Origin of the sequence: Pedobacter lusitanus, assembly GCF_040026395.1 — a bacterium.
Classification (GTDB): domain Bacteria; phylum Bacteroidota; class Bacteroidia; order Sphingobacteriales; family Sphingobacteriaceae; genus Pedobacter; species Pedobacter lusitanus.
Genome location: NZ_CP157278.1, coordinates 2,998,913 through 3,056,583, shown reverse-complemented (window position 1 = coordinate 3,056,583; position 57,671 = coordinate 2,998,913). Strand labels below are relative to the sequence as shown.

Below are 57,671 nucleotides of genomic sequence, written 5' to 3'. Positions count from 1 at the left end.
ATCCGCACTGCATCCGCCCGCATTAACTACTGTTACCTTATAAGTGCCGCTTTGTTTTGGCCTGATGGTTAAAATCTGGTTATTTTGTCCTGCAAGTATGTCACTTCCGGTCCAGCTGTATCTGGTACCACCGGTGGCAGTAAGCTGTATGACATCTCCTTTAGAGATACTTTCTCCTTTATCACTGATGATCTGTATTACCGGTAAATCATTAACAGTCACTACTGCACTGCCGGTTTGAGCCTGAGATCCGTAAGCATCTGCTACACTTAAAAGTGTGTAGGTATACGTCCCTGAATTGTTTGCCGGTACAGTTAAAGTAGCCAGGGCAGAATTGGTTGTAATGGTTTTGCTGCTTCCATTTAGCGTATAGGTAAAAGTATAAGGAGCAGTTCCGCCGGCACCAGTAAAGGTGATTACCGGGGATTTTCCACCAGCACAAACCTGTGCAGATCCGCTGACACTGGCTGTAGGCAGCGCATGTACAATTACGGTTGCCGACCCTGTTTGCAGCTGACTGCAATTCGCATCGCCTACGCTGACTAAATTGTAGACAAAAGTACCTTCTGTCCGGGTTGATGCAGCCACAGTAACCGTATTACCGGTAACAGCAGAAATCGTTTGATTGGTGCCGCCATTCACATTATAAGTGAAAGTATAGGGTGCTGTTCCAAGCGCTGCAGTAAAGGTAATAAGAGGAGATACCCCATTCACACTTGCTGAAGCTGAACCTGATATTGCTGCAGTTGCCAGTGGATTAACCGTAAGCGTAGCTGTACCACTTTGTACCTGCGTGGCATTTGCGTCAGTAACTGAGATCAGGTTATAAACAAACTTACCCGCAGTAGTTGCCAGTGCAGAAACAGTTGCAGCATTACCACTGGTTGTAGTAACAGTTAATGAATTACCCCCGTTGATATTATAAGTAAAGGTATAGGGAGCGGTTCCATTAGTTCCCGTAAATGTAATCGTCTGCGCAGGGGAATTTAAACAGATACTTTTTGTACCTGTAACAGTTGCAGCCGGCAGCGGATGAACAATGACAGTTGAAGATAAATTCTGACTTTCACTGCTGTTGGCATCGGCAATTCCGGTTAGTTTATAAGTAAAAGTCCCTGCGGCAGTAGTTGGCACCTGTATGGTAACTGTATTTTCTGTTGAAGTTAAAGTTTGAGCCGTACCATCGTTAACTGTATAAGTAAAAGTAAATGGTCCGGTACCAGTTTTTGCGGTAAAAGTGACCACAGGAGATGGCGCATTAACTGTAGTGCTGATATCTCCGCTGATATTTCCTGAAGGCCTTTCAATAATTTTAAATGCAGCAGGCGTATAATTAATCGCATAGTTGGAATCCAGCGCCAGTGTACCACGATTGATGGTATAACTACCTGCATTTTCACCTGCATCTCTGATTAATGTACCCGTAAATGCAGCTGTACCAATTAATGCCGGTGTCGCTGTATAGGTTAACGCCGGATCGGCAACACCTGTTAATTTTTGTTTGGCTTCAGCTTTAACAAAAATAGTCTTCGGAATAATAGTCAGTATTTGCTGTGCAGTTGCCGGGCTAAAATAAGCATCACCTTTCTGATTGGCAGTGATAGTCACTTTACCCGCTTTCAGCAGCTGTATTTTTCCGTCAGTAACTGTTGCTTTGCCGGTATCACTGCTGGTATAAGTCAGTTTAATAGCCGGATTATCACTGCTTGCACCTATTTCCAGATCAGGATCTCCATAAGTTGCACTTCTTTCAGGAACAAGTGTAATAGTCTGTGTTTTTTTAACATAACTATCATCACGGCTGTACCAGATCGGAGAAGTGATGATTCTGCTTCCGTCTGTTTCAACGATGTCAGCATAATAATAACCTGTAGTCAGATTGGCTAAATCACTATGCGTAAAATTTAAGGTTCCTGTAGTACTGCTGGTGACCTGAACAGGGGAATTACCACTGCCTGGTGTACCATAAAGTAATTTAATACTGGTTACCGGGCTGGTCGTTGCAGTGCTGACAGAAATCTCAGGGACACCCGCACCAGTAAACACACTACCAACCGGTTCTTTATTCAGCAGGAAGGTTACTTTTGCAGCCGAATCTTCTGAGGCGTAAAAACGCATTTTCTTCATCGCATCAAGCAGATCATTTTCGGTAAGTGCGGGTGCTAAAACCACCAGTCTGGCACGTGTATGACGACCAAAAGTCATATTATGATTATCATGATCAATAGTCGCTCCCAGATGATAACCCCGGGCAAGCATCCGGTTATAATAACTCAGATAGCTCATAGAGCTGGCCGGATCAGAATAAGTCAGGTTCGTTGAAAAAGCAGGTCCGCTTTCTAAAGCTGCTCCTACAATCGCACTATCCGCACTCAGATCATAAGTAGCAGAAATATTGTTGAAGTCAGTTGTATTAGGGTGAGCCAGTGTCGCAATGGCATTCAGACCATGACGGTTAATCACTCTGAATAATCCGTTATTACCTGTATAAGTGCTTTTTGGAACATAAATCTGGTTCTCTCCGGATTCCCATCCAATCAGAGAATCAATACCATAAACGATAACGTGACCACCGCCACTGATTACACCCCATTCCATACCATGAAGTGCAAGGAAAGTTGATGTAGTTGCATTTTTTGCCGCATCAATACCTGGTTTCCAGTTAGCCAGTGACATACCTGCCTGCGTATGGTTATGCTCTGAAATACCTAAAAAGTCCATTTTCATGGAGTTTTTGGCAAAAGCATAATCGTCTTCCGGTTTTTTCCTTGTATCATCTTTATTTCCATCCGAATAACTGCTGTGACTATGCAGGTTTCCGTAATAGAAATTTAAATTGTCGGCGTCTAAAATACCCGTTTTCTGAATACCTGTAAGCGGTGCTGTTGTCAGGTATAGAGGTCCGCCGCTGCAGCTGCTGTTTACAGAGAAAATAAAGAAATAGTAAGTAGTATTTTGTGCAAGTCCGCTTCTGATAAAGCTGTTGCCGGTTCCTCTTTTAATTACGGTACCACCACCAATCTGATCTCCGGTATTGTAGACTGTTTGGTTCAGTGGGTTGGCGGTAAGCGTATTGCTGGTACTCATCACGACAAGATATTCATCAGTTCCGCCTGCTGGCTGATAACTGCCCTGAATGAAATTGTAATTTGATGAAGTAACGCTGAAATTCTGAGGCTGGGAAGCAGGAGTCGCACAGGCTGCCAGCGTTTTGGTGGTCTCATTTCCGGTCAGATAATTTGCTGTCAGATATTTCGGGCCACCTGTACAGGAAACATTATTTAAAGGGAAAATGAAGTAATAATATTTTGTTGAACTGATCAGGTTGTTATCTGTCAGCGTATTGTTTACCAGACGTCCGGCAACTGTTCCCCCTCCAATTGCAGTACCACTGTTATAAACAGTACCATCCTGCGGCAATGCAGTCAGACTGCTGTTTGTGCTGCGGATTACCAGGTATTCATTGGCATCGGTTGAAGCTGTAAAAGTTGCAGTAATACTACTTGTGGTTACCCCGCTGAAAACTAATGCAACCGGTGCCACTGTGGGTGCAGCACATGGTGATAAATTAGGCGGAAAATGTACACCCAGTCCATTCAGGTCATCATCATCAATGGCATTCTGTACGGTAGCCAGTGGTAATCTGGTCCAGTCATCAGCAATAAAAGTCGGGCTTGGAGCGGTAACGGTGATATTTCTGACATAAGAGACATCTTTCGCGTTCACACCCTGGCCAAAAGCATCAATGATATTATTGGAGGCATCAAGTATGGCGATACCATCATTCCCATTGAAATTGATCACAGAATTATTATTCTGTGCAGCACTGGCAGGTTTTAAATAAGGGACCTCATTTCCATTTCCGGTATTCCCGATTAATACAGAACCCTGAGCAGGAATAATTACATTCAGATCCATTATCTGTGATGGGGCAGAAGTAATATTGATTGGGCCTGCATCCCCTGAAATATTATATAAGGCTAATTTGATTTGTGGAGAAGCGGTGTTTAAAGGCGTATTTCCAACATTGGTTAGTTCAATCCATTTATTGACTGAAGCACCCTCATAGTACTGACTGATGATAATGGGTGCACTGACAAGGGGTGCACCCGTCGTTGCCGTATTTAATGTGGTAATACTGGTCTGTAGATTTGGTGTTGTGGCAGCATCAGCAGCAACGACATAAATGTTATAGGCTGTTGATGCAGCCAGTCCGTTAATACTAACTGAAGCCTCGGTATTTGCGGCGTTGATCAAAGAGCCCGCTTTGAAAGCAGCTGCTCCATTGCCATCCAGACCAGCTTTAACCTGTGCAGTAGTTGATGGAGCTGTTCCTGTAGCCGGGATTAAAACATAATAAGTAGTTCCCGCCTCATTGATGTTGCTTAACAGATTAACTGAACCCGATGTGATGCCGTTAACCTTCGGATAAGTTGCTGCATTAACCGGAGGAGTTAAATCACCGGCAGCTATTGTAGTCGTATTTATAGTTGCAAAACTGGTTTGAAGATTTGGTGTAGCAGCAGCATCGGCCGATACCACAAAAATTTTATAACCAGTAGCAGGACTTAAACCATTTAGTGTAAATACGGCATCTGAATTTGCTGTATTGAGAAAAGAACCTGATTTGAAGGCGGCTGTTCCATTGCCGTCCAGACCTGCTTTAATTTGTGCAGTAGTTGATGGAGCTGTTCCTGCAACAGGGATTAAAACGTAATAAGTAGTTCCTGCTTCATTGATGTTACTTAACAGGTCTATAGAAGTTGAAGTGATATTGCTGACTTTAGGATAAGTTGAAGCGTTCACAGGCGGGGTGAGATCTGTGCCACCTCCAATGTCTGTAACTGTACCTCCGATTTTTAATCCCTGATTTGGATCAGGTGAAAAGAAACCCCATCCACCAGTTGTGGTTTGTCCGCTGGCAAAATAACGGAAAGTAATGGTCGTTCCTGAAGCTACATTTTGTAAAGCAGTTACACCGGACAGGTCAATCGTCGGATAGACAACCGCAGGCAGCAATCCTGTTTTTGTAATGATGGTCGGTGAACCGATTAAGGTAAACGGACCTCCATTCAAACTATAGGCAAACTGATTTGATGCACCGGCGCCTGCAAAATAGCTGGCTGTACCCTGATAAGCAGCATCAATTGTGGAGAGTGAGATTTTTTTTCCGCTCGCAGCCGAAAGTGAAAATTCAAAATAATTGGCGTTTGCTATAGTAATTGGGGTATTCCCGAATTTAACTGTTCTGAAGGAATTGGCACCAGCACTTTGAGCAGCTGATGCCGATCTTGTCAATACCGGAGCAGCAGAAAGTCCCGGATCAGCATAAGTAGCTGCAGCGCTTACCAAAGCCCCGAGCCCGGTAAAGTCCCAGCGTACAATCTGAGCAAAGATCTTTGCCGGCAGAAAGAAGCCTGAAAATAATAAGATCAAGAGTAGAGTTTTTTTCATATCTGAAATTTTTGTTTAGCAGACAAAAATATACGGATAAAAAGGCACTCGTGTTAGTGTAATATTAATTATTGTGTTTGTGGAAAAATAAATATTAGCAGGGTGGAGAGACTGCGTAAAAGAAACTTAGCCGGGGAGAAATTAAATATAATATTCAGGAGGATAATACAAAAGCCTGTAAACGGAAAAAGCCTCTCAGTATTACTGAAAGGCTTTTTGAAGTGGGAGATACTGGGTTCGAACCAGTGACCCCCTGCTTGTAAGGCAGGTGCTCTGAACCAGCTGAGCTAATCTCCCTTTGGTTCTGTCATTTTAGAGCCTGACCGGCTTTGGTTTAAATAAAAACCCTTCTATTTTATCGAAGGGCTTATTTAGTGGGAGATACTGGGTTCGAACCAGTGACCCCCTGCTTGTAAGGCAGGTGCTCTGAACCAGCTGAGCTAATCTCCCCTTTGATTCATACTCTTTTTGCTGTTAAGCCAGCTGAGTAAGCTGTTCCTCGTTGTTGGGAGTGCAAATATACACCTCTAAACTAAAACTCCAAAACTTTTTTAATATTTTTAGGATAAGATTTCTTCCAATACCTGATGAGATTTTATTTCCCCAAAAGAAGCAGTATGTAAGGTGTAGTATATCAGTATTTTATCAAGAATCAGTCTCCTTGTCGTATTATCTATTTTTATTTCATTTAATTTTTCAAAAGGTGTTATGAAGAGCGAAATAAATAATTCTGCAATCGATTTCTCCATAAAATAGGGATGTACGGGCGTTAATGATTTGAATTCTCCCTCCTGTAAATCGAAGTAACTCTGGTCACTTTTAGTTTGCGTACTCGGAGCAAAACCCAGAAATCTCGATAATTTTAATAAAAAAGCAAGATGAAAGTTTGCACTGACCTGATCAGTTTCATCAAACCAGCAAACCGCATTGAAGATATAGTCAAAAATATTCTCATCTGCATTTTGCTGACGGATACTTTTATAAAGTACCTCATTGAGGAAAATAATGATAGTGCTTTTGATAATATCATAGGGAATAGTACGGAAAACAGGAGAAGGCCTGAGCTCAGCAATACGCTGTATACTTGTATTCGCTTTATGATAAACCACCATATCCACCAGATGCAGCGCCTGCAGCATATTCATCCTGATTTTGGCCTTTGGTTTTTTTACCCCATTGATCATATAAGACTGAATGCCAAATTTAGCCGTAAAGATTTGTACAACCACACTGTTTTCACTGTATAAAGTTGTTTTTAACACTATGCCACGGGTTTTGTGGAGCATATCAGATCAGTTTGGGGATAAAAATCAGCGCTGCAATAATTACCGAAATAAAAGCAGCGACAATAACAGCACCGGCAGCTACATCTTTTACTTTTCCGGCCTGAACATTGAATTCCGGCGAGACCAGGTCAACCAAAAGTTCTATCGCCGTATTTAAAAGTTCGGCCACAAGAACCAGACCGATAGCCAGTAAAATCCATAGCCATTCATTGCCGGATAGTTGTAAATACCACCCCGCGATTCCAACCAGCAGTGTAGCAACCAGGTGGATCTTAAAATTCATTTGCGTTTTTACCGTATAAGCAATTCCGGATAACGCATATCCAAAACTCTTGATTAATCTTCGCATAATATCAGCTGTCAGTCAAACTTACAGAATTAACTCAATATTTGGTTTTCATACCCGCTTACAACGTTATTTTTACCAGACCAACACAATTTACCCCGCAAGAAACAGTTTATTTTCTTTTATTTGCTGATTCGATTTAGGAATATCAAAAAGCCTATTTCCACAATTAACAAATTCAGATATTTAATCAGACATGGAAACCACTACCCCAGTTAAAAAAAATAGTTCTATTATTCCTCTTGTTACGATGACGCTTCTTTTCTTTATGTGGGGATTTATCACCTGCATGAATGATATTCTTATTCCGCATTTAAAGGTGCAGTTTAAGCTGAATTTTCAGCAGTCAATGCTGGTTCAGTTTGCTTTTTTTGGTGCTTATTTTATCGGGTCATTAATTTACTTCCTGATTTCCTATTTTAATGGTGATCCGGTTAACAAAGTGGGTTATAAAAAAGGAATTATCGCCGGGGTGCTGCTTTCGGCTGCAGGCTGCTGCCTATTTTATCCCGCAGCGACATTATCAGTCTATGGAGTCTTTCTGGCTGCATTATTTGTGCTGGGTTTGGGCTTTACCATTTTACAGATCACAGCGAATGCCTATGTAACCCTGTTAGGACCTGAAGAAAGTGCTTCAAGTCGTTTAAACCTGACCCAGGCCTTTAATTCCTTCGGAACTACTATTGCCCCGATTCTGGGCGGACACTTAATTTTTACCCTGTTTCTGGAAAAAAACGGAACCGCATCAGCAGATTCTACGCGTATTCCCTATCTTATTTTTGCAGGTATCCTTGTTTTGCTGGCTGTAGTTATTGCTATGGTGAAGCTACCCTCTTTCAGTAGTGAAGAATCATCAGAAAGAGGTTTGGGGGCTTTGAAATTTCCTCAGCTGAAAATGGGGATTTTTGGCATCTTCTGTTATGTGGGAGCCGAAGTAGGTATAGGAAGTTTGCTGATTGCCTTTATGGAACAGCCTGATATTACCAATCTGACAGAAGTGGTTAGTAAAAACTATCTCGCGCTGTACTGGGGTGGAGCAATGATCGGAAGATTTCTGGGGTCTATTTCACTGAGCGAACTACCGCAGACAAAGAAGCTGATCTATATGGTTCTTACTGCAGCAGCAGTGTATCTGGTGGTATTCAGTATCGTTGATCTGACCTTTGCACAAACCAGTTTCTTTATCGTATTTATTATCTTAAACATCATTGCTTTTGTGATCGGTAAATCTGCTCCGGCACGTACACTGGTTATTTTTGCAGGAGTGAATATCGCCTTATTGCTGTTTTCAGTTTTCAGCAAAGGCAGCATGGCTTTATACCCGATTTTAGGTATCGGTCTGTTTAACTCCATCATGTTTTCCAATATTTACACCCTGTCTATCTCCGGACTGGGAAAATATGTAAGCCAGGGCTCATCCCTGCTGGTGATGGCCATATTAGGCGGAGCCTTGTTACCGTTAATACAAGGGAGTATTGCTGATTCCAAAGGCATTCAAATTTCATTTATCCTGCCGGCATTATGTTATCTGTATATACTCGGTTTTGGGTTGTACTGTGCTAAGCGGGGGCATGGTGAAAATGAAAAGGGAGTAAGGACTAATCATTAACCTTTAGATTGATCATATTTCAAAGCCGTCTGTTTGTTCATCAAACAGACGGCTTTTGTTTTTATTAACAAAATGGTAATGTCAGGTTCTGTTTAAGCCTACAGCCAGAATATACCTTTGCCCTGTTTATTATCAGAAAGAACAAAACTATGAACAGAAGATCACTATTGAAAGGCGGTTTACTTGCCGGTTTAGGTTTGCCATTTATATCACCGGCAGAACTGCTGGCACAGGCTAAACCCTATGCTAAAAAGGCGAAGAATATCATTATGCTGGTTAGCGATGGAATGAGTACTGGTACGCTGAATATGGCAGACATTTACTCGAACCGTGCCTTTGGTAAAGGAACTCACTGGATACAGTTGTATAAAGATGCTAAAGTGAACAGGGCATTGATGGATACTGCATCGGCAAACTCACTGGTTACGGATTCTGCTGCTGCCAGTTCTTCGTGGGGCGGTGGTATGCGCGTTAAAAATGGGTCTCTGAACGTAGGTCCGAAAGGAGAGACACCACAGCCAATTTTACAGAAATTCAAACAGGGTGGTAAAAAAGTAGGTTGCGTAACTACGGTGCCTGTTACCCATGCCACACCAGCTGGCTTCTGTGTAAACATAGACAGCCGTGACGGACAGGATGAAATTGCAGAGATGTACCTGAAGTTAAAGTTCGATGTCATGTTGGGCGGAGGTGCTGAACATTTTGATGACAAAAGAAAAGGCGGAAGCATTATACCTCAGTTTCTTGCCCAGGGATTTAAAGTTGCGCAGAACAGGGATGAAATGATGAATCTTAAAAATTCGGGGCCGGTAATCGGGATTTTCGCACCTGATGGTTTACCCTATGAAATCGATCGTAAAAACTCTCCTGAGTTAATGAAGAAAGTGCCTTCACTGGCAGAAATGATGAATAAAGCCATTTCCTTAATGAAAGATAACCCTAAAGGTTTTGCTTTGCAGGTAGAAGGTGGTAAAGTAGACTGGGCCGCTCATGGTAATGATACCGGAGGTTTGATTTTTGATCAGCTGGCTTTTGACGAAGCGGTAGGTCAGGCAATCGAATTTGCAGAAAAAGATGGGGAGACACTCGTGATCATTACTACCGATCACGGCAATGCCAATCCAGGATTGTTTTATGGAGATACCTATAAAGACTTTGATCGTATTCAGCATTTTAAGCATAGCAATGACTGGATCTTAAATCAGCTGAATAACGCATCGGCGGAAAAGAATGTGACCGAACTGATTGAAGCAGGGACAGGAATCGGAATTACACCTGCTGAAGCGAAACAGTTACTAACACATTTCTCGGATATTGTTCCGGGACAATTATACAATGCCGCTAATCTGCCGTTTAATGAACTGGCCAGAATTCTCGGAAAATATACACTGGTACAATGGGCCGGCATGAACCATACAGCCGATTATGTAGAACTCACTATGTTTGGTCCTGGAAGTGAGTCATTAAAGCCATTCATTAAGAATTATGAGCTCCATAATTTCATGTTAAATGCAGCAGAAATGCCGGCCGATTTTCTGGCCCCTGTGGTTAAATCATAGATTTATCCCGCAATATCTATCAATTAACGCTTACCTTTGGGTAAGCGTTAAATTATGTCTGTTGAAAAACAAATCCTTCATCCCAGAAATCAGCACCGTTCGAGGTATGATTTTCCACAATTAATTAACAGTTGTCCGCAGCTGGAACCATTTGTATTTATCAATCCTTATGGAGATCAATCTGTGGATTTTTCAAATCCTGTAGCAGTAAAGACACTGAATAAAGCTTTGCTGATCCATTTTTATGGATTATCAGACTGGGATATCCCTGAAAACTATCTTTGTCCGCCTATTCCCGGCAGGGCAGATTATATCCATTACCTGGCAGATTTACTGGCCTCAGTAAACGGCAATAGCATTCCCAGAGGTAATTCGGTCAAAGTACTGGATATCGGCGTGGGGGCGAACTGTGTTTATCCGATTATTGGTCATCAGGAGTATGGATGGTCATTTGTTGGCTCTGATGTAGATAAAAGAGCTGTCAGTTCGGCAACTAATATTGCTGCGGTTAATCCATCACTGACTGCTGATCTGTCTTTCAGACTGCAGAACTCTTCTTCAAATATCTTTAATGGAATAGTTAAGCCCGGCGAACTGTTCGATCTTACTTTATGTAACCCGCCTTTTCATGCTTCTGCCGAAGAAGCACAAATGGGCAGCCAGCGTAAAGTCCGTAACCTGGGTAAGCAGAAAGGAAGAGAAGTCGTCCTTAATTTTGGTGGTCAGCATTCAGAATTATGGTGTAAAGGAGGAGAGGTAGAGTTTATCCGCAGGATGATAGAAGAAAGTGCCCGGATCGCCAGACAATGCAGCTGGTTTACCACACTGGTTTCTAAAAGCGCTCATCTTTCAACGGTCTATTATGCTTTGGATAAAGTGGGTGTAAAAGGAGTGAGGACCGTAGAAATGGCTCAGGGACAGAAGCAGAGTCGTTTTGTAGCCTGGACCTATTTGTCAGTAGATGAGCAGGCAGAATGGAGCAGAAAGCGATGGAAAAAATAATTTAATATCTTAACTTTAAGCCATGATCTATAAACCCACTTATCAGGCGGCACAAATTATCGCTCCTAAAGTTGAAGCTATTTTTGCGCAGCATCTGGCCGCTGCCAGAGAAAGTGGAGAAGAAGATCTTGCTCCTTTGCCTTCGGCAGAGATTGTTGAAGCTATTATAGATGCTACCTTTTGGGCAAGTATCCGTAAGGAAGAAGGTCATTCTCCAAAAATATCACTGGCTTTTTTGCCGCCCGCACAGGGAGGCAGTCCTTTACTTTTTAAAAATCGTCTGCCGCTTAACCCTACAGTCTTAACCAAGATTGCACCAGGTGTTGAACGTGCAGGTATTCACATCGGAGTCTGGCAGGAAGATGGAGAACTATATATCTGGGGTACAACCACCAGTATTCCTAATTTCTGTTTCGTACTGGATGTTTCAGAACCCGCCCTGCTGGTGATCAAACACCGCAGGATTTATGGCTTTGGCAAATTCACCAATATTGCAGTGCTCAAAGGCGATCAGATCAAGATTGTGGATGTGAATAGTGCGCGGCATCCCGATGCTCCGCCAATGTTACTGTCTCTTTTAGACCTTACCGCACCTTCTTACTGGAACGATACGGTCAATGTGCTGATACAGCTGGCAGTCTCTATGCGTTCCCATCAGCGCGGGGGAACATTATTAGTGGTTCCAAACGGGAACAGGAATTGGCTGCAATCTATTATCAAACCTATACAATACGGTATACAACCTGCTTTTTGTGGTTTATCTAACCTGTTAAAACAAGACAGGAAACAGGCCAGTCAGATTTTCTGGCAGACCGTACTGAAAAGAGAAGTTGAACATCTGGCAGGTTTAACTGCTATCGATGGTGCAACAGTGATCAGTGATGAATATGAGTTACTGGCATTTGGTGCAAAAATAGGCAGGGCAAAAGGTAAAGAACTGATAGAAGAATTATCATTTATAGAACCCATTGCAGGCGGTGGTGCAGTAGTCATGCATCCGGCTAAGGTAGGCGGCACCCGTCATCTTTCGGCAGCACAGTTTATACAGGATCAGAACGATGCCATTGCACTGGTAGCTTCTCAGGATGGACATTTTACGATTTATTCCTGGTCTCCTTTGCAGCAGCGTGTCATGGCACACCGGATTGACACCTTGTTATTATAAAGCATAAAAAAAGCGTTCATCTGAAAGATGAACGCTAAAAAATTAATATATTATTCAGATTCTTATTGTGCTAGGAGAAGATAATTGCTCCGGCAATAACGCCAAGGAACAGTATAATCATTACTACCCTATCGATATTAACCCATTGTTTTTGAGTTATCGCTTTTTCTTGTCTCACGCGCTCTGACCTGGCAAAGGCATGAGTTAACAGATTCAATTTAATTAGCATATCCGAGTATTTAATGATCTCTTAGCTTAAGACAAATGCTGCGCCAAAAAAGCCAGGTCATGTTAAAATGTTAATAATTATTTCTTTCTGTTGACATTGCTTTTTTATTTTATAGCAAAATACTTTTTTTGAACGGTGATATGACAGTCAACCAGTTGTCTGTGTACTGTTTAGCGAACAGTTTTTGTCTGGAAATCCAGCCTTCGGTAAAGCAGCATACAGACAGCATTCTTTGCTTCTTTTCGGACTTCGGACAAAGCAGATGATACTCCGGATTACCCATTTCTGCTGTTGAAAATCAGTCCGTTCAATTCCTGATTCTGCACGTTTTTTTGAAAATATTCAGTAAATATCTCGCTGAATTATTTTTTAACATAAAATTATCTGTCACTATATCAGTATGTTACATTTTTAATTCTGTTTTGTACAGTACTATGTATTGCATATTACTATATAAAACACATAACTTTGAATTATGATAGCAGAAAATACACAAACGCAAATGCGCAAGGGCATACTGGAATATTGTGTGCTCCTGATTATATCAAGAGGAGAAATTTATGCCTCTGATATTATAGCCGAACTGAAGTCGGCGAAATTACTGGTTGTAGAAGGGACGCTCTATCCGCTGCTGACCAGGTTGAAAAATAACGGGCTGCTGGGTTATAACTGGGTCGAATCCACTTCGGGGCCGCCGCGTAAATATTATACACTAACACCATTGGGTACATCCATACTGGCCCAGTTAGACGGAACCTGGGAGGAATTATCCTTTGCAATAGCGAAATCGAAGAACCACACAAATCTATAAAGCCATGAAGAAGACATTAAATATAAATATTGGTAATTCTATCATTCACCTGGAAGAAGATGCCTATGAGTTACTCACCGGTTACCTGATAGAAGTTAAACAGCATTTTGGTAAAAGTGCCGATGATTTTGAAATCGTATCTGATATTGAAAACAGAATAGCTGAAATGTTTACCGAAATACTGCATACACAGCAAAAGCAGGTTATTGAGCGGGAAGATGTTCAGGTGGTGATCGGTCTGATGGGTTCTGTTAAAGATTTCGAAGATCAGTCAGCAGATGAGCCGGCAGCTGATTATAACTATGCTTACTCTTCTGCTTTTGCCGAACGTAAAATATACAGAGACACAGAAGAGGCAATGGTAGCCGGGGTTTGTTCCGGTTTGAGTCATTATCTTAAAATGGATGTCAGTATTTTACGTGTAGTTACTGTATTATCGGTTTTATTAGGCGGGTCTGGCCTGATTGCTTACCTGGTCTTGTGGATTGCTATACCTAAAGCATCTACCCGGGCCGAGAAAATGGCTATGAAAGGGGAGGCTGCTAACCTGCAGGGTTTTAAAAGAAGTTTTGAAGAAGAGCTGTCCAACTTGAAAGAGAATTTCAAAAACGCTAATGAACATTTGCAGCCACTGGTAAAACAGTCAGGTAATTTCGTCACTGAATTTATTGCAGTTTTAGGCAGTTTTTTACAAGGCTCGGGAAAGGTCATTTTTAAGTTCATCGCGATCATTTTACTCATTACCGGATCAGTTTTGCTCTTGAGCGATTTTGTTGCACTGGCAGCAGTTCTTGGTGTCTGGTATTCGGGAGTGACACAGGTTTTTCCTTTTAATATCGTTAACGGATCTTATCTGACCCTTTTTAGTGTTTCGGTATTTATTACAGCAGGTATACCTTTGCTTGGATTAATCCTGCTTTCGGTAAGAATGGCTTTCAACACCCGTCCGGTAAATCAGATGGTATCCTATGGTTTATTGTTAATCTGGTTAGGTGCACTTTCGGTTGGTATTTTCTTTGTCGCAAAGATTGGCGGTGAATTTAAAGAAGAAGCCAGTTTTGCACAGACCAAACCACTGAAAAGTTATCCGGTGTATACACTGGAAATAGACAAGTCTATGTTTTTTAGTAAAGAAGATAGTTTAAGGTATCAGCTGAATTCAACTGATTACGTAGGAAAGGTTATTCAGAAGGATCCGGAAAGTTCTAATACAGCACCCCGGAGTGTAACGATCAGAATAGAAAAAAGCGAAGGTAATTTAGCGACAATGACAGAGAGCTACAGTTCAAAAGGAAGAGATTTTGCAGCAGCCTTAAATCAGGCAAAAAATATACGTTATGACTTTATGCAGAAAGATTCGCTGCTGAAATTCAGCCCTGAAGTTCATTTGCAGAAAAATGCTTACTGGAGAGATCAGCATGTCGAGTTACTGATTAAACTGCCTGTAGGAGCTAAACTTAAAATCGCCAGAAATCTGGATCGTTATCTTAACGGATACTCGTTATGGGATTGTGGTGAAGAGAACTTTATTGAGGAGAGATACCAGGGGATCATCGGTGATGAAGGACTGAAATGTCAGATAGAAAGAAAAGACGACTAAAAAAAACACAGGTTAGGAATTAACTAATTGAAAAAAAATGAGTAAATTCAAATAGCTAATTCTTAACCTGTTATGAAAACCGTAAAACAATTACTCAGCACTAAATCAGCACAGATCTTTTCGGTTACGGCAGAAACATCTGTTCTGGATGCCCTCAGCGTAATGATGGAAAAGAACATCAGCGCATTACTCATTCTGGAAGACAGTACATTACTGGGGATTTTTACAGAAAGAGATTATGCAAGAAAGATTATCCTGATGGGAAAGACTTCTGCCGATACCCCATTAAGTGAAGTGATGACTGCAAATCCAATTACAGTGACTAATGAAGATAGTCTGGATCATTGTATGAAAACAATGACCGACAGACATATCAGGCATTTACCTGTTTTAGCAGATAACAAAGTGATTGGTATGGTCTCTATCGGTGATGTGGTTAAATTTATCATCGAAGACCAGAAGCAGACCATCTCCCAGCTGGAAGGTTATATTAACAGCTAGACTCAGGTCCGCCAGGATTCTTTATTTAACGGTATAACGGTAAATATAACGGCCTACGTTACCGTTGGCATCCACACCTTCAATAACAGCTCTGTAGGTACCTTTGCCATCAGCGTTGTAAAATTCAAGGACTGTATCGCCTGTGGCATTCGTTACAATTTTAGGGTTCCAGTAAATGGTTGTTCTTAAATCGTTACCGGTATATGAACTGGTTTGCGTCAGGTATTTAGGCGCATAGAATTCTCTTGTTTTGGTATATCCCTTTGGCGTGAACTTAAGCATGTTGCTTTGCGGCATCATTTTCTTTAAGTCGGCAAGTGTCATATTTGACTTAGGGATTTTTTTCGTGTTCACGACCAATACCCCATTACAGTTATAGTTCTTAAATACAAGTCCCAGCTGATCTTTCAGGAATATTTCCACAGACTCTACATCTGCAGGCTGGATACTGCTTAAGTTAATCGCATCCACGGCCATTCCGTTAATAAATACCTGTACCGGGGTGCTTTTGTTACCCTGCATATAATCGCGGGTGATAAAGAATTTATCTGTATCAAATGTAAGCCCCATTGCCATCGTTTTAAGACACATCAGCATATCGTTACAACCCTGAAAACGTTCTCCGTCTATCAGGTGATCTGCCATCATACTCAGGCCGGTCAGCGCAGTATAATCTGTGTGGCTTGGTTTTTTAACTGTTGCTCCTGTAATCTTCACCTCTTTAAGCGTACGCAGATTGCTGTATTGTTTTTTACTGTTATCCAGATAGGCTGATAAAGTACTGTCAATATTCACCACTTCTGTAGCCAGGTTAGGGTTGCCGGTTATTTCAGGGAAAGGAGGAGGGTCCAGTACAATCATCATATTATTACCCGCAGCATTGTATTTTGCATTGATCAATAGCTCTGCACCATCTTCAAAAACAAGATTCGGGAAAGTAAAAAGACCTGAATTAGTAGTCAGTGCCTCTGATGAAAGTGTCCGGCCAGGACTGGTTAAACGTAAAGCACCTTTTCTTACCGGCATTCCAGTGCGGTCTCTGAGTATACCTGTCACATTGATTCCCTGCTCGGGAAGGAAATTGTTTGCCGGAAACTTATTGACCATAATGTCTTTGTAAGAGAAGCGGCGGTAACCCTGTGTCAGCATCAGTACATCAAGTTCTGCACGTTTTTTTTCGTCAGTTTTAACAAAGTAGTAATTTGGTTTCTCTACAAAACCCTGAAGATCAGAAGTAAGTAACAGTGAACTTAATATAGTCGTTTCTGTGTTTTCATCAACAGGTACTTTCTGCTGGTCAGTTACACTAAGGGAGAAATTTCCAACCAGACGCTGTGTCGAATCTTTGGCAGAAACAGTCATTTTTACTTTTTGTCTGACCTTATAAGCAGGAAGATCTGATTTTAAGGTCAGGTTCATCGCATTCTTATGCAATACAAAAACCAGACGTTCACTTATAGGCTCGCCTGTTGCATTAAAAAGAGTCAGCTGAATAATTCCTGACGGAAATTTATCCGTGGGTATTTTTGCTGCAGTAACCTGGGTTTGTAGTTTTGATTGTGCAGCATAGTATACCTGACCCGCATTCTGAGCTACCAGGTAAACACTCTTACCCTGATTTTGCTGGAAATAACTGTCACTGGCTACAATTTTGAAATTGATCAGTCCTGGATTGGTCGTGTTGGCCTGTACTGAAACTCCTGATTCAACAGTTTTTGGCAGATCTATTACTTTTTTTGTACCATCACTGAAAGTAACAGTGGCTTTATAGGTTTTACCACCTTCGGGATTCAGATAGAAAGTACCCATACCTAAATGAGTAGAGTTAAATGCTGTAATCTGGTTACCATCGCTGTCAGCTACAGTTCCTTTAACTTCAATAGCCAGACCATCCTGTCTGATAGCTTTAAAAGCAACCTGAGTTGGTATTCCTTTAATCAGTTCACCTCCTTCGGGAAAGAATTGTATATCTGTACTTGTTGCTTTGGGTTTCAGGACAAAAGAGGCATTAAGCGTCTCCTGGTTACCCATATTGATTTCGGTAGTCAGATCGCCTTTAGTGATGAATTCATTTTTACGCGGACTGATACTGATTTTGAGCACCCCGTTCTGATCGGTAACTCCTTTACCTTTGCTGACTACTTCATAGTTGGAAAGCAGGCTCCAGTTGACGGGTTTGTTAGCCAGGATTGCTTTATCCAGGGTTTTAAACTGAATCTGTGCATTGATCACCTGACTTTTATCAGTTTGTGTATTTGTATAAGATAAATGGGTAATCAGTTTTTTATCAATTGCTTCTCCAATGGGAATAGTTTTGGTGAAGAAATAATCCGGACTGTTGTTAAACATCCATACCGTATAAGCTCTGACGTAATAATTGCCCTGTTTGAAATTCACCATGTCCAGCTCCAGACTTCCGTAGGCCATACTATTGGTAACTGGTAATTTAAGTGATTTAACCAGTGAATCCTGGCTGTTCAGTACATCTACATACACTACTTTACTTAATGGCGAAGGAATGTTTTGTTCAAAGGTGAGATAAGCTTTGAAAAACATGGTGTCTGCCACACTATAATAAGGCTTATCAAAATGAAGATAAACTTTTTCTACAGGATGCTGCTCGGCGATAATCTTCGATTTGCTGAGTATAGCGTTTAATATTGTCGTGTCCTGTTGAGCTGATGCCTGAAAATTCAGGGAAAAGCAAAGTATAGATAGTACAAATGATAATTTAAAATAGTTCATGAATAGCTTATGATGCAAGATTAATCTTGCTAATATATTGATTTAAGCAGGAGGTTGCATAAGATCGGTTAACGTTTAACATATTTTGACATTTGCCAAGAAATGTGACGCTGTTGTAATCGTGTTAAGTACAGGGATGGTCTGTTTCCATAGCAGGTCAGTAACAGGTCCACGCTGAGTCCACCTTTTTACGCAAAAAGGTGGACTCAACGTGGACTCACTGTGGACTCGCGGTGGACTCATAGTTATCTCTTACAGGCAGAGGTGCGAAGGCTGTAAACAGAAAAAGGGAGCCTGGTTTCCCGGACTCCCTTTTAAAAAAGATGGATGGTCTTAATTAAATTCTATAATGAATTCATTAGCCGGTGTACGCACTTTTTTCAGGTTAACCAACCAGTCTTCACTTTCGCTTCTGTAGCCTAATGGTAATAAGGTTACACTGCGAAGACCTCTTTGTCTTAAGCCTAAAAGCTCATCCAGTTCGGCAGGATTGAATCCTTCCATTGGAGTCGCATCAACTTTTAGCAAGGCAGCCTCAGCAAGGGCTACTCCAAAACCAATATAAGCCTGTCTTGCGGCATGGTTGAAATTTACCTCTTCAGTTCTTGTAGTATAGTTTGAAGTTAATTGAATTTCGTAATCTGATGGAGTTTCGTCAGGTAAACCACGTTCTGCATTGGTGCGTGCAAAAACAGATCTGATGTTTTGTTCAGTGTAATTATCCCATGCTGCAAAAATCAGCAAGTGTGAAGAATCAACAATCTGTGTCTGCCCGAAAGCTACAGTCTGTATTTTTTTCTTTAATTCCTGGTTTGTCACCACAATTACTTTAAATGGCTGTAATCCAGAAGAAGTAGGTGCAAGACGTGCAGCTTCAACTATTTGGTCAACCTTAGCTTGCGGGACCTTTTCTCCATTCATTTTTTTGGTGGCGTACCGCCATTTAAGCGCATCTATTAAGCTCATATTTTTTATTTTCTAGAGTTATATATCTGTTTGAACATCTAATTAATAACAGTGTTAACAAATGTAGACATGTTATTTAGTTTTGGTGAAAAGCGGTTGTGTTTTTACTTTTGTATGATATTATAGAAGTTGAACTGAATTAAATGAATGAAAGAAAACTGTCATAAGATTTGGATAAGTTTTATTTATTTAGTAAAATCGTTAATTGTTATGCTTGCATAAAATTAACGGGTTATAAGAGCAGACAAAACGTCAATTTAATACCAACCAAATATGAAAAAGATTCTACTAAGTTTTTTACTGGCAGTGCCTATTCTGGGCTACTCCCAGGCCTTCCAGGTTAACCTTCAGGGGCAAAAGCAAACCGCAATGGGCGGAGCAGGTACAGGGGTCGCTTTAGATGAAGCAGCAGTGTTTTTTAACCCTGGAGCTGTATCATTCCTTAAAAAGAATGGTGTACAGGCGGGTGCGAGTGCAATTTTCCTGAAAGCAGCTTTCAGAGAAAACGGTTCTAACCTTACTGAATACACGAAAGAAAAATTAACGTTCCCACCGGCAGCTTATGCTGTATTCGGAAATCCTAATAACAGACTGCGTTTTGGTTTGGGTGTTTATGTGCCATTTGGTGGTGCGGTACACTGGGATCCGAACTGGACAGGTAAATATGCTGTTACCTCACTGGATCTGCAGGCTATTTATGTTCAGCCAACGCTGAGTTACAAAATTACTGATCATATCGGTATTGGTGCGGGTTTGGTTTATTCAAGAGGAAAAGTTGATTTAAGAAGAGGGATTCCGCTTACTTTAAACGACGGGACTTCGGGAACTGCGCAGCTTAAAGGAAATTCAAATGATTTTGGCTGGAATGCAGGTATCTACGTAGAAACTGTTTCAGGCGTAACTATTGGTGTGAGTCACCGTTCGCAGGTAACTGCACAGGTAAAAGATGCGGATGCTATATTTAAGGTTCCGGGTGCATTGCAGGATGGCTTCCCTACTAAATTCAGTGCTAATTTACCTTTACCGGCTACTTCTTCAATTGGTTTAGGATTTTATCCGTCTTCAAAAACGATTATCGCAGTTGATGCCAACTGGGTTCACTGGAGTAAATATAAAGCGCTTGTACTTGAATATAATAACAATTCAAGAATTCCGGATACACACTCTCCAAGAAATTATCATGATGGTGGTGCGGTACGTGTAGGTATTCAGAATATGGCTACTGACCGTCTGGCTTTAAGACTGGGAGCTGCTTATGCTTTCACACCGGTTGGAAAAGGTTATGTAACACCGGAAATACCGGATGCAAACCGTATCCTGCTAAGTGCTGGTTTAGGTTACAAAGCGTCTGAAAGATTCAGCATTGATTTATCTTTCTTGTATGAAAATATTAAATCAAGAAATGAGACCAATCTGGAGACAGGTTTAAGCGGTACCTTCAAGACTGTTGCTTATATCCCTGGTCTTTCTTTATCTTATAAATGGTAATCACCTTTCAGCAAAACATTATGAACTCGAAATTTATATTCAGAAGTATACTTGCAGTTGCTGTTGTTGCAGCAGCGTCCTGCAAGCCAGATTTAAAAACCGTTACCCCCAGCAAAGGAAGTGCTGATTTTTCAAGATATATCGCAGTCGGAAACTCTTTAACCTCAGGTTTCGCAGATGGCGGATTATATCTGGACGGACAACAGAACTCATTTCCATTAATGATTGCTACGCAAATGCAGACTGTTGGCGGCGGTACTTTCAGTACACCTTTTTTCAATGCTAACCAGGCAGATGGATCAGGTTACAAAAAATTAACCGGCTTTACTTCTCCCTCTGATCCGATAATTACAGATGTACCGGCTCAGGCAGTAATTGGTTCGGCAACAGTACCGGGTTTTGGTACAGTTCCTCTTTTTGCCAAATACACGGGAGATCTGAATAACTACGGTGTACCGGGAATCAGGTTAAACCATATCACACTTACTTATTATGGTAACGTGAATCCTTATTTTGAACGCTTGTTGCCTAACACTTCACCGGCAAATACAGTTCCTTATCTTAATTTCGTGAATTCTAAACCATTTACTTTTTTCAGTATGTGGTTAGGTAATAACGACGTTCTGGGTTATGCAACTGGTGGTGGGGCTGTAGCAGCTGATTTTCCTACTGATAAAGCACTTTTTACGCAGTTATATAATCTTGCTGCCGGTACTATGGTTAAAGGTGGTGGTTCCGGAGCAGCGAAAGGTGTAGTAGCAAACATCCCTGATGTTTTAAGTACGCCATATTTTACTACAGTTACTTTGAAAGCTCTGTTAGATGTTATTCAGAAATCACAACCGCAAGTTCAGAATATCTTTATTCAGCCTGGTACAGGAGCACCAAGACCTGCCACAGCAGAAGATTATTTCCTGCTTCCTTTAAAGGCGGCAAATGTAATTGGTAAACCAAATGCGGCAGGTATTCCTTACGGTCTGCACCCGTTAAATCCTGTTGAAAGTAAATATGTGCTGGATAAAGCTGAAGCCGCTATAGTGGTAGATTATACCAATTCATATAATGCAACCATTAAATCTGTAGCAGCAGCAAACGGTCTTGCTTTTGTTGACGCGAATGCGGTATTCAAAAGTTATGCAGCTGGCAGAACAGTAAATGGTGCACTGGTTAGCGCAGCTTATATATCGGGTAACCTTTTCTCTCTGGATGGTATTCACCTGACTCCAATGGGTTATGCCATTGTAGCTAACGAATTTATCAAATCTATCAATGCACAATATGGTTCAAGTGTTCCAATTGTGGATGTAACTAAATACAGAGGTGTAAAATTCCCGTAATTTAGCAGAGGATTTAAAATTTGAAAACATAAAAAAAGGTGGCCGGATATTAATCCGGCCACCTTTTTTTATGTTTTGCTATTCAGGTCCTGCAAAAGAAATTGAATATTCAGACTCAATAGAATTTAGTGTTTCAGTTTGGCTTTGAATATCTTTTCCAGTTTTTCCATTTTTGGCAGGATAACCAGTCTGCAGTAGGGCTGGTTCGAATTTTTGTTGAAATAATCCTGGTGATAGCTTTCGGCTTTGTAAAAAGGCTGTGCTTTGGTGATCTCCGTAACTACCGGTTTCCCGAAAGCGTTGGTTTTATTGAGTTCCGCTTTATAGTGTTCTGCTGCGGTTTTCTGCTCAGGTGAATTATAGAATACTACTGAACGGTATTGTGTGCCTGTATCAGCTCCCTGGCGGTTTAGTGTTGTCGGGTCATGACTCTTCCAGAATACTTCCAGTAATTCATCATAAGAGATCTTAGCCGGGTCGTAGCTTAACTGAATCACTTCAGCATGTCCGGTTGTGCCGGAGCAGACTTCCTCATAGCTTGGGTTAGCCAGCTGTCCGCCTTCATAACCGGACTTGACTGCACTTACGCCATCTAACTTCTGGAATAATGCTTCGGAGCACCAGAAGCAGCCCATACCAAAGGTGGCTGTCTCCAGCTTTTTCTGCTGTGCATTGGCACCGTTTACCGATAAAAGGATTAAAACGATAATTGTGAGATATTTCATCTGGACTATATTTAGAATATGAAATGAATAGATTGAATTATATATCAAGTATACGGAGCTATAAACGCTGTGGTTTTAGAATTGGGTTAATCCTGTCTAAATTGACAGTTTACTGATAAATACACTCTGCTGAATAGCTGATTATAATTGATTAGATTTATAGGGTACTGAAGCTGTTTTATAATCCCGGACAGGTTTCAGACAAAGTCATAATCATATTTGTTCTTAACAATAAATAATCAGGATTCATAAATGTTAATAACTTAATTTATTGTAAATTAGAGTTATATGTCTGTTTAATCTGTAATAGACAGCTTTATTAACAATTGTTTTATAATTTCGATTCAAACATTAAGCAAATATTATGTCTACACCTTATATTCCAACCTTAGATCTGGGTTCTTATATTGACGGAACAGAACAGGACCGTAAAAAATTTTCTGATGAACTGGGCAGAGCCTTTAATGATTCAGGTTTTGTAACGATTACAAACCATGGTTTAAGTCAGGAGCTGATTGATAAATTATATCAGAATATCCAGGGAGTTTTTCGTCTGCCTGCAGATCAGAAAGCTAAATATGAAAAACCAGAGCTTGCCGGACAGCGTGGTTATACCAGTCCTGGTAAAGAAACTGCTAAGGGAGCTAAAACAGCAGATCTTAAAGAATTCTGGCAGATTGGTCAGACTGTAGTTGACGGAGATGCGATCAAAAATGAATATCCTGATAATGAGTACCTGGAAGAAATTCCGGAATTCAACGAAATAACTACTGAAGTTTATCAGAAACTGGAAAGTAATGGTAAACACCTGTTAAGAGCAATTGCTACTTATCTGAATTTACCAATTGATTATTTTGATAAACATGTGCACAATGGAAATTCAATTTTAAGAGGTATTCATTATTTCCCTATTGAAAATCCTGATGCATTGCCTGATGATGCTGTTCGTGCCGGTGCGCATGAAGATATTAACCTGATCACTTTACTGATCGGCGCAAGTGCTGACGGTCTGGAAGTATTGACACGCAGTAATGAATGGTTGCCGATTAAAGCACATCACTCTGATATCGTTGTCAACGTAGGTGATATGTTGCAGCGTTTGACTAATAATAAACTTCGTTCTACTACACACAGAGTGGTTAACCCGCCAAGAGAATTAATGAAAACTTCACGTTTTTCAGTTCCGTTCTTCCTGCACCCACGTTCTGATATGGATTTGACAAGTCTTGATTCTTGTGTGGATGAAGCGCATCCAAAAGTATATTCTGATATGACAGCGGGAGAATATCTGGATGAACGTCTGAGAGAAATAGGCTTAAAGAAATAAGAAATCTTAAGCATAAAAAAAGGGTTCATTTTCATGAACCCTTTTTTGTTATTCCGAGCCTTCTATCGGGATCGAACCAATGACCTACTGATTACAAGTCAGTTGCTCTACCAGCTGAGCTAAGAAGGCTTTAAAGCAGGTTATTCGCTAACCGGGTGCAATTATAGGAAAATTGATACTGAATACAAAATCTCTCAGCAAAAAAAACGGTTTAATTTTATATCGCCCTGTTTTAGAGCTAGATTTATTTTTCCATCCCTTTGTCAATTGCACTGTTGATTACCTCCTGAATACGCGAACGGATTCCCATACTGACGAGTTTATTGGTAACCGAAGGATTAACGCGGTTAGATAAAAACACATAAATTAAACCTCTTGCCTGATCTACCCATACAGCTGTTCCTGTATAACCGGTGTGCCCGTAAGTTTGAGGCGAGGCTGTGGCTGATGGATATTTTTTAGACAGATTCGGGTCCCAGCGATCAAATCCTAATCCTCTCCTGCTGATATTAGACTGTTGTGCAGTAAAGGTGTCTACGGTTTGCGGTTTGAAATATTGCTGACCACCATAGGTTCCTTTATTAAGCAGCATCTGAAACATGATAGCCATGTCGTTGGTACTGGCAAATAAGCCGGCATGGCCTGACACACCGCCAACAAGGGCAGCGCCCTGATCATGTACATAACCAACCAGTAAGGTTTTTCTGAAATAGGTATCATTCTCTGTAGGAATGATACGGTCTTTACTGAATCTGTTTCTGGGAAGGAAACCTGCAGTCTGCATCCCCAGCGGGGCATAAAAGTTTTCAGCCACATAATCATTCAGATGTTCTCCGCTGATCTGTTCGGCAATATCTTTCATGACATACATGCTGATATCGCTGTAAACATATTTCCCTCTTGTTCTGATGGGAGCGTTCAGCATTTGCGGCCACATGACATCTTTGAAGTAGTCTTTTCTGATAAAATACCCGTCAGCTACTTTAGTCGGGTAGGCAGCAGAAGAATCCGGACTGTGATCACCGGGTTTTACACCATCATGAAAGGGGATGTATGGAATAAAGCCGGCCTGATGCAGCATCACCTCACGGACAGGTATGTCATTCATCGCAGTAGGACGTGCCAGGGCAATATAAGCGCCGATATTGGTGTCCAGTTTTAGTTTGTTTTGTTCTACCAGACGCATTACCATAGGTGTGGTGGCGGTAATCTTGGTGATAGAGGCAAGATCGAATATGTCAGTTACTTTATCGGCCGGGCCGTCATAAGTATGGGTGCCATAGGCTTTGTTAAAGATTACTTTACCGTCTTTTGCCACTAAAACCACCATACCCGGAGCAGCTCTGGCAGCGATGGCTTCGGCAGTGATATCGTCTATTTCCCGCAGATTTTCGGCATTTACACCTGCATCCTCAGGGATAGTGTATTTCAAACGGGTTACGGTTGTGGTATAACCCGAGCCTGCCGGGAATCTGGCAGAGATATTACGGGTTAATTTATTGCCTGCTGCTATGCCTCCGAAAATCAGCTGCGGAATCAGTGATGCGGCCTGTATGTTTTTATCCTGGCTCCACAGGATCGGGGCAGTTAAGGAATCAAATGGGGCCAGATTTGTCTGCTGGCCATATAAGGCTATAATGACCGATTTGCTTTTAGCTATGGAATTGATAAAATTGATATATCTGGCTTTAGGTGCTTCCTGATCAGTAATGGAGATAATTATGGTATTGAAAAATTTCAGGTCATTTTCCAGTTTCCCGAGCTCGGGTGAGTTTTCATAGCTGGCAGAGCTGAAAGAAGTGACTTTAGCATATTTATTCAGTAAACTATCTGATACGTTCTGAAAAGCAAAACCCAGACTGACTGAAGCAATGTTCTTCTTTTCCAGTTCAGTTAAAGGAATGATACTGTTCTGATTGTTGAGTAAGACAGTATGCTGCAGGATATTAGAATTGACTTTTAACAGTTCTTCATTTTTTTGATGTTCCTGTGCGCAGGCACTAAAGGTCGAAATGGCAAGAAAGCAAACTGCAATGGTTTGAACAAGATTGTTTTTGTACATAAAAAGCTTATAGTTCATTCAGAACGCTAAAGATATAAAAAGCTTGTACCGGCTTAGTCATTAAATGGTATTTATAATCAAAAGATTTATGTATAAGGCTTATTTTCGTTAAATTAGCGACCTTTACCAAGGAAATAAATGTCAGATATAATACAACTTTTACCCGAGAGTGTTGCGAATCAAATTGCTGCCGGAGAGGTAGTTCAGCGACCTGCATCGGCAGTGAAAGAGTTGATGGAAAATGCCATTGATGCGGGGGCGAATAAGATACAACTGATCCTTAAGGATGCCGGAAAGGCATTAATTCAAGTGATCGATAATGGATGTGGAATGAGCGTTTCTGATGCACGTAAGTGTTTTGAGCGCCATGCAACTTCAAAAGTGCGTAAGGCAGAAGACCTGTTTGCTATCCGTACCATGGGATTCCGTGGGGAAGCTATGGCTTCTATTGCTGCAATTGCACAGGTAGAGATGAAAACCCGCCGTCATGAAGATGAACTGGGTACTTTAATTGAAATTGAAGGGGCAACAATAACCAAACAGGAGCCTGTAGCTACTACAGAAGGAACAAGTATAAGTATCAAAAACTTATTCTTTAATACTCCGGCAAGACGTAACTTCCTGAAAAGTAATCCTGCTGAAATGAGACACATTATGGATGAGTTTCAAAGAGTATCGCTGGCCAATCCTTCGATCTCTTTTACGCTGCATCATGATGGAATGGAGATTTTCAGATTACCTTCATCAGCTTTAAAACAAAGAATAGTCCATTTATTTGGCAATAATTATAATGAAAGACTGATTCCTGTTGAGGAAGATACAACTATCATCAACCTTAAGGGATTTATCGGTAAACCTCAGTTTGCCAAAAAAACCAGAGGTGAACAGTTCTTTTTTGTAAATAACCGCTTCATCAAGGATGCTTATCTGAATCATGCAGTTAATAAAGCTTATGAAGATTTATTATCAGATGATAACTTCCCTTTTTATGTGCTGTTTATTGATATTGATCCTGCCAAGATCGATGTGAATGTTCATCCGACCAAAACGGAAATTAAATATCTGGATGAAAAGTCAATCTATGCGATTATCCACTCTGCGGTAAAACGGTCTTTAGGCAGGTTTAATATTAGTCCGACTATTGATTTTGATCAGGAGAGTGCCTTCAGTGGTATGATCAGCCCAAAATCTCTGGACGAGATTGTTCCGCCAAGTATCAGCTTCAATCCTGATTTTAATCCTTTCGCAGGTGAAAAAACTACGGATAGTAGTTCTTCTGCAGGTTTCAGAAATACAGATACCGGTTTCAGCCATACGAATACTGGTTACAGAAATACTGAAAGCAGGGGACAGCAGCCGGTAACCAAAAACTGGGGCTCATTATATGAGATTTCTAAAGAACAGCCTGCAGAACAGGTAGCGATGGAATTGCCTGGTAACGGGCCTGATGATAAATATGCGCCGATACAGAAACAGCTGATGCAGCTGCACAATAAATATATCATTTCACAGATTAAGTCTGGTCTAATGCTGATTGATCAGCAGGCTGCACACGAAAGGATATTATATGAACGTTTTAGCGTTAACCTGGAAGACCGGAAAGGAGCCTCGCAACAGAGTCTATTTCCACAGACTGTAACGCTGAGCCCTAATGACTATGAGCTGGCTAAAAGTTTGCTGGACGATATTAAAAGTCTGGGTTTTGAAGTAAGGGAATTTGGGAAGAACACGCTGGTAATTGAAGGGATCCCCGTTGATCTGGGAAGTAACCAGATTAATGAGACTCAGCTTTTTGAACATCTGATCGAAGGGTTTAAAAATTCCCAACAGGAACTGAAACTGGATAAAAGGGATGCTCTGGCCCGTAGCATGGCTAAAAACAGTGCAATTAAAAGCGGTGTTGTTTTGGGACAACAGGAAATGAATATGTTGATTGAACAGTTGTTTGCTTGTAAAGCACCTAACTTCAGTATCAGCGGCAGACCTGTAATCCAGACGATGTCACTTACAGAAATAGACAGAAAATTTGATAAATAAAGATGAATAATATTCATATACCTCCGGTTGTTAAGAACTTGCTGATCATTAATGCATTATTCTTTGCAGCTAAGTACGTTTTTGAATCCAAGGGGATTGAGCTGGGTTATTATCTGGGTGCCTTTTATTTTGATTCTCCGCTGTTTAAAATCTGGCAGCCTATTACGTACATGTTTATGCATGGGAATTTTACCCATATTTTATTCAACATGTTTGCGTTATTTTCTTTTGGTTCGGTTCTGGAAACAAGATGGGGAACTAAACGTTTTATCAATTTTTATCTGATTACGGGTTTAGGTGCACTGGCATTACAATGGGGTGTACAGGCATTTGAAGTTTATCAGATGACAGGGTCTGCGGTTAATCCCGGAGCAGTGACTATAGATATTGCCAGAGGTATGGCATCTTTAAATCTGAGAGGACTGATGCCTGATCAGGGGCAGACCTTATTAAGTATTTACTCAGGCCCTATGGTTGGAGCTTCGGGAGCTATATTTGGGCTTCTTGTTGCTTTTGGGATGCTTTATCCGAATGCAGAATTATATATCATGTTTATTCCTGTGCCTGTTAAGGCTAAATATATTATTCCGGTGTATATTCTCATAGAACTGAGCCTGGGGGTAGCAAGTGTTCAGGGAGATTCTGTAGCCCATTATGCGCATCTGGGTGGAGCTTTGCTCGGGTTTATACTCGTGAAGTTATGGAAAGAGAAAAATACATTTTACGACTATTATGACTAAGAAAAATCTGTTAGCGGAACTAAAGTATAAAGTATTTCAGTCTGGAAATCCGGTGTTTTTTTATATCGGAATCAACACGATTGTTTACGTAGCTGTGGCCCTTTTTGGCGTGACTTACTTTCTGGCCGGGAATACTAATATCCGGTTTCTGGATTATGTAAGTGAATATGTTGCTTTTCCGGCTGCATTGCCAAAACTTCCATTCCGGTTTTATACGATACTGACCTACCAGTTTTTTCATAACGATATCTTTCATATCTTATTCAATATGTTATGGCTCTTCTGGATGGGCAGGATATTTTTGGATTTCCTGAAACCACGCCAGTTCCATTTCGTATATCTTGCAGGAGGGGTGATGGGTGCGGCGATTTATGCGCTGGCCTATAATATTTTTCCTGTTTTTGCCAGCAGTATTTATGCAGCAACAATCATCGGGTCATCTGCCTCAGTTATGGCAATTGCAGTGGCTACGGCAACCCTGGTTCCGGATTATTCCATGAACCTGATGTTTATTGGAAATGTAAAACTGAAATATCTGTTAATCGCCTATATCGTTTTTGATCTGATCAGTATTGCTTCTCAGAATCCGGGCGGGAGTTTTGCACATCTTGGTGGGGCATTGCTTGGTTTTGTTTATATTAAGGTGCTGCAGGGTGGCAATGATTTAAGTGGCTGGTTTGAACGTAAACCAACATTAAAGGTGGTGAAAAATGACAGGCCGAATCAGACTGGCAGAAATAAGAGCAGTAAAGTCAATCAGAAAGAGGTTGATGCTGTGCTGGATAAAGTTTCCAAATCAGGATATGATAAGTTAAGTAAAGAAGAGAAGGAGATTTTATTCAAGGCGAGTAAGGATTAATGAAGAAACGCAAGCTTACATTTTTAGGGAAGATAATGCTGCTGGTTGGGATTGCTGCTGCTTTTTCCCTGTTATTGGGGATAATGGCCGGGAATCTTGATCCGCGTGAACATGAACTCATTGCGTTTTTTGGGTTGGCTTATCCTTTTGTCCTGCTGATTAATGTAATTATCATTGGGTTCTGGATCCTGCGTGGCAGAATTGTATACGCTTTATGTATGATTGCTGTCATCCTCATTGGCTGGCATCCGCTGATTGCGACTGTCGGTTTTGTCGGGGAGTCGGGGGAGGGCCCGAAATCGGCACCCGAACTGATCCGGATGATGACCTACAATGTGCATAGTTTTAAACCTTATGGGGAAGCCAGCAATGAGTCTGTTAAACAGCAGATGCTGGATGTGGTGAAAAATGAAGATCCTGATATTATCTGTTTTCAGGAATATTATACCCGCCGCAAGGGATCATTTGCAATAACTGATAGTTTGAAACGTATACTAAAAACTTCTGACTATTATTTCATTCCTTCTTCGCACAATGATTATGAATCTACAGGTCTGGCCATCTTTTCCAGATATCCGATAGTGAATAAGGGCAGTATTTTATTCAGTACCAATCATGGCGGCAATGCAAGTATATACATTGATATCATGGTTAAGAAGCAGCGGGTAAGGGTATATAATGTGCATTTGCAGTCTATCTCTTTTGATAAACAGGATTATAACTACCTGGATAAAGTCACCAAAAAAATGGACACGGAGATTCTGCCTGCAAAAAGGATTGTCAGTATGCTGAAAACAGCCTTTCTTAAACGAAGTGGTCAGGTGGATATCATGAAAGACCATATGAAAACCTGTACAACGCCATTTCTGATTGCCGGAGATTTTAATGACACGCCGGCTTCTTACGCGGTAACACAGCTTACAAAATCACTGCATAATACCTTTGTAGAGCAGGGAACGGGTTTAGGCCGTACCTATAATGGTAAATTTCCTAATTTTCAGATTGATTATATCTCTGCGACAAAGACATTCAAGGTGATTAACCACCGGATTATACAGGCAAAATTGTCTGATCATTTCCCTGTAAGAAGTGATTTAAGAATCAACTAATATACCCGCAAATTTTTATCTTTGTTTTCCCTGGCCCTGCATATTTCCGGGCTAATTATAAATATATATACTAATGGAGAACGGTTTACAGCTTTACAACACCCTTACGCGTAAAAAAGAGAATTTTGAACCCCTGAACGGCCACCATGTGGGCATGTATGTTTGCGGGCCTACTGTTTACAGTGATGTGCATTTGGGTAACTGCCGTACTTTCATTTCTTTTGATCTGATTTTCAGATATCTGAAGTATATGGGTTTCAAGGTTCGTTATGTCCGTAATATTACGGATGCAGGACACCTGGAAGGTGACCGTGACGAAGGTGATGACAAGTTTGCTAAAAGAGCTAAACTGGAACAGCTTGAGCCAATGGAAATTGTCCAGAAATATACACTGGGCTTTCATGAAGTACTGAGCATGTTTAATACGCTGCCACCTAGTATTGAACCAACTGCAACGGGTCATATTATTGAGCAGATTGAGATGATTAAGGATATCATCGCCAATGGCTATGCTTATGAAACTAACGGAACGGTTTATTTTGATGTGGAGAAATATAGCAAAACCTATAATTATACGGTATTAACCAATCGTAATCTGGATGATATGATGGCTAATACAAGAGAATTAGGCGGGCAGGATGAAAAACGCGGAAGACTTGATTTCGCTTTATGGATTAAAGCGAAACCTGAGACGATTATGCGCTGGCCATCACCATGGGGTGTAGGTTTTCCTGGCTGGCATATCGAGTGTTCGGCAATGAGTGCAAAGTATCTGGGCGAAGAGTTTGATATACATGGTGGTGGAATGGATCTTGCAGCAACACATCATACTAATGAAATTGCACAGTCAGAAGCCTGCTACCACAAGCATCCGGCTAAATACTGGATGCATACGAATATGCTGACTGTTAATGGCTCAAGAATGTCTAAGACAGCTGGAAATGGTTTTATGCCATTACAACTGTTTTCTGGGGATCATCCGCTGTTAACTAAGGGATACAGCCCGATGACAGTTAAATTCTTTATGCTTCAGGCGCATTACCGCAGTACACTGGATTTTTCAAATGATGCTCTGGATGCTTCTGAAAAGGGTTTCAGAAGACTGATGAATTCTTTAAGTTTACTGGAAAAACTGACTCCTTCTGAGACAGGAGATTTTGAAATTGAGCCGATCAGACTGAATTGTATCAAAGCAATGAATGATGATTTTAATAGTCCGGTAGTTATTGCTGAATTGTTTGAAGCGGCGAGAATTATCAATACGGTTTATGATGGTAAAAGCAAAATTTCTGCCGCTGAACTGGATAAATTAAAGCAGCTGATGCAGGACTTTGTTTATGATATCTTTGGATTGAAAGATGAAGAGAGCTCTAATACGGAATTAAATGATGTACTGGATATGGTTATTGATATCAGAAAAAGTGCAAAGGAAAATAAGGATTATGCTACTTCTGACAAGATCCGTATAGGTCTTCAGGATATTGGTATACAACTGAAAGATAGTAAAGAGGGAACAACCTGGAATAAATTATAACATACATTATTAATTATGATCAATAAAATTATCTGTACACTGATGGCTGCAACTTTTACTTTGAGTGGTTTTGCTCAACGTACAGATGGAAGTACGGCTTCATTGGTAAAGGCAGAACAGGAGTTTGCAGCAAAGGCTGCAAAGGATGGTGTTAAATCTGCATTTAATGCTTATATCGCAAATGGAGCACTGGTCTTCAGACCTAATCCGGTAGATGCGAAAACATTTTATGCAACTCAGCCTGATGATAAAAATCTGAGCTGGGCACCTGATTATGCCCAGGTTTCCCGCAGTGGTGACTGGGGTTATACTTCTGGTGGCTTTACTGTAGACGGGGAGAAAAAAGCTTATGGTGAGTATCTATCTGTATGGAAATCTGTCAATGGCAGATGGGAACTGGTTATCGACCTGGGTGCAGAACACCATAAACCTTTAAAACAGGTGGCTACTCATTTTGTAGAGCCTAAGGATTATTTCAAACCGAAATTTGGGGGACCAAAACAGATAGCTGCTGGTAAAGATATCATCTTAACTACAGAAAAAACACTGAATGCTACGCTGAAGTCTTATGGAGTTGCCGCTTATGGTGGTTTCCTGAATCCTGATGCCAGAGTGGTTTTTCCTGGTTATGAACCTGTAATAGGAAAGGATAAAATAATTGCTTTTTATAATAGCATGGTTAGCAAAATGAGCTTAAGAACAGTTGGTGCTGATAAGGCATCAGGCGGTGATCTGGCTTATACTTATGGTGTGGCGACTATCGATTACAGAACAGATTTAAGGGAAAGCTTTAATTATGTTTTTATTTATGAGCGTCAGCCTGATTATAACTGGAACTTAATTCAGCAGGTTTTTGTGCCTGCGGAACGTTAGGTTTCTTATTTCCGAAAAAAAAGGGTTTCTTAGTAACTGTTTATATTTCAGACAGCTGCTATGAACCCTTTTTTTTTGAAATGGTTTGTCGCAGATCTGCTGCAGATTTAAAAATAACGGGATATAAAAAATTCTGTTTAACCGTTAAATTATTAAAGATAAAAAGATGAAGAAACATTTACTGCTTGGAATCGCATTGTTGCTTGGTGTGCAGGGTTACGCACAGAGTTTTGATAAACAGGGACAACGGGGTGCCAGGGGGTTAATGCCTGAAAATACCATTGGCGGGATGCTCAGAGCCCTGGATCTTGGGGTCACCACTCTTGGAATGAATGTGGTAATATCAAAAGATAAGCAGGTTGTGCTTTCGCATGAGCCTTATTTTAATAACGAAATAAGTCTTACTCCGGATGGTAAGGACATTCCACTGAAAGACGAGAAAAAATATAATATGTACGAAATGGACTATGACCAGATCCGTAAATATGATGTCGGGAGCAAAGTCCATAAGCGTTTTCCGGGGCAGCAAAAGATCAAAGCTTATAAACCATTGCTAAGTGAAGTGATTGATTCTGTAGAGGCTTATGTTAAGTTACATAAACTCAGCAAACCTAATTATGCTATAGAGATTAAAACAATCCGCAAAGGTGATCTGGAATTCCACCCGGAACCTGCAGAATTCTCTCAGCTGGTTATGGATGTGGTAGAACAAAAAAAGATGACGAAAAGAGTAATCATACAGGCTTTTGATATCAGATGTTTACAGTATGTTCATGATAAATATCCAAAGGTCAGAACAGCACTGATGATTGACGAAAAGGAGGATTTTGAGAATAATATCAAAGACCTGGGGTTTAGCCCGACGTTTTATAGCCCGTATGCGGTTTTGGTTGGAAAAGGGCTGGTTGACAGGTGTCATGAGGCTGGGATAAAAATTGTACCATGGACAGTGAATAGTCTGAAAGATATGGAGTATATGGTGGGATTGGGGGTCGATGGTATCATCACTGATTTTCCTAATCTGTTCCAGCAATTGGAATTGCCTGCAAAGTAAGGTTAAGGGAGGGATAAAAAAGCGGGTTTATGCTTTCGCAGACTACGTGCCCGAAGAGGGCCCTGATGTCTGCGAAAGCATAAACCCGCTTTTTTATTTCTATAGGTTGAATCATTACTTTGCAGGAAAACCAATTAATGAACAGAAAGGAAAAATCTGCTCTTCAAAGGGGGGAAGGGTGGAAAGACTGGGTGCAGAGACTTGTTGCAAAAACTTAATGCAAAACTGAGTGCAGAAACTGGGCGTATAGACTTATCAGAAAGAATAGAGAAAAAAGTTGGATAGGATACCAGCTGAAGAAATTTATTGAAAAGACTCTTAAGGATCTAACTCTTTGCTTCTTCTTCGAAACAAATTTGCTATTAAAAGATCCGATCTTATCAGGATCTTTATTATCTTATTTTAGCTAAGATTGCAGATGCACTGAAATCTCTTTGGATTATATTGTGGTTAGCAGCGACAAGGCTAACGTAGAAAAATAACACATAGACTCATTTATCCAGTAACAAAAGAAAAGCTCTTTTTTCATGTCAATGTAATTATCAGGGTCGCTAAGACAGGCAAACTTATAGGTAGTAAATAAAAGAGGGTATGTAAAAACATCGCCAGATCTGATTGATCTACTAAATAAATAAAATTCTAGATATTGCCCACCAAAATATACAATTTGGCCTGCCTTGCGGGTAGTGTCTTGAATTTTGTGTAAACGATAAAATAGGTGTGGTCTATTGCATTGTATTTAAAGGAATAAATTCAGAACTTTAATTACAGTCATATGGAAGAGAACAAGTTAGGTTTACCAAAGGACTTTTTCAAGCAGTTTAAGTCCAAGGAACAGTTCCAGGAATTCTTTCAGGAAATGTTCAAACAAGGAGTCAATGAAATGCTCCAGGGAGAGCTTGATGAGCACCTTGGCTATGAAAAGCATTCTCCAGAAGGCCGCGGCAGCGGTAATTCCCGTAACGGTTTCAGTAGCAAAAAGGTCAAGAGTGAGACTCTTGGGGATGTGGTATTGTCAATTCCACGAGATCGTAATGCAAGCTTTGAGCCTAAACTGATCCCCAAGCACCAGCGTATGAGCGAGCAGATTGAGCAAAGCATTATCGGGATGTATTCCCGTGGAATGAGTACTCGTGATATTGAAGACCAGATTCGTGAAATGTACGGGGTCGAAATCTCTGAAAGTACAGTTTCTACTGTTACAAGCCGGGTTGTGGAGAAGATCAAGGAATGGCAATCCCGCCCCTTAGAGCCTGTTTATTTTACTTGTTGGATGGACGGTATTCAGTTTAAGGTACGCCACAACGGAAAGGTGGTTAGCAAATGTATTTACTTGGTAATTGGCCTAAAACATGATGGCCTGAAAGAGATTTTGGGCATGTGGATCAACGAAACCGAGAGTGCATCATTCTGGCTAAGTGTGCTTACAGATTTGCGTGCCAGAGGTGTAGAGGATATCTTGATCGCCTGTACAGATAATCTTACTGGCTTTACAAAGGCCATTGCCGAGGTATTTCCCAAAACAATAACCCAGCTTTGCGTCGTACATCAAATTCGTAATAGTTGTAAATATGTGGTCTGGAAGGAACGTAAAGAGTTTTCGATGGATCTTAAACAGATTTATGGTGCAGTAAATAAAGATACCGCCAGATCAGCCCTGGATGATTTCACAGTAAAATGGAAAAGTAAGTATGGTTATGCTATTTTAAGCTGGGAGAAGAACTGGGATGAGTTGACCAGTTACTTTGACTTCCCCCTGGAAATCCGAAAAATCATTTATACCACCAATGTCATTGAAAGCCTGAACAGCGGCATAAGGAAATTCATCAAGTCCAAAAACTTGTTTCCTGACGACCAGGCTGCAATCAAGGCTTTCTACTTATCGGTCATGAATATCCAGAAAAAATGGACGATGCCAGTAAGAGATTGGGGTAAAATTATTAATCAGTTTAGTATTATATTTGAAAATAGATGTCTCCTTTAAACTCAATACGGTTGACCACTTACACAAAATTCTTCACAGGCTCGCCTTGCGCCTGATATGAATTAAAATCAATCTTTCCGACAGAATCTCCTACTTCCATCAAACGTGGTAAAGGAATTCTATGTTAATGGTTCCTTTATCAGATTTTAATAAACTTATTCAAAGCTATCACAATTGCTTCTTTTAAGGATTCATCTTCAACTCTAATCACCTCTCGCTGAGTTGTGATAGGAAGCGTAATGAATACTGTGTATTGACTTGAGTACCTTAAACCATCCAATTTTAGGACTACAACATTACCTTCATCTTTTCTAAACAATTTATCAAATCAATATTTGTATTATTTATCATATTATGCAGCATACTGGCTAATCAGCAAAACAAATTCGTAATTATATAGCTATGTCTATAGCATACAGCTCTCTAGATCTTATGTCTACAACAAATAGTTGAACACTTTGTGGATTGGACCTATCTGACTTATAATAAAATGCATAATATACATCAGCTCGCTCTAAAGATTTTTTAACTTGTTGAAGCACTATTTCTAATTTCTTATTCCCATCATAGTAACTTAAGGGCATATAAATTACTTCCTTAAATGAACTATCAATAGGGGCTTTACTCCAACCATATCTTTGCCATCCGCCATCTTTAACAGGAAGTAGCTTAGATCGCCCCCCCTGAAATTCATCAATGGTTACTTTTGACAGCTTATACTTTTCTAAGGTATAACCTTCCCCAAACCCTCCAAATTCATCTTTAGTACTAAAACTTTCAACATCTACTTTCTCCACACCCAATATCTGGGGAAGATCATTCTTAAAATAACTACTTTGACATCCAAAAATTAAAACTATCAGAGTAGGAATAACTAATTTTACATATGCTTTTTTCATATTTTATTATTTTGGCTCAGTGGGATATTATAGCATTATTTACTTCGGTCTTTTTTGAAGGAGTGCAGTACCATAATTGTAAATAGTATAACCTGTACCTTCTCCCGCTACAGTCTTACCCATCCACGTAGCAACGTTCCTTCCTGTTCTTCCTTTTTGATAGTCAAAATCATAAGTATCCAAAACACTGTTATTTCCACCAAGCTTCACTTTATTTCCACCAACTAATGTCAATTTTATTGTCCCATAAACAAGACCAGTTTCAAAATTAGCATTATCAGGTGAAGCAAAATTCACATACTTACTATCACCTGCACTGAGATCACCCTGATAAACAGGAGCCAAATCTATTTTTGAGGCATTGACAAATAAAGGCTTTCCTTCGCCAGTCCTATACCATTCGTTAGCTTCGCCTAAAGTTAACTTTCCATCATAATCAGGGCGATTTTTCAAATTAACATAATGATTTGCATATTTTAATGCGGCCTTTTCATCAGCAAATCCGAAATTCGGATCACCCTCTTTATAGACGCTTTTACTTTTTGCTTCCTCGTGACTCATTCCTTGACTGAAGTCTTCTTTTTTCATCACAATTGCCTGTCCCTTTAATCCTTCATCATCTGTTCCCAAAAAGTCACCATTGCGACCATAAATTGGACTTGCTGCATACATACCATCAACATCTATGAAACGAATGGGATTATTAAGGGCGTAGCTGTAAGGACTAAATCTCCTTGATGTTTCAGAAAGTGGATCTATGGTATTGAAACGGCCTATCACCGGATCATAAAACCTTACTCCATAATCGTGCACCCTTATACAACTTTTTTAGGTTTACCGGATTTGTTGGCTGCACTCTTTCAGTGCGATAGAGAACTTTCCTTTCAGGTAAAGTTAGTTTTTTATTTGTACATACATTAAGCTCCTATAGCTATAATTCCTCCTTTCAACAGCATAATTACATAATGATCTAGCTGATGCGTGCAGCACACGAAAAATTACTGAGGACTATTTCTTTTATTTAAAATGTTGATACCAGTTACCAGCCGATTCTCTATTCACGGTCTCTTGTGATTCAAAATCTATAGAAACGTATTGCCTTGCTTGCTCAGGATAATTGTTTTTAATAAGAATATTTCTCAGTTTGTTAATTAATTCAGAATTTACTTTAAGATTTAACTTCATTTCATCTGATTGAATACAAATCCAAAAAACTAAGTGCTTAGGATCTATATCATATGCACCATACCACTCTATCCAAAATTTCTCTTCACAATAATGCATGATAAGTTTTTCAATATCATCTTTTATATCAAGTATTTTTCTCTTCATAGAGCTTTTTGGATAAAATAGTTTAAAAATATTCATGGTGATGTTATAAATTAATGACTTATTATCTTAACAGCATTTTGTTCTAAAATTGGTTTTTCAACATTCAACCAAATACTTCCAGATCTAGGGCCGGCAGGTATTGTAAAGAAATGAGCCTCCCCTGATGCTCCATTCGCAAAGCTTCTTGACAGACTATTCCAAACAGGATTGGTAGCAGAACGAGGTAAATAAGGGCTAATACTATTCATCGCACGACCTGTTGTTGTCATTTCTAAAGTTTTCATTCCATTTGCTTTTGCAAAGTCTGCTGCTGCTGTTTTCGCAACTTCTCCGCCTGACCAAAATACTCTTCCTGTTTCGCTAGCGGTAAAAAGAGAGCTAACTCCACTCAGTACTTTAGCTCCGACATACTCATATGCAAAGCCAGTAGCAACGTTATTAGCAACAGCTAAACTCGTTGTTGGCTGCGACATGTCTTGATAATCAACACGCTGAGCAGCTTGAGGAGCAGTTGCAGTTCCAGATGTATTAGTTGCCGCACTTACCTGAGGCTGATCAAAGTTATTTGCTATTAATTCAGCCTGATTTTTTGCATCCGTATATCTTGTTACATCTTTCCCTGGCAATGCAGTACGACCTACTTCTTTATTGGTTAACCTGTTTCTATAGATAATATCCAGACCTTCCATCCCGTCAGGATCAATGAATCTGATCGGATTGTTATTCCCATAAACATACGGAGAGAAACGCCTGCTCTTCTCAGAAAGTGGATCTATGGTATTGAAACGTCCAATTACCGGATCATAGAACCTCGCCCCGTAATCGTACTCCCTTATGCAACTTTTTTTGGGTTTGCCGGATTTGCCGCCTGCACTTTTTCAGTGCCATAAAGAACTTTCCTTTACAGTAAAGTTAGTGCTTTATTTGAGTTTACTCCGTTGGAAGGGTTCACGTTTTTTATTCGAGATTTCACGCTTAAGGCCAAGCCATTCCTTCTATAGAAGTAGCCAAAAAGATTGCCCAGGCTTTTGAAGTCACTTTGGACTATATCGGCGGTGAAGGTACCAGTGCCTCTTTTGATAAAAAGATAGTAAAAAAGATACAGGAGATAGAAGACCTGCCCGAAAACGACAGAACTCACTTACTGGTGATTATTGATGCATTTCTTAGAGATGCTAATGCCAGAAAAGCTTACGGTCAATAAACAGCAAAGCCCAACATTTATGCCGGGCTTTACCATTTTAAACATAAACAATGATCTATAAGTTAGCTATATCCAATTTTTCTACGAGATTTTTTGCTTTTTCTATATCTGATCTGGCACCTATATAGAATTCGCTGAACTCTACCCTTTCCGTACTCTTACTATTCTTTTTGACTGTACCTGTCTCTCCCATAAAACCTACTGTTTTACCTTTTGGAATTTTTTCAGCCTCAACAAAAGAAGGCAGCATATTTTCGGGAGAGATTTCATTAACATAGTACTCCGTTAAATCCCGCCAACCGTTATTAACCTTAAACTGCGTCTTTAATATACCATTTGCAGGTATTTCATATACTCTCTTTTTTCCCATATACCTGATTGGCTGACCATTTTTTTGATCAAAGATCACTAATACATATCCCTTAAAGTTTTTGGGCACAACCAGCACTTCTTGTTCGCCACCTGTACTGCAACCAATCATTATAAATAATAATGAAAGAAATATTAATGTTGTTCTCATTTCTTAAAATCCTCTTGTACTTTTTTATTCCATTCTGCTACAGTATAAGAAGCCTTTCCAACTTGTACTCCTGTGAAATTCCCTTTACCATCAAATTTAACTTGCATGTTGACATTAAACAATGGCTTATTATTATCTCCATATAAATCGCCAATCCCACCATTCTCCATCTGTGCTCCCAAAAATAGCTTTGTTTTTCCAGATTGATCGGTAACGAAAGCCTCTGTACTTGGAAACTTATCTCCAGTAAAAGAACCCATTATTGTCAACACACCATTTTTCATATCTTCATTAAAAGAAAGTGAGGCGTGAACATCTAATGCAGGGGTAGCAAAACCTGGTGTTAAGGGATCTTTACCAGAATGGCTAAAATCAAAAGAAGCCTTGTTACCGGAAAAGCTAATATTATCATTTGTTCCTTCTGGAGAGCCGGTTTTTGCTGCAGGAGGTAAACTCACTCCGCCTGGAGTAGGATTTCTAAACCCATAGAATACTGTAGGATCACTTCTTGTAATCGGTTGCGAAACCGATCTTGCTGAAGGATCAACAGTAAAATTAGAACGAACCCTAGACGTACCAGAAAAAGAAGCCCCTCTGCCATCTCCTCTAAATAAGCCGCCTCCAGTTGTAGAAGTAGATATAAAAGAACGTATTTGAACTGGCCAAGGATATTCTCCACCAACATCAATAAACCTTATTGGGTTGTTGAATGCGTAGGTATATGGAGACCATGTCATCATCTTCTCCGCTAGCGGATCAACAACGCTCCATCTTCCTATAACCGGATCATAGAACCTCGCGCCGTAATCGTGTACCCTTATGCGACTTTTTACGGGTTTGCCGGATTTGCCGGCTGCACTTTTTCAGTGCCATAAAGAACTTTCCTTTAAAGTAAAGTTAGTGCTTTATTTGTGTTTATTTGTTGGACATGTTTGGCTTTTTTGTTAGAGATTCTAGTTTGAAAGTGCGAAACTATGAATGCCAGTGCTGATTCGTTAAAACATTTGTCACAACAAAGATAGCCCAGACTCTTGAAGTCGCTTTGGATTATATCAGCGGTGAATGTACCAGTGCCTCTTTTGATAAAAAGACAGTAAAAAGGATACAAGAGATAGAAGATCTGCCAGAATACGGCAATAAAAATTTACTTATTCTTGTAGCCTTTATTAGGAATCCAAATACTCGAAAAGATCGCAGCACATAAATAATGGCCCCAGCTTAAAATCAAGCCTCAAGCCCTATCAACACAATTCCTACCATAAAGATCTTCATTAATACAAGCCTATATTGTCCCTAGTTAATATTAAAAGTGCGACTGGATCGTTTCCATAAATCCCACATTCTATGTCTTTTTTTTCTGCTATAATTGCCTTAGCAGATCTTATAGCAGAATTTATATCATCAAAAACTGTATAAACTTCCTGATCTGATGTAGTTGCATAAATATAATTCCTATCTAATACAATACCAGTATTAATATCTGCTCTTAATAATGCTACCTGCCTATCTTTCAATTGCGGAAACTTTTCCATATTTATCATCAATTTAAGGTTTTACAGGCGTTACTTTGGCACCACTTACAGTCCCCCTTAATAACACCTCTGATTCATTTACCACAGTCTTGGTTCCCTTGAGTTGTATATTTAATAGGCTCGGACTTGCTACTGTGCTACTTGTAGGAACTGTAACTTCCATCATAACACCAGAGCCATTTGGTCGCAAGGCAAAATTTGTTGCGACGTCGGGATTTGTTGACCATGATGTAAAAAAGCTAGCTGTATTTCCCGAATTGTGTGCTGCTGCTGATGCATTTCCACCAATTGGTTCCGCTACACCGTTCATTGCATTTTTGAAGCCTGGATGGGATTCATTTACACCTCGATACAACGTTGTAGTTGCTTCAGCAGCCCCTACAGACGTTCCCTTTAAACCTTTACCGATTTGCCCTAGAAGCCCACCCGTAGCCTCACCTAAAGCAAACCCAACCGCCAAGTCCTTCACTCCCTGATTAGCCGCCGCCGTATACTCTTCCTTCACTTTACCTTTAGCCATACCTGCATTATTAGCATTAGATACGGTATTTAAAACTGATGCAACATTATCCATGCCCATCTTCATAATGGCTTTTTGATAACTCACAAACAGTTTCAAAAGAGGCAATCCAAGAATAGGTGTACCATTCGGCCCAGGTCCTTGCGGAGCTCTTCCATCAGGATCCACAAATCTAATCGGATTATTGAAAGCATAATTATATGGCGAATGCCCTCTCATCTTCTCCGATAGTGGGTCCACTACATTCCATCTTCCAACTACAGGATCATAGAACCTTGCCCCGTAATCATACTCCCTTATGCAACTTTTTTTAGGTTTGCCAGGTTTTCTGGCTGCACTTTTTCGGTGCTATAAAGAACTTTCCTTTCTCGTAAAGTTAGTTTTTTATTTGTCTTTACAATGCCCCATTGGTTCGTGTTTTTTTGTTGTCTTTTATCTGCCAGGTGCGGAACTATGAACGGTACTGCTGTTTCGTTAGTTCATCTGTTACAGCAAAGATAGCCTCGAAAGAAAAGCAGTAAAGGGCTTTCGCGGCATAAACGCACACAGCCTTTGCCCTCAAAAAGGCCATTTATTCCACGATCCCTTGACAGCTTCTCTTTCTTAGGCTCGGGGTGGCTTAACAAATGAACTACCTGAACCCATGATGAAGGTTTGGCATCTTGCTCCCTCCAGGGATGGAAAGAGCTTTGGCAGAACGGAGGATAAGAGCGGCTCTTTCTATTCCTGAGAGGCTGGGCGGGAGCACTGTCCTTGTTTCAGGGAGCGAACTAAGTTCTCCCGACCAGTCTTGCACTGCCACCATCAATCAACAATACCATGCTGCCGCAGGCTTTGCCGCCTGACCGACTGGAAGGAGACGGCATATATCAACAAAGGCAAAGGTTGCGTTTTGCAACGATTGCCTACACTGTAGGTAGTGGAAGCCGATAGCCTGGCTGACACCTGTTTTTATGAAAGTACTTTGGCTATGGGCTGGAACGGGAGCGGTGGCCGAGGGTCGGCCGAGCGGCTATTTAATATAATACCCATTATAATACCAGCACTGGGATTTAACCAAAGTCATGGATTACTCTGCTGCGTTTATAATGTGTATTATGTTATTTAGCATGGGGCCGGTTCTTCACCGGCAGCGCGGGCAGAGGGGAAGGACAGCAAAAGACAGAGAGAAGCGAGCTCTTGCGAGCTGGCTGGATTTTGAGGGACTGGAGGTTTGCGGGGGCTCTATTCTTCTTCTGTTGCCGGAAGATTGCCAATAATACCTGATATACTCTCGATAATCGTTTCAGGCGTTGGCAATAGATCTTTATAATCGTTTGGCAAACTTGCCGTTACCCGGTAAGAGGCGACTCCGATTGGCTGCCTTACCTCATTCAGCGCATACTCAACTGTTGTCCGGTTCTTCTCTTTGCATACAATGATCCCAATAGAGGGATTTTCACCTTCCAGACGCACTTTATCGTTCAGTACCGATAGATAAAAGTTCATTTTACCTGCATACTCAGGCTTGAATTTTCCTGTCTTGAGCTCAATGGCCACTAAAGATTTTAAGCGTCTATGATAAAGCAATATATCGATATAGTAATTTTCATCCCCAACCTCTAAACGGTATTGATTACTCACAAAAGTAAAGTCACCTCCCATTTCTATTAGAAAGCTTCGCATATTTTTTATAATGGCCGTTTCGAGTTCTTTTTCTTCGTGCTGATCTTTTAGCTCCAAAAACTCAAAGTTGTATTCATCTCTTACCGATAGTTTAGCCTGTTTTCGATACTTTTCTTCTACAGTCTTATCAAAGTTGGTTTGTCCTAATAAAAAACGCTCATAGCTTTTGCCTTCAATGTGATGAATCAATACGTTCTTTGTCCAGCCGTATTTTTTGGTCATTCCAATATAAAACTGGCGCTCCAATTCATCTTTACACTTCTCAATAATCAGGATATTGTGGCTCCACCCAATTTCTGCCACCATTGGTGGCAGTTTTTCGTAAGTGCTATAAAACATACGCATGCGCCATATATTCCGGCTACTCAAGCCCTCCATTCCTGCGAATTCTTTTTGTAGGTCTTCCGCCAATTGTTCCACAACTGATTTGCCCCAACCATGTTCTTTCTACTTTTCTATGATATTTTTCCCGATCTCCCAATAGAGTGTAACAAGCCTGGTATTCACTTGCTTCATCGCCTCGTATTGCGCCTGATACACTTTGTTTTTTATTTCTGACAAGAAACTTCTGTAGCTGTCTTTTTCAATACCACTCATAGTTACAATATTAATGTTTTTCTCCTGATCTCTCAATCAAACTGGTAATACGCATGCCTCAATTTGGAACGCAAGCGTTCCATTTTTAACAGCACTATTGATATATTTTATCCTCACCGGATGATTATTTCAAAGGATGGTGTTTATTTAAAGCCTCTTTCAGGTCTTCCAGGTTACTGGTTTGATAGCGTTCGGTACTGCTGACATAACGGTGACCGGCCATATACTGAACCATACGTAAGTCTTTCTCTTTTAGCCATTCGGTGATTACACTTTGACGGAGCTGCCCGCCATTTCTATACTTCGGGTTGATCTTTTTCAAGGCATAGCCCAGGTGCAGCAGGCTGTTTTTGATCTGTTCACAGCCATTTACACTGACAAAAAGCTGATCGATCTGATCGGATGGTTTCAGCTGGGCAGGCTTTCGTCCAGACTTTCCAATCGTACGTTCAACCAGTATCTCTGCACGGGTAACATGTATATATGGACCTGGTCATCAGGGATTACAAAACCAAGAAAACATATAATCCTAAATAAGCAAAAGATCCTGGCTCTTTTGAACCAGGATCTTTTGCTTATTTACATTTCTTCTAAATTCCCTTTTGTCTTATAAAGTACCTATAAATATAATTGCAAGCATCATTTTCAGAAGAAAAAGTCTTTTCACTGTCTCGATTCCCCCTTTCATCGAAATAGAATACCTCCCATTTATCATAATTATGATTCAATACAATTCGGTCAGGTAGAAGTTCACCGTTTAGCGAATAAAAACCTGGGTATACATTAAGTTCCTCTAATTTTTGTTTTAATTCCTCTCTATTCATATTCTTATTGTGATGGCGCTATAATTCCTCGCTTTAATAGTATATCAGCAGATACCGGAGACAGGTACTGAGTACCTAAACCAAGTTGATTAAAAGCCGGAGCAATTGTACCAGTTTGCACTTCAAAAGGCTTTAAAACTTCATATGAATTATAAATATTTGTATTTGCACCTGGCGGCAAAGCTCTCATTGGCAAAGGAGTATCAGCTGGAGAGAAAAATTTACCGGCACTACTTCCATAACGACTGATCTGGTCTCCTGGTGTCAAAAACATTCTTTCTTCAGTCCCCAAAAAACCATTATTCGCAGGATAAAACTTAGCTAAAGCTGTAGTAGTAGCGCCACCTTCAGCAGCAGCAGCCCCAACTCCTGTAGCTCCCAAACCTTTACCTATTTGCCCTAAAAGCCCACCTGTAGCCTCCCCTAAAGCAAGTCCTACTGCTAAGTTTTTAACCCCTTGATTAGCGGCAGCTGTATATTCCGCCTTCACCGTACCTTTTGCCATACCAGCATTATTGGCATTAGATACAGTATTCAAAACTGATGCAACATTATTCATGCCCATCTTCATGATAGCTTTTTGATAACTCAAAAACAGCTTCATAAGCGGTAGTCCAAGAATAGGTGTACCAGTTGGCCCGGGCCCCTGTGGTGCCATTCCATCAGGATCTACAAATCTAATCGGATTATTGAACGCATAATTATAAGGAGAATGCCTTCTCATCTTCTCAGAAAGTGGATCCACTACATTCCACCTGGCTATTACAGGATCATAAAAACGAGCCCCGTAATCATACTGACCTAATTCTTCCTGTAACTCTTTCCCATTATAAAGATACTTATTATCACTTGATGGAACTTTAATTGGATTCCTCAAACCGAATGCATAATAATCATCTTGTTGCAAAATCTCAATTTTTCCGGTAGGATTCTTATAAAATGTCATCCGGCTATTTCCTAAATGATCACTAAGATTATACTCATATCTATAGCTAGTACCATTTCTTCTGGCAACACCAACTTCTGTTTGAATTAGTTCTAAATCACCTTTTGTATATTGAATTCCATTTATATAATCAGTTACTTCTCCTTTACTTGTCTTTTTCAACTTTTCTCCAGTAGCATCATATAAATAAGAAAGTTCAAGTCCAGCTATTTTAGCTGGCAGATTCAAACTGTTATAAGTAATTGCTTGCCCACTTCTTCCATCAACAATTGTATTCCCATTCTCATCGTACTTATAACTATACTTTTCCGGGCCGCCAATTGTCTGACTCAACTGATGACCATTGTAAGTATAGTTACGAATCATATCATCACGTCGCAAGCTTTGGATATTCCCCATAATGTCATAGGTTAACGTCTCACTCATTTCTTTACTAAGTCCGCTACTTAACCTGTTCAATTTGTCATAGGTATACACAAAGTTTTTATTTAGTGTAGTACCTGCCCCCCATAGCTGATTAGAAATGTTACCATTATATTGAGGAGTTGTACCATCATGGTATTTTAACTGCTGGCTGAACTGATCTGAAGTGCTTTCCTTTAGCCAACCACGTTCATTATATGTGAAAGTCGTCTTTTGCTCTCCATTATTCAGCTCTCTTCTCTTCAATTGCCCAACTTCATTATAGATATTCTCTACCAACAATACTTCTTTATCACTGCCAATCTGCTCATAGCTCCTTATCTTTCTACCGATATGATCATATTCATAACGATTAATAATAGTCAGATTATCACTTTTTGTACTATGATGTATACGGTTACTTAAAGTCAGAGCTCCTTCAAAATTATAGCTATTAGTAATCTCATCGTAGTTTTTCTTATCAATAACACCAGATAGATAATGTTGCTTATAAAGTTTAGCGACTCGTCCCTCATCATTATAATAATTTACTACCCAGAGGAAATCATTTGTTCCCAAAACTCTGGTCTTACTTGAAGTTGGCATATCATAAAGTTTTTTACTATAATTAATAGATTCGTCACTAGGGATTCCGGCGATACTATAATCATCATAATAATTTACTAATTCAGGTCCCTCTAAATCTGAGACAGAGGGTAGAGTTTCATTACTATAACCATGAGAAGAATTTGCAATCCTACGTTCCCAATTAACTAATTGGCTGTTAACTAATTCTTGTAATTGAGCTCTTGTAGCTGTGGAATTGTTCACCACACCGTTCATGATCACCCTGCCTAAACCATCGTATTTAATAAAGCTTCTTTTATTATTCTTCCGCTGTAACGGATCCTGGCTAAATACCAACTGATCAAGGGAATTATAGATTAACTCAATCCAATCAGCCATACCAGGAATCCGCTTTTCAATCAATCGTTTTCTATCATCATAACGATACTGGTAGCAGTAAAGATCTAAGTTATTCTGACTGATTGTCTCGCTGTCAGGATTAGATCCTGGCGGAAGCACAAAACTAAGATCGCCAAAATCATCATAAACATAATAAGAAGACAACACTTCCGTTTTACCTTCTTTAACATTAAAAGTACGTCTTAATATTAGTTGGTTGTTTTTATCAATGTACTCTTCTGTAACCCCAGCCTTACCATCTCCACTTATCCAATTTTCATCTTTTGTAATTTTCACATAAAGCTGCCCATTCTCATAATAACTACTGCTTGACAAACTTCTTTTATATTCTTCTCCAACTACTGGAACAGCATTCCATAAGCGTACGGCATAGCCGTCGCCAGCATAATTAACAGAACTATTATTAGTTCGATAACTACTAAGGACTGTCCTTCCCCCATCATTAGTTCTAGCCACATTTGAGGGTTGCCACACTACTCCCGGGAAACCTTGCTCAGTAATTCTATTCAAAGGTGAGGGTTCAAAAATTGTTTGACTGTATGGTCTTGTCGTTTTTACTACCGTAACATCGAGACCGGAATCAGAATAAAACTGTAGCTGGCTTTTTAGCGCATCAGATTTATAAGATCCATCTCCACTTTGATCCACATAAGGTAAATATTTTTTTGACTCCAGGCCATATTTATCATATACTACGGACTGAACTACATCATTTCCCAATGAACTACCTTTCGTTTGGATTACCTGCAATGGTCTGCCCAGACCATCAAAATACTGAATAACCTGGCTCATCTGAAGGACGGAAGGATCTGTCAAAACCTGTCTACTAGCTTCCTTATAGGTATTGGTAATCACATAATTCTGCGTTTGGCTTGGAGTAGATCCCAGCTTAGCATTTAAATTTTTAACAATAAAAGCGCGAAATGGTCCTCTAGTCTTAAATCCAGGAAGCAATAGAATTTTTTGGTTGGAAGAATGTTCCCCCGTCGTTGGTCCAGAAAGCTTAACTAATTGACTATAACCTAATCCAGGACTTAGTATTAAGGCAAAAATAAATGAGATTAAAAACGAAAAAACAGATTGATTTATTTTCATCGGACCTTAATTTTTATAATTGTAAGTGTTATTTTTCAGGATATTTCCATTCTGATCTTTAACAGAATTAAGGCGTTGAAATTCATCATATTCATAATTAGTTACATTACCTTTCGCATCAGTCTGACTTGTAATATTTCCACTACTATCATAGGTATAAGTCGTCATTTTAGCATCCTTAGGAAATATGCGGATATCATCAACCGGCCCTTTCAATAAAATATCCGGAGTATATGGCTGTTGATTAAAATTCCATTTATCATCGACATAGTTCCACCATTGAATTATATAATTATTCCCCTTAGTAAAAGTAAAACTTAACGGGATTCGGTAATCAGTATTGTAGTATTTATTACCGGAATGTGCTCCTCCAGTAATTACATTATCGCTAACTTCCTCAAATCCCTCATAAAAGAATTCGGGAGAAGGTATCTGCTTTTCAGTATAAGCTATTGTGATACTTTTGACCCGACCTTCTGAGCCTGCACTTGCACTTGCTTCAAGTGTATAAGTTCCCTCCGGCATATTATTAAATACAACTGTTGAAGGATAACTACAACTCTGACTAGATCTGCTAACACATAAATTTCCGGATTTAGTTCCACTTCCGGATAAAACATACTGCAAAGTATTAGTGCTACCAGGTTCGGAATCAATTTCTAATTTAATATCCGCGATTGTACCAGAAGTGAAATTAATTGAAGCAGAAGTTGAACCAATAGGGATCATTACCCTCTTGTATACGGTATTCATTACAATATCTGAACTAGTCATGTTCGTATTCTCAATTTTCGCTATTGGACGTTGTCCTGAATATCCCCAGATATAATTTGTTCTGGATCCTTTATCGTTTGACTGACTTAAAATATTTCCATATTTATCATACTCGTGATATTGATTTTTTGGTTGCCAGCTATTATCAGAACTCCTTACTTTCATAGAAATAGTTTTAGGTACAAAAAGACCATCTCTCGGATTATAATACTCAATCTGCAATCCATTTATATATCCCGAACTTATATCGGTTTTATATGTATTCTGCTCAACTAAAGGCCTCCAGATATGTTGCGCAAGCATATTATTATATGGTCGCCTATAGGCAAAATCCTGAGGATATTTATACTCAGTTGTGATTGCTTCTCCTTTGCTATTAATGGTTGTGCTTTTAGTCATTTGTTTATGAGTGAGGTTCCCATACTCATAACTTGTAGATGTGATTATAGAATCCTTTTCGGAAGTATAGTCAACAACAATGTTTTTTTCAATATATGGAGTAAAGGTGAAAAATGGGAATGTTATGATTGCCCCATAAAGATATCCTGCACGATTTTCTACCTGAAGGCCTCTTACATAATCTTCATAACGATTAGGATCACTATTGTAAACTGTGGTTTCCCGGCGCAATAAACTTTTGTCCGTTGTGAAATATTTCTTTTCCAACAAAAGTCCTCTTTCTAATTCTAATTTTCCGAACGATTTAAGATATGCCATTCTCGGTGTAAGACCATCCTTAGAGTAGAAAGGGGCTTTGTCCATATAGCCATTATCCTGATTTGTATATTTATAGCTCGTATATCCTCCATCACCTATTTTCTCTACAACTTCTGTATAAGTTACATGATTTCCATTAGTATGATTCAGGTTATTTAATGAATTACTAGAAAAAACCCGATATGGATAACTCACCGTTGGTGTAGCAAAGACATTACCCACTAGATAATAAGATGGTAGACCCGACACTACTCCGCTGGAGACCGTACCACCATTTAAATAATTATTGATATAATAATACTCTTTGACTAGTGGCGTATTGCTTATGCCATCTGTACTAATTATCTTTTTTATTCTTAGTCCCCCTGCAATTAGATTATTTGAAAGAGACTCTATCGAAATAGGAAATTGCTTCACTACTTTATTGTAATCATGTGCTTCATATACAAATTCTGAAGTCCCTTTAGTTGGATATATTATTTTTGTTAGCATTTCTGCCTGAAGGAAGCTTGAATCCGGCTCTCTTGACTGGTAGTATTTATCCATATCGGGGAAATTAATCGGACCAGTTGGCCAGGGGTAGTGCTTGCCATTAGAGAAACCCCAATGATCTATTTTACCAATACAATAATCAGGAAGGTTTTGAGGATTATACTGAAAGTCGTATCTTTTTTCAATGATACGAGAAGATGCTCCGATAAAAGAAACTCCAGATAACTTTAAACGTTCAGTTGGATTTGCTATGTAATCAAAATCTATTTCTTTGGTTACAGTTTGATTTTTATCAATAACCTGTATTTTATCCATTTTGAAATAGTTTCTCGGATTTCCAGGGTTATCAGATAAGCTTTCATAGATATTATAGGCTTCCACAAGATTGTTACTTTCCCATATTTCCACCTTACGGGGAGGAACGCCCCCAACCCCTTGACCTATTACTAAATCATTAGAAATCGATTTGTCAAATGAAATAGTAGTACCGTCATCTGTCTTTATTTCATTCAAATAAGAACTATAATTTATATAACGATGTGTACAATCGATATCACTTGTTTCTTCCACTATAGGACTGATCTGACCTCTCTCATTTCTATGTATCTCAGAATAGTAAACATCGGCAAAACTATACTCTCTTTTATAATTAAAAGTTATGATTCCTTTAGGAGATTCGATCTTCTGCAAAAGCCAGGCATTGGAAATTAACAATGAATTGTCCGCAGTAATGCATCCTATACAATCAGATACGTATGGTGATCGTGTGAATTCTATCGCATCTTCATTTCCACCAAAAGTATACCTTACACCATCCATATCAGTAATAATAAATTTCGTCAAGGTATGTCGAAGCTTGGATATCCTTCCCCCGGAATTTTTTACCTCGTAATCGTTTTTTACTTCATCAACAATATTCAGCTGCAAATTTTGCTTTGATTTGACCTGCCATTTACCAGTATGATCAAAAAAGAAACTACCACTCATACCAAGAAAATCAAAAACAAATTCATCGGGACCGTCTAAGCCATATTCTCTAGCGAAGGTTTTCGTTTTCCAGTTTGGGTCATCTAGTTTTTTATAACCTGATCGATAATTAAGTGGCTTCTCATCAGTAGATTCTGAATATTCATCAGCGGCATTACCACTAACCCTGATTATTGATCCCCCGGCCTCTAGTGTCCAACCAAGTCCTACCCACCCAGGTCTGTTGTCGACACGATTTCCGGATGTACTATAATGCAGTGCAATTGGAATTTTTATACCCCTATTATTTAATTCATATATAGGAATACTAACATCAGCAGATCCATTAAATAATGAGACTGGAACCTGTCCATATTGTCCTAAACCAGCAGTATTAGCTGAGTATATATTAGGGTTTATACTAGGCTGTGGCGGGACATATTGTGAATAGACTTCTGTACAAAAAAAACTTAATAAAAGAACAGACGTATAAAAACGAAGTGATTTCATGAGAGGTTATTGTTAAGATGTAGAATCAACACATTCTTAATCCTTCTTATTGTTAACAGGGATAAGAATGTGGACTTCTAATTTATTTAGTGGAAAAAAAATGAATCAAATCACTAAAGTTAATGTTAGTAAATAATTGCGAAATATAATTGACTTAAACAATTGTATTCGGAATTTTCAGCTAATATACAAATAATAGATGATGAGAATATACCGAAAGTCTTTAATAACCTTCTCTTTCTATATCGTATGTGTTAGATTTTTCTCTATCAGCTACTTACACTGGTGTACAAGGGCAACGATTTCATCTAACTGCTCCTCACTATAACCACCTGCGGTTCTGGCCCTGATAGAAATCCTGTTCCTGAAAATACTATCATTGTAGAGTACAAGCTTCCACGCACTTCCAGCTTTACTGATATCATATTTATAGAATCCTCCGGCATGTTTCAGATCCACAGTCGTACACCTGGTCTGACCCCAGCTATTGGAATAGGTATATGTCAGTGTTTTATTTATGATAGAAATGCTTAAACTGACAGGTTCTTTGTTCGTTAGTATAATAATGACCGTAATAATTATAAAAATGCTTACAAAAACGATGGATTCGTGCCGGTTGCGGATATATAAGAAGCTAAATAGGAATGTGATTAGCAAAAAAGTTAGATAATAAATCCATTTCCTGAGTAAACCTGAAGACTTCCGATCGGGAAGGAATACCCGGGGATCTGATAAATGTGGATTGGAATTAGTGGAATAGCCTTCTTGTTTTTCCATCTTTTAGTTTCGCAATTTATTACTTATTCCTGTTTTATGAGTACTAATATAATTATTACATAATTGTAATTACCCAAAATTGCAGCTGGTAAATAAGTCCCCGTAAGCAGATTAGTATGAAGGAAGCTGATTGTGCTGTTTGCAGAGGTTAGTTACAGAAGGTTTTTGATGATCTTCTCTACAGATAAACCCTCGGCTTCTGCCCGGTAGTTTCTAACAATACGGTGGCGCAGGATAGCCTCGGCCACTGCCTGAACATCTTCGATGTCCGGTGAGTATTTACCAGAAATAGCAGCATGACACTTAGCCCCCAGAATCAGGAACTGAGAGGCTCGCGGCCCCGCTCCCCAGTTTACATACTGGTTGATTTCAGGAGTTGCCAATGGGCTACCCGGGCGGGTTTTTCCGGTTAGTTTTACAGCATATTCCAGCACGTTGTCTGTTACTGGTATAGTACGGATCAATTGCTGAAAGAATTGAATCTGATCAGCATTAATCAATCTGTTCAAAGTGACGGGATTATTGCCGGTTGAGTTTTTGACAATAGTAAGCTCTTCCTGGAAACTTGGGTAAGTCAACAGAACATTGAACATGAAACGGTCAAGCTGAGCCTCGGGAAGAGGATAGGTGCCTTCCTGCTCAATAGGATTCTGGGTAGCAAGAACAAAAAAGGGTTTTGGCAAAATATGCTTATGGCCGGCAGCTGTAACGGATTTCTCCTGCATCGCCTCAAGGAGCGCAGCCTGGGTTTTTGGTGGGGTCCGGTTAATCTCATCCGCCAAAACTATATTAGAAAAGACAGGACCCTTAATGAATTTAAAGTTCCTGTCTTCTCCTAAAATCTCTGAGCCAATGATATCCCCTGGCATCAGATCGGGGGTAAATTGTATTCTGTTAAAATTAAGATCCAGTACATCTGCTACGGTTTGCACCAGCAGCGTCTTTGCCAAACCCGGTACGCCTACCAATAAGCAATGTCCATTACTCAGGATAGAGATTAATACTGATTTAACAGCTTCATCCTGTCCAATAACGACTTTACCAATTTCATTTTTTATATCCTTATAAAACCGGTGGAGGGCATCTACTGCCTCTTTGTCGTTGTTGTACTGCATAATTATTTCGTTTCTGCCGGCATTGGCTTAGTCCAGATCTTTAATTCATCACATGATGTGTATGCCGGGTCAATTCGAATGTAAGTGTTTTTTCTTCTTTTTTCAAACCATTCACTCATTACGCGATCCATTTTCTGCTGCTGCGCTTTTTCTTTGAATTTAGCGTAATCCTGTTCAAGGTTTCCTTTGTGCGGCGGTATTTTAGATTTCAACAGGATAATCTTATAGCCTTCTTTTCCATCTGCTCCTGTGAATGGTACTGGTCTGGATACTTCACCAACTTTCATCGTATCTACAACAAGGAAGACTTTTGGATCAAGTTTGTCTGCAGGAATAAAGGTTGTTCTTGCTGTAACGTTATCTGCAAATAAAAGCATACCTCCATTGTATTTGGACTCTTTATTGGAAGAGTATAACGAGGCTGCAGCCGAAAAGCTTAATTTATTTGCCAATACATTGTTATAAACACTGTCTGCATGTAATTTGGCACGGTCTAAACTCTGCGGGGTAGTCTGCGGACGAATCAGAATATGACGGGCATGTACCTGCTCTCCTCTACGTTCTACAACCTGCAGAATATGGAAACCAAAATCTGTTTCAAATACCGGAGATAGCTCTCCTGGTTTTAATTTAAATGCATAGGCCGTAAATTCCTTAGCCATCATGGTACGGTCAAAGAAACCTAAATCACCACCTTCTGGTGCGGATCCGGGATCTTCTGAATAGGTCTTTGCCAAAAATCCGAAATCTTCTCCGCTTTTAACACGAAGTCTGATCGCATCAAGCTTATCAAAGAAACGCTGCTTCTCTGATTTTGTCAGCTCCGGATTAATCACGATCTCCCCAACTTCATACTCAGCCGGAATATCAGGTAAGCTGTCTTTTTTATAAGAATCGTAATATTTTTTTACTTCTACTGGTGTAATGCTCACTTTCTCAGTAATCGTTCCCTGCATTTTATTAGCCTGAAGCTGATCTTTTACATCAGGTCTCAACTCATCTTTATACTGCAATACTGAACGGCTAAGGAACTCTTCCAGCTTATCCTGGCCACCTGCACGCTGAATCTGATAACGCATTCTTTTATCCAGCTCGTCATCAACCTGCTTATCGTCTACCATTACAGAGTCAATATTCGCCTGCTGCTTTAATAAATGTTGAACCAGCATTTGCTGAAGGATATAACATTTTACTTTCTCGTCAGATGGATTACCTGAATTCAGATACATCACATATTGCTGATTCAGTTCAGACAACAGGATTACGTCGCTTCCCAGTACCGCAATCACCTTATCTACGCTTTTTGTCTGGGACTGTACATTTAAAAACAAGAAGAGCAATCCGCTTGCCACCAATAAAATTTTCTTCATTATACTATTTTCAATTATATTCTATTTGCAAATTTACTATTATTCAACGATTTGTATACGGTATTATCTGATCAGTTTACTCAATGCACCCTGATCAATGGTTATTTTGTATTTCTTCCGCAATGCTGTGATCCATTCACACTCCAGTTGTCTCTGATAATCCTGCACTACCTCGCTTTTACAATCATCATAAGACAGGGAAGAATAATTTTCTGCATGGGCGTTATAATATTCATGCACCATTCTGTCATTATTTTCAGCTCCATCCCAGATTTTCTTTTCTGATATATTGAAAAGTAAAAGGGCTTCGTTAAATTCTTTGGTTACCAGCGAAAAGTCTGCCTGCCTTGCTTCTGGAGGCGCTGAATTCAACAGCGCTTTCTCATAATTCCTGGTTTCTGAAATATAGGTACTGTCCTTATCCAACCCGGCTTCACGGGCATCCAGAACTTTAAGCTTAAAATCAATGTATATATTTAAAAATGAGATTAAATCTGTCAGCGCAGGTTTGGTGTTTTCCGGACGGTGCTTGTGATATACCCATACAAATTCTTTCTGACTAACAGGGCTGCCATTGATCACGGCTACGCTTTGTGCGACAGTACTTAAATAGAAAAAACAGAGAACAAGAAGAATACAGATTTTTCTCACAAAAGGTCTAAATGGTATTTTTAAGGTATAAAAGTAATAAAATAAGGCGCTATAATAAGATATTTAACTAATTTTAACACAAAAATTATTTCCCAAAAAAGGCATAATTCATGGGTGAACAGTTAACCACCAGTGCAGAAGCTCTTCGTTTATTTTTTACTGAAGATATTTACCTGGTCAATAGTGATGATAAAATACTTCCTGAAATATCGGCTGAATCTGTGTCAGCTCCTGCTGCACAGCATATAACTGCTGTTGCAGAAACCACAGTCTCTGTTAGCGGAGCTGTCAATGAGGTGCCCGGACATGCAGCCCCTGTCATTGAAGTGAAACAACCGGCTGTAAAAACTGTGGCATTTAAATACCTGGGTAAGAATCAGAAAAACATCCTTATCCTGGTAAATGATGAACAAAATGAGGTCAGTACAGATAAAGGAAAAGAATTACTCAGGAATATTGTGAAAGCACTTCAGCTAACTGCAAATGACTTTGCCCTGCTGAATTATGCTACCTGTATGCAGACGGGATTTGAAGAACTTAAAAGCTTTTTTAAACTTAACGTTGTCCTTTCTTTTGGTGTCACGCCTTTGCATCTGGGAATGGGGGAGCACCCTGTTAACGAAATTATTATGCAAGATGCCGCACAACTTATTTTTTCGGGAAATCTGGATCAGCTGGCTGATGATCAGATAGGGAAAAAAACATTGTGGGGTAGTCTTAAGAAACTCTCAATATGATCAGTAAAATAGTCTTTGCTACCAATAATATCAATAAAACTAAAGAGGTCAGTTCGTTATTGTCAGGTCAGTATGAAGTGCTGAATCTGAAAGATATTGGCTGCACAACTGATATTCCTGAAACAGCAGATACATTTGCCGGAAATGCAGGATTAAAAAGCCGCTTTGTGGTAGAAAATTTCAATCTTGACTGTTTTGGTGATGATAGCGGACTGGAAGTTGAAGCACTGAATAATGAGCCTGGTATTTACTCTGCACGTTATGCGGGCGAAAGAGGGGATGAAGCAAATCTTGCGCTGGTATTACAGAAAATGCAGGGACAGCAGAACAGAGCTGCCCGTTTCATTACAGTGATTTCACTAATCCGTAATGGAGAAGAATTTCTCTTCGAGGGTGTTATTAATGGTACATTAAGAGAATCTCCGACTGGTGAAAATGGATTTGGCTATGATCCCATTTTTCAGCCTGATGGTTATCAGGAAACTTTTGCTGAAATGGATATGGAGCAGAAAAATAAAATCAGCCACCGCGCCATAGCCATGCGTAAACTTATTGCTTTTTTAAAGGAACAGGCTGTTTAGACAAAGAATCAGCTTTTTTAATCAGTGCAGGTAAAACTTTTTTAACTGTATCTGTA

At 39.8% G+C, this 57,671-nt stretch carries 46 protein-coding genes, 3 tRNA genes and 4 pseudogenes (2 of these 53 running past the window's edge); 21 read left to right on the top strand and 32 right to left on the bottom strand.

The window, feature by feature from the left end; genetic code table 11:
- The 5 genes from PL_RS13015 to PL_RS12995 form a co-directional block, all read right to left on the bottom strand.
- Nucleotides 1–5,454 carry the 5' portion of a gliding motility-associated C-terminal domain-containing protein gene (locus PL_RS13015; protein WP_041881623.1) on the bottom strand. It extends 303 nt beyond the left edge of the window, so 5,454 of the gene's 5,757 nt are visible here — the first part of the coding sequence; it begins with the start codon at nucleotides 5,452–5,454; the stop codon falls past the left edge of the window.
- A gap of 222 nt (nucleotides 5,455–5,676) precedes the next feature.
- A tRNA-Val gene (locus PL_RS13010) sits at nucleotides 5,677–5,751 on the bottom strand.
- A 78-nt stretch (nucleotides 5,752–5,829) separates the two neighbouring features.
- A tRNA-Val gene (locus PL_RS13005) sits at nucleotides 5,830–5,904 on the bottom strand.
- 110 nt (nucleotides 5,905–6,014) lie between these two features.
- A complete protein-coding gene (gene recO, locus PL_RS13000; RefSeq protein WP_041881625.1) occupies nucleotides 6,015–6,740 on the bottom strand; it encodes a DNA repair protein RecO in 726 nt (241 codons plus the stop codon).
- 1 nt (nucleotide 6,741) lies between these two features.
- The gene (locus PL_RS12995) at nucleotides 6,742–7,089 is read right to left on the bottom strand and encodes a diacylglycerol kinase family protein (protein ID WP_041881628.1); all 348 of its coding nucleotides are present in this window, start codon (nucleotides 7,087–7,089) and stop codon (nucleotides 6,742–6,744) included.
- A gap of 193 nt (nucleotides 7,090–7,282) precedes the next feature.
- Here PL_RS12995 and PL_RS12990 point away from each other — a divergent pair, with 193 nt between their 5' ends.
- From PL_RS12990 to PL_RS12975, 4 genes are all read left to right on the top strand, one after another.
- Complete coding sequence (locus PL_RS12990; protein ID WP_348619687.1) at nucleotides 7,283–8,695, top strand: sugar MFS transporter; 1,413 nt, start codon at nucleotides 7,283–7,285, stop codon at nucleotides 8,693–8,695.
- Nucleotides 8,696–8,844: 149 nt separating this feature from the next.
- A complete protein-coding gene (locus tag PL_RS12985; RefSeq protein WP_041881632.1) occupies nucleotides 8,845–10,254 on the top strand; it encodes an alkaline phosphatase in 1,410 nt (469 codons plus the stop codon).
- Between the two features lie 54 nt (nucleotides 10,255–10,308).
- On the top strand, nucleotides 10,309–11,256 hold the full coding sequence (gene rlmF, locus PL_RS12980) for a 23S rRNA (adenine(1618)-N(6))-methyltransferase RlmF (protein WP_041881635.1): 948 nt from the start codon (nucleotides 10,309–10,311) through the stop codon (nucleotides 11,254–11,256).
- A 22-nt stretch (nucleotides 11,257–11,278) separates the two neighbouring features.
- Nucleotides 11,279–12,421 carry a putative sensor domain DACNV-containing protein gene (locus PL_RS12975; protein ID WP_041881637.1) on the top strand — a complete coding sequence of 381 codons (1,143 nt, stop codon included), beginning with the start codon at nucleotides 11,279–11,281 and terminating at the stop codon, nucleotides 12,419–12,421.
- Between the two features lie 70 nt (nucleotides 12,422–12,491).
- On the opposite strand, the gene PL_RS12970 is transcribed toward PL_RS12975, so the two are convergent.
- Nucleotides 12,492–12,650, bottom strand: coding sequence for a hypothetical protein (locus PL_RS12970; RefSeq protein WP_162836341.1), 159 nt, complete (start codon nucleotides 12,648–12,650; stop codon nucleotides 12,492–12,494).
- 475 nt (nucleotides 12,651–13,125) lie between these two features.
- Here PL_RS12970 and PL_RS12965 point away from each other — a divergent pair, with 475 nt between their 5' ends.
- From PL_RS12965 to PL_RS12955, 3 genes are all read left to right on the top strand, one after another.
- The gene (locus PL_RS12965; RefSeq protein WP_041881640.1) at nucleotides 13,126–13,461 is read left to right on the top strand and encodes a PadR family transcriptional regulator; all 336 of its coding nucleotides are present in this window, start codon (nucleotides 13,126–13,128) and stop codon (nucleotides 13,459–13,461) included.
- A gap of 4 nt (nucleotides 13,462–13,465) precedes the next feature.
- A complete protein-coding gene (locus PL_RS12960) occupies nucleotides 13,466–15,061 on the top strand; it encodes a PspC domain-containing protein (RefSeq protein ID WP_348619686.1) in 1,596 nt (531 codons plus the stop codon).
- Between the two features lie 72 nt (nucleotides 15,062–15,133).
- Complete coding sequence (locus PL_RS12955; protein WP_041886036.1) at nucleotides 15,134–15,562, top strand: CBS domain-containing protein; 429 nt, start codon at nucleotides 15,134–15,136, stop codon at nucleotides 15,560–15,562.
- Between the two features lie 21 nt (nucleotides 15,563–15,583).
- Here the strand turns inward: PL_RS12955 and PL_RS12950 are convergent, their stop codons facing one another.
- Together PL_RS12950 and PL_RS12945 are read right to left on the bottom strand one after the other, a co-directional pair.
- Nucleotides 15,584–18,307 (bottom strand): carboxypeptidase regulatory-like domain-containing protein, encoded by a 2,724-nt coding sequence (locus PL_RS12950; protein WP_348619685.1) that lies wholly within the window; start codon nucleotides 18,305–18,307, stop codon nucleotides 15,584–15,586.
- A 333-nt stretch (nucleotides 18,308–18,640) separates the two neighbouring features.
- The gene (locus PL_RS12945; protein WP_041886038.1) at nucleotides 18,641–19,273 is read right to left on the bottom strand and encodes an NAD(P)H-dependent oxidoreductase; all 633 of its coding nucleotides are present in this window, start codon (nucleotides 19,271–19,273) and stop codon (nucleotides 18,641–18,643) included.
- A gap of 273 nt (nucleotides 19,274–19,546) precedes the next feature.
- Between PL_RS12945 and PL_RS12940 the strand changes: the two genes are divergently transcribed.
- Together PL_RS12940 and PL_RS12935 are read left to right on the top strand one after the other, a co-directional pair.
- A complete protein-coding gene (locus PL_RS12940) occupies nucleotides 19,547–20,761 on the top strand; it encodes an OmpP1/FadL family transporter (RefSeq protein ID WP_041886040.1) in 1,215 nt (404 codons plus the stop codon).
- Nucleotides 20,762–20,781: 20 nt separating this feature from the next.
- Nucleotides 20,782–22,098 (top strand): SGNH/GDSL hydrolase family protein, encoded by a 1,317-nt coding sequence (locus tag PL_RS12935; RefSeq protein ID WP_041886065.1) that lies wholly within the window; start codon nucleotides 20,782–20,784, stop codon nucleotides 22,096–22,098.
- A gap of 125 nt (nucleotides 22,099–22,223) precedes the next feature.
- On the opposite strand, the gene msrA is transcribed toward PL_RS12935, so the two are convergent.
- Nucleotides 22,224–22,823 carry a peptide-methionine (S)-S-oxide reductase MsrA gene (gene msrA / locus PL_RS12930; protein ID WP_041886042.1) on the bottom strand — a complete coding sequence of 200 codons (600 nt, stop codon included), beginning with the start codon at nucleotides 22,821–22,823 and terminating at the stop codon, nucleotides 22,224–22,226.
- Nucleotides 22,824–23,187: 364 nt separating this feature from the next.
- Between msrA and PL_RS12925 the strand changes: the two genes are divergently transcribed.
- Complete coding sequence (locus PL_RS12925; RefSeq protein ID WP_041886045.1) at nucleotides 23,188–24,150, top strand: isopenicillin N synthase family dioxygenase; 963 nt, start codon at nucleotides 23,188–23,190, stop codon at nucleotides 24,148–24,150.
- Nucleotides 24,151–24,206: 56 nt separating this feature from the next.
- On the opposite strand, the gene PL_RS12920 is transcribed toward PL_RS12925, so the two are convergent.
- Nucleotides 24,207–24,279 (bottom strand) — tRNA-Thr (locus PL_RS12920).
- A gap of 115 nt (nucleotides 24,280–24,394) precedes the next feature.
- Nucleotides 24,395–26,230 (bottom strand): serine hydrolase domain-containing protein, encoded by a 1,836-nt coding sequence (locus PL_RS12915; protein ID WP_348619684.1) that lies wholly within the window; start codon nucleotides 26,228–26,230, stop codon nucleotides 24,395–24,397.
- Between the two features lie 120 nt (nucleotides 26,231–26,350).
- Here PL_RS12915 and mutL point away from each other — a divergent pair, with 120 nt between their 5' ends.
- The 8 genes from mutL (at nucleotide 26,351) to PL_RS12875 (ending at nucleotide 36,402) form a co-directional block, all read left to right on the top strand.
- The gene (gene mutL / locus PL_RS12910) at nucleotides 26,351–28,249 is read left to right on the top strand and encodes a DNA mismatch repair endonuclease MutL (RefSeq protein ID WP_041886048.1); all 1,899 of its coding nucleotides are present in this window, start codon (nucleotides 26,351–26,353) and stop codon (nucleotides 28,247–28,249) included.
- A 2-nt stretch (nucleotides 28,250–28,251) separates the two neighbouring features.
- The gene (locus PL_RS12905) at nucleotides 28,252–28,989 is read left to right on the top strand and encodes a rhomboid family intramembrane serine protease (protein ID WP_041886049.1); all 738 of its coding nucleotides are present in this window, start codon (nucleotides 28,252–28,254) and stop codon (nucleotides 28,987–28,989) included.
- Nucleotides 28,982–29,848: a rhomboid family intramembrane serine protease gene (locus PL_RS12900; RefSeq protein WP_041886052.1), complete on the top strand. Its 867-nt coding sequence runs from the start codon at nucleotides 28,982–28,984 to the stop codon at nucleotides 29,846–29,848. Before PL_RS12905 ends, PL_RS12900 begins: the two co-directional genes overlap by 8 nt.
- Nucleotides 29,848–30,957 (top strand): endonuclease/exonuclease/phosphatase family protein, encoded by a 1,110-nt coding sequence (locus PL_RS12895; RefSeq protein WP_041886055.1) that lies wholly within the window; start codon nucleotides 29,848–29,850, stop codon nucleotides 30,955–30,957. Before PL_RS12900 ends, PL_RS12895 begins: the two co-directional genes overlap by 1 nt.
- A gap of 73 nt (nucleotides 30,958–31,030) precedes the next feature.
- On the top strand, nucleotides 31,031–32,491 hold the full coding sequence (cysS, locus tag PL_RS12890) for a cysteine--tRNA ligase (RefSeq protein WP_041886057.1): 1,461 nt from the start codon (nucleotides 31,031–31,033) through the stop codon (nucleotides 32,489–32,491).
- A 15-nt stretch (nucleotides 32,492–32,506) separates the two neighbouring features.
- Entirely contained in the window at nucleotides 32,507–33,364 is an 858-nt protein-coding gene (locus PL_RS12885) for a nuclear transport factor 2 family protein (RefSeq protein WP_041886060.1), read from the top strand.
- 166 nt (nucleotides 33,365–33,530) lie between these two features.
- Nucleotides 33,531–34,418, top strand: a complete 888-nt coding sequence (locus PL_RS12880) for a glycerophosphodiester phosphodiesterase family protein (RefSeq protein ID WP_041886061.1) — start codon at nucleotides 33,531–33,533, stop codon at nucleotides 34,416–34,418.
- Nucleotides 34,419–35,193: 775 nt separating this feature from the next.
- Nucleotides 35,194–36,402 carry an IS256 family transposase gene (locus PL_RS12875; protein ID WP_348621851.1) on the top strand — a complete coding sequence of 403 codons (1,209 nt, stop codon included), beginning with the start codon at nucleotides 35,194–35,196 and terminating at the stop codon, nucleotides 36,400–36,402.
- A 392-nt stretch (nucleotides 36,403–36,794) separates the two neighbouring features.
- Here PL_RS12875 and PL_RS12870 read toward each other — a convergent pair whose 3' ends face one another.
- From PL_RS12870 to PL_RS12850, 5 genes and pseudogenes are all read right to left on the bottom strand, one after another.
- On the bottom strand, nucleotides 36,795–37,301 hold the full coding sequence (locus PL_RS12870) for a hypothetical protein (protein ID WP_348621849.1): 507 nt from the start codon (nucleotides 37,299–37,301) through the stop codon (nucleotides 36,795–36,797).
- Between the two features lie 39 nt (nucleotides 37,302–37,340).
- On the bottom strand, nucleotides 37,341–38,114 hold the full coding sequence (locus PL_RS12865) for an RHS repeat-associated core domain-containing protein (RefSeq protein ID WP_348621847.1): 774 nt from the start codon (nucleotides 38,112–38,114) through the stop codon (nucleotides 37,341–37,343).
- Between the two features lie 204 nt (nucleotides 38,115–38,318).
- Entirely contained in the window at nucleotides 38,319–38,633 is a 315-nt protein-coding gene (locus PL_RS12860) for a hypothetical protein (protein ID WP_160292173.1), read from the bottom strand.
- A 50-nt stretch (nucleotides 38,634–38,683) separates the two neighbouring features.
- The gene (locus PL_RS12855) at nucleotides 38,684–39,322 is read right to left on the bottom strand and encodes a hypothetical protein (RefSeq protein ID WP_041887196.1); all 639 of its coding nucleotides are present in this window, start codon (nucleotides 39,320–39,322) and stop codon (nucleotides 38,684–38,686) included.
- A 9-nt stretch (nucleotides 39,323–39,331) separates the two neighbouring features.
- A pseudogene (locus tag PL_RS12850) lies at nucleotides 39,332–39,469 on the bottom strand (RHS repeat-associated core domain-containing protein); the annotation flags it as partial.
- Between the two features lie 203 nt (nucleotides 39,470–39,672).
- Between PL_RS12850 and PL_RS12845 the strand changes: the two are divergent.
- Nucleotides 39,673–39,837: a hypothetical protein gene (locus PL_RS12845; protein ID WP_200890828.1), complete on the top strand. Its 165-nt coding sequence runs from the start codon at nucleotides 39,673–39,675 to the stop codon at nucleotides 39,835–39,837.
- A gap of 55 nt (nucleotides 39,838–39,892) precedes the next feature.
- Here PL_RS12845 and PL_RS12840 read toward each other — a convergent pair whose 3' ends face one another.
- The 15 genes and pseudogenes from PL_RS12840 to PL_RS12775 all read right to left on the bottom strand — a co-directional run bounded on the left by PL_RS12840 (nucleotide 39,893) and on the right by PL_RS12775 (nucleotide 56,297).
- On the bottom strand, nucleotides 39,893–40,357 hold the full coding sequence (locus PL_RS12840; protein WP_041887198.1) for a DUF6843 domain-containing protein: 465 nt from the start codon (nucleotides 40,355–40,357) through the stop codon (nucleotides 39,893–39,895).
- Nucleotides 40,354–41,187, bottom strand: a pseudogene (locus PL_RS12835) (RHS repeat-associated core domain-containing protein); the annotation flags it as partial. The gene PL_RS12840 and the pseudogene PL_RS12835, both read right to left, overlap by 4 nt.
- A gap of 441 nt (nucleotides 41,188–41,628) precedes the next feature.
- The gene (locus tag PL_RS12830) at nucleotides 41,629–41,889 is read right to left on the bottom strand and encodes a hypothetical protein (RefSeq protein ID WP_348621845.1); all 261 of its coding nucleotides are present in this window, start codon (nucleotides 41,887–41,889) and stop codon (nucleotides 41,629–41,631) included.
- 13 nt (nucleotides 41,890–41,902) lie between these two features.
- A complete protein-coding gene (locus PL_RS12825; RefSeq protein WP_235324590.1) occupies nucleotides 41,903–42,577 on the bottom strand; it encodes a hypothetical protein in 675 nt (224 codons plus the stop codon).
- A pseudogene (locus PL_RS26005) lies at nucleotides 42,554–42,703 on the bottom strand (RHS repeat-associated core domain-containing protein); the annotation flags it as partial. The gene PL_RS12825 and the pseudogene PL_RS26005, both read right to left, overlap by 24 nt.
- Nucleotides 42,704–43,633: 930 nt before the next feature.
- A complete protein-coding gene (locus PL_RS12820) occupies nucleotides 43,634–44,263 on the bottom strand; it encodes a DUF1016 domain-containing protein (protein WP_262496975.1) in 630 nt (209 codons plus the stop codon).
- Nucleotides 44,240–44,506: pseudogene (locus PL_RS12815) on the bottom strand (DUF1016 N-terminal domain-containing protein); the annotation flags it as partial. The pseudogene PL_RS12815 and the gene PL_RS12820, both read right to left, overlap by 24 nt.
- Nucleotides 44,507–44,521: 15 nt before the next feature.
- A complete protein-coding gene (locus PL_RS12810) occupies nucleotides 44,522–44,671 on the bottom strand; it encodes a hypothetical protein (protein WP_200890770.1) in 150 nt (49 codons plus the stop codon).
- Between the two features lie 124 nt (nucleotides 44,672–44,795).
- On the bottom strand, nucleotides 44,796–44,993 hold the full coding sequence (locus tag PL_RS12805) for a hypothetical protein (protein WP_041883746.1): 198 nt from the start codon (nucleotides 44,991–44,993) through the stop codon (nucleotides 44,796–44,798).
- A gap of 506 nt (nucleotides 44,994–45,499) precedes the next feature.
- On the bottom strand, nucleotides 45,500–48,925 hold the full coding sequence (locus PL_RS12800) for a DUF6443 domain-containing protein (RefSeq protein ID WP_082035980.1): 3,426 nt from the start codon (nucleotides 48,923–48,925) through the stop codon (nucleotides 45,500–45,502).
- 6 nt (nucleotides 48,926–48,931) lie between these two features.
- Nucleotides 48,932–52,384 (bottom strand): RHS repeat protein, encoded by a 3,453-nt coding sequence (locus PL_RS12795; RefSeq protein ID WP_348621843.1) that lies wholly within the window; start codon nucleotides 52,382–52,384, stop codon nucleotides 48,932–48,934.
- A gap of 273 nt (nucleotides 52,385–52,657) precedes the next feature.
- Nucleotides 52,658–53,161 (bottom strand): hypothetical protein, encoded by a 504-nt coding sequence (locus PL_RS12790; protein ID WP_041883736.1) that lies wholly within the window; start codon nucleotides 53,159–53,161, stop codon nucleotides 52,658–52,660.
- Nucleotides 53,162–53,313: 152 nt separating this feature from the next.
- On the bottom strand, nucleotides 53,314–54,276 hold the full coding sequence (locus PL_RS12785; RefSeq protein ID WP_041883735.1) for an AAA family ATPase: 963 nt from the start codon (nucleotides 54,274–54,276) through the stop codon (nucleotides 53,314–53,316).
- Nucleotides 54,277–54,278: 2 nt separating this feature from the next.
- Nucleotides 54,279–55,646 carry a peptidylprolyl isomerase gene (locus tag PL_RS12780; protein WP_041883733.1) on the bottom strand — a complete coding sequence of 456 codons (1,368 nt, stop codon included), beginning with the start codon at nucleotides 55,644–55,646 and terminating at the stop codon, nucleotides 54,279–54,281.
- Between the two features lie 63 nt (nucleotides 55,647–55,709).
- Nucleotides 55,710–56,297, bottom strand: a complete 588-nt coding sequence (locus tag PL_RS12775) for a hypothetical protein (protein WP_041883730.1) — start codon at nucleotides 56,295–56,297, stop codon at nucleotides 55,710–55,712.
- 110 nt (nucleotides 56,298–56,407) lie between these two features.
- Between PL_RS12775 and PL_RS12770 the strand changes: the two genes are divergently transcribed.
- Together PL_RS12770 and rdgB are read left to right on the top strand one after the other, a co-directional pair.
- Nucleotides 56,408–57,034, top strand: coding sequence for a hypothetical protein (locus PL_RS12770; protein ID WP_041883727.1), 627 nt, complete (start codon nucleotides 56,408–56,410; stop codon nucleotides 57,032–57,034).
- The gene (rdgB, locus tag PL_RS12765) at nucleotides 57,034–57,615 is read left to right on the top strand and encodes an RdgB/HAM1 family non-canonical purine NTP pyrophosphatase (protein WP_235324589.1); all 582 of its coding nucleotides are present in this window, start codon (nucleotides 57,034–57,036) and stop codon (nucleotides 57,613–57,615) included. Before PL_RS12770 ends, rdgB begins: the two co-directional genes overlap by 1 nt.
- Here the strand turns inward: rdgB and PL_RS12760 are convergent.
- Nucleotides 57,584–57,671: the final stretch of an OstA-like protein gene (locus PL_RS12760; protein WP_082035979.1), read on the bottom strand. 2,540 nt of this gene lie beyond the right edge of the window; 88 of the gene's 2,628 nt are visible here — the last part of the coding sequence; its start codon lies beyond the right edge, outside the window; the stop codon is at nucleotides 57,584–57,586. The genes rdgB and PL_RS12760 overlap by 32 nt on opposite strands.

Bases quoted from the DNA above. Each gene is read 5' to 3' on its own strand.
- recO (WP_041881625.1), bottom strand. From the start codon at position 6,740: ATGCTCCACAAAACCCGTGGCATAGTGTTAAAAACAACTTTATACAGT.
- PL_RS12995 (WP_041881628.1), bottom strand. From the start codon at position 7,089: ATGCGAAGATTAATCAAGAGTTTTGGATATGCGTTATCCGGAATTGCT.
- PL_RS12990 (WP_348619687.1), top strand. From the start codon at position 7,283: ATGGAAACCACTACCCCAGTTAAAAAAAATAGTTCTATTATTCCTCTT.
- PL_RS12985 (WP_041881632.1), top strand. From the start codon at position 8,845: ATGAACAGAAGATCACTATTGAAAGGCGGTTTACTTGCCGGTTTAGGT.
- rlmF (WP_041881635.1), top strand. From the start codon at position 10,309: ATGTCTGTTGAAAAACAAATCCTTCATCCCAGAAATCAGCACCGTTCG.
- PL_RS12975 (WP_041881637.1), top strand. From the start codon at position 11,279: ATGATCTATAAACCCACTTATCAGGCGGCACAAATTATCGCTCCTAAA.
- PL_RS12970 (WP_162836341.1), bottom strand. From the start codon at position 12,650: ATGCTAATTAAATTGAATCTGTTAACTCATGCCTTTGCCAGGTCAGAG.
- PL_RS12965 (WP_041881640.1), top strand. From the start codon at position 13,126: ATGATAGCAGAAAATACACAAACGCAAATGCGCAAGGGCATACTGGAA.
- PL_RS12960 (WP_348619686.1), top strand. From the start codon at position 13,466: ATGAAGAAGACATTAAATATAAATATTGGTAATTCTATCATTCACCTG.
- PL_RS12955 (WP_041886036.1), top strand. From the start codon at position 15,134: ATGAAAACCGTAAAACAATTACTCAGCACTAAATCAGCACAGATCTTT.
- PL_RS12950 (WP_348619685.1), bottom strand. From the start codon at position 18,307: ATGAACTATTTTAAATTATCATTTGTACTATCTATACTTTGCTTTTCC.
- PL_RS12945 (WP_041886038.1), bottom strand. From the start codon at position 19,273: ATGAGCTTAATAGATGCGCTTAAATGGCGGTACGCCACCAAAAAAATG.
- PL_RS12940 (WP_041886040.1), top strand. From the start codon at position 19,547: ATGAAAAAGATTCTACTAAGTTTTTTACTGGCAGTGCCTATTCTGGGC.
- PL_RS12935 (WP_041886065.1), top strand. From the start codon at position 20,782: ATGAACTCGAAATTTATATTCAGAAGTATACTTGCAGTTGCTGTTGTT.
- msrA (WP_041886042.1), bottom strand. From the start codon at position 22,823: ATGAAATATCTCACAATTATCGTTTTAATCCTTTTATCGGTAAACGGT.
- PL_RS12925 (WP_041886045.1), top strand. From the start codon at position 23,188: ATGTCTACACCTTATATTCCAACCTTAGATCTGGGTTCTTATATTGAC.
- PL_RS12915 (WP_348619684.1), bottom strand. From the start codon at position 26,230: ATGAACTATAAGCTTTTTATGTACAAAAACAATCTTGTTCAAACCATT.
- mutL (WP_041886048.1), top strand. From the start codon at position 26,351: ATGTCAGATATAATACAACTTTTACCCGAGAGTGTTGCGAATCAAATT.
- PL_RS12905 (WP_041886049.1), top strand. From the start codon at position 28,252: ATGAATAATATTCATATACCTCCGGTTGTTAAGAACTTGCTGATCATT.
- PL_RS12900 (WP_041886052.1), top strand. From the start codon at position 28,982: ATGACTAAGAAAAATCTGTTAGCGGAACTAAAGTATAAAGTATTTCAG.
- PL_RS12895 (WP_041886055.1), top strand. From the start codon at position 29,848: ATGAAGAAACGCAAGCTTACATTTTTAGGGAAGATAATGCTGCTGGTT.
- cysS (WP_041886057.1), top strand. From the start codon at position 31,031: ATGGAGAACGGTTTACAGCTTTACAACACCCTTACGCGTAAAAAAGAG.
- PL_RS12885 (WP_041886060.1), top strand. From the start codon at position 32,507: ATGATCAATAAAATTATCTGTACACTGATGGCTGCAACTTTTACTTTG.
- PL_RS12880 (WP_041886061.1), top strand. From the start codon at position 33,531: ATGAAGAAACATTTACTGCTTGGAATCGCATTGTTGCTTGGTGTGCAG.
- PL_RS12875 (WP_348621851.1), top strand. From the start codon at position 35,194: ATGGAAGAGAACAAGTTAGGTTTACCAAAGGACTTTTTCAAGCAGTTT.
- PL_RS12870 (WP_348621849.1), bottom strand. From the start codon at position 37,301: ATGAAAAAAGCATATGTAAAATTAGTTATTCCTACTCTGATAGTTTTA.
- PL_RS12860 (WP_160292173.1), bottom strand. From the start codon at position 38,633: ATGAAGAGAAAAATACTTGATATAAAAGATGATATTGAAAAACTTATC.
- PL_RS12855 (WP_041887196.1), bottom strand. From the start codon at position 39,322: ATGGAAGGTCTGGATATTATCTATAGAAACAGGTTAACCAATAAAGAA.
- PL_RS12840 (WP_041887198.1), bottom strand. From the start codon at position 40,357: ATGAGAACAACATTAATATTTCTTTCATTATTATTTATAATGATTGGT.
- PL_RS12830 (WP_348621845.1), bottom strand. From the start codon at position 41,889: ATGGAAAAGTTTCCGCAATTGAAAGATAGGCAGGTAGCATTATTAAGA.
- PL_RS12810 (WP_200890770.1), bottom strand. From the start codon at position 44,671: ATGAGTGGTATTGAAAAAGACAGCTACAGAAGTTTCTTGTCAGAAATA.
- PL_RS12800 (WP_082035980.1), bottom strand. From the start codon at position 48,925: ATGAAAATAAATCAATCTGTTTTTTCGTTTTTAATCTCATTTATTTTT.
- PL_RS12795 (WP_348621843.1), bottom strand. From the start codon at position 52,384: ATGAAATCACTTCGTTTTTATACGTCTGTTCTTTTATTAAGTTTTTTT.
- PL_RS12790 (WP_041883736.1), bottom strand. From the start codon at position 53,161: ATGGAAAAACAAGAAGGCTATTCCACTAATTCCAATCCACATTTATCA.
- PL_RS12785 (WP_041883735.1), bottom strand. From the start codon at position 54,276: ATGCAGTACAACAACGACAAAGAGGCAGTAGATGCCCTCCACCGGTTT.
- PL_RS12780 (WP_041883733.1), bottom strand. From the start codon at position 55,646: ATGAAGAAAATTTTATTGGTGGCAAGCGGATTGCTCTTCTTGTTTTTA.
- PL_RS12770 (WP_041883727.1), top strand. From the start codon at position 56,408: ATGGGTGAACAGTTAACCACCAGTGCAGAAGCTCTTCGTTTATTTTTT.